Genomic DNA, 57,671 nt, shown 5'->3' with positions numbered 1-57,671 from the left:
TGATCAAACAAATTCAACATCTACAGCACTAAATAACGATACATCCGCCAATAATTCATCGCAAACTCAAACGGAAGATGAGACGGATCTATTTCCAGATTCAGGATCTGAATCCAATACGGACAATGGAACTAACGGGCAAGATCAATGGTCAAATGACAGTTCTAGCAAACAAAGTGATCAATGGTCAGACGATAATTCAAGCAGTGAAGATGATCAGTGGTCAGACGATGATTCGAGTAATCAGCAAGATCAGTGGTCAAATGATGATTCCACAAGTGGTGAGGATAATTGGGGCAACAATAATGATTCTTCTATGCAAACAAGACCTTCTTAAGGATGTGATGAAATGAGCTACTCATTTAAAGCGATGAATACCACATTTAATGTATATCAGCTTGAAACACCTGTCAGCCAAAAAGTAGAGAGCTGGTGTTATCTTGTAGAAGAAACCCTAAGCCGCTTTCTTCCAACAAGCGAGCTTTCACAGCTTAATTCGCTGAACGGAAGATTATTTCTACCGTCAAAAATGCTGTATGAAGCTGTAAAAGCAGCCTATTACTATTACAATGAGACAAACGGAATTTTCAACCCATTTCTGTATCATTCTATTCAAACTCTAGGATATGACCAAAACTTTGAACAACTGCCTAACAATCAGCTACCTCAAGAAGTAGCAGCTTTTGATGCTGTTAACCCTATTATGATTCATAAAGGAATGAGAAGTATTCAGCTTGCTTCTAATATCGGTCTGGATTTAGGAGGAATTGCAAAAGGTTGGAGCATTCAGCAAATGGCGAATCAATTAAAGAAAAAAGGAACTTCACTTGGAGCAATCGATGGAGGCGGAGATATTGTAACGTGGGGGCCCGCTAGCAAGCACTGGTCCATTTCTCTCTCTCATCCATTTGATGCATCAAAAAATCTCACGACCATTAAAGTAAAAAGCAACAGCGGTATTGCCACAAGCAGTGTAGGCAAGCGTTCGTGGAAAGTGAACGGACACACTCACCATCATATTATTGACGGCAGAATCAGCAAGCCTAGTTCATCAGAGCTTCTGCAAGTAACGGTCGTTTCAGAAGACTTGACCATTTCTGAAGTCTATGCAAAGTGCATACTTATTCTCGGCTGGGACGCTGGATTAAGGTTAGCTAAAATGCATCACCCTTCTTTAGAAGTAATTGCGGTTACAAAAGAAGGCAACGTACTAATCGAAAAACATGTGAAAGGTCAGGTATACCATTATGGCTACTCTCCTCGCGCAATTTAGTGCTCATTTTCCCGTATGGAACACCATTCGGGCAGCCGGCTTAACTTCTTATTTACTAATGTTTGTATCGGTTGCCGCTGGCATTTCTCACAGCTTTTCGTTTTTTAAACCAAAACGAAAAAAACAGCTTTTGCTGGTCCATCAATCATCAGGGTGGTTTGGGTTATTGTTTGGCATGATTCACGGACTTGTTTTATCATTTGATCAATCTGTTCATTTTTCACTTTCTGACATTTTAATTCCGTTCACTTCCGATTACAAACCGATTAGCACAGGTCTTGGTACTATTTCACTCTACATTTTATTGGTACTAATTATTACATCCGACTTTATAAAACAGCTTGGGAGAAAAGCCTGGAAAGCCATTCATTTTCTTGCTTTTCCAGGCTATTTGCTAGCACTGTATCACGGCATTACTTCCGGAACAGATACACAGCAGCCCCTTATTCTTGGGATGTACAGCATCACTGGCGTTATCGTTTTAATCTTGCTTTTCTTACGCATTCAACACCAGTCAGCTCCTAAGAACCAAAAAAAAGCTCAGGAAAACTAAAAAACGCACTCTATCATAGAGTGCGTTTTTTCTTATCCGCGTCCTGCTTGGAATGATGGGTACTGTGTCATACCGCCGTCAGCAAAGAGCGTAATTCCTGTTACATAACTCGCCTCTGAAGAAGCTAGCCATGCAGCAACTGCTGCAATTTCTTCCGGCTCTCCGATGTATCCCATTGGAATCATGCTTTCTACATCTGCACGCTGCTCAGGATCAGCAAATTTCTCAGCGTTAATCGGTGTATTAATCGCTCCCGGTCCAATGTTATTTACACGAATACCTTTTGGAGCGTATTCTAATGCCAGTGTTTCAGTCATAAGCTTCATACCGCCTTTACTTGCTGCATAATGAACAAATAATGGCCAAGGAATTTTCTCGTGAACACTCGACATGTTAATAACTGTTCCCTTAATATCATTTTCAACAAAATATTTAATCGCTTCACGGCTACCTAAGAAAGCTCCCGTTAAGTTCGTATCAATTACTTTATTCCAATCGCTTAAAGACATTTCATGAGATGAAACCGGATTTTCTAGTCCTGCGTTATTAATCATAACGTCTAACTTTCCAAATTCTTTAATTGCAGATTGAACTAAATTGATTACATCAGACTCAACTGTTACGTCACCTTTAACGGCAATAGCCTCTCCGCCAACTTTTTTAATTTCTTCTAAAACGCTGTTAGCTTCGTCTTCCTTAGAACGATAATTCACAACTACTTTAGCTTTTTCTGTCGCAAAACGAATCGCCATTGATTTTCCCAAACCTGTAGATGAACCTGTTATGACCACTACTTTTCCTTCTAAATCTTTATACATTGTTAATACCCTCCTAGTTAGCTTTTGGCGAGCCCTAACATGACTCCTGCTATGATGATCAGTATAATTCCAATAATAATCCCAATCAGCTGACGCTTCGTTTTCTTCTCACCTAAAATAATGATCCCGCCTAATGTTGAAATGACGATTCCCATTTGAGAAAGCGAAAAGCTTGTCGCTACGCCTACTTTAGGTTGTGAGATGAATAAAAACATATTACCAGCGGCCCAAATAAGACCTGGGATAATGTTGCGAATTGCATATTTATTAAATGGCTTATGCTTAAACGTCAGCAATACTCCTCCAATAACCATACCAATTGCTTGAGGTAATAAAGCCGACCATCCGTCTACATTAAATAGACGGGCTACTACAACATAAACTAAATAACCAACGGTTGAAATTAATAAAATAACAATTCCTTTTTTGAAGTTTCCTTTTCCTTCTTCAGCCTCTTTCTCTTCTTTGCTTTGAAGTGATGCTAAAACAATCCCTACAATAATAAAGATAAGAGCGAGCACACCAAGAATGATTGAAGTTTTTGTAGACCACTCGTGAAACACAATTACTCCAAATAATGAAGTGGAAACTAACTGAAGCCCCGTTGAAATAGGCATCGTTTTAGAAACTCCAATTAAATCAATACTTTTCAGCTGATTACTTTGTCCAACTGCCCAAAATAACCCGGATACAACTCCAACACCAAAGATTAAAGGTGTAAGCGTAGGGTGTACAAAAATATAAATACCGATGGAGAAAATCAAAGCTCCCAATGTGGTTCCAAGCGTTTGACTATAAGGTCCTCCGCCTAATTTCACATTGAAAAGCACAATGCTTCCCCAAAATATGGCTGGTAAGACGGCTAAAAATATGTCCATGTTTCAAAACCTTCCTGTGCTAAAATTAAATGTCAAAGTGCATATTCCCCAATTTTTCCGCCATTAATCCTTTTTCAGGGACATTTTATGAATTAATGACCGCACGAAATATTCTTTGGATAGCGAAAACTGTATACCTTAATTTGTTCTAGGAGAGAAAAAGATATACTTTCTAACGCAAAAAAACAGCTTTTCCAAATAAAAGCTGTTCTGTATGATTTAATTTATTTTTAACATATAGCGATTAATAGGTCTCCCCACTCTGCCGTATTCAACTGATAATTTCAGCTCGTTTTCCTGTTCTAAAAACTCTAAGTACCTTCTTGCTGTAACACGCGCAATTCCTACGCCGTCCGCCACTTCTTCAGCAGAAATCGGATGATTTTGTTCGGAAAGATATTGTTGTATCCTCCTTAACGTAACCGCATTTAGCCCTTTTGGAAGCAAATCGGGTTTTTCTTCGAATTGTTGAAACAGCATAGAATCTAATTCAGACTGAGTAATATGTTCTTTTTTACTTATTTTAACTTGAAAAGAACGATACTGTTCAAGCGCTTGCTTCATTCGCTCAAACTTGAACGGCTTCATAATATAATCCACCGCGCCGTATTGAAGAACTTTCCGTACCGTTTCAATATCACTTGCAGCCGTAACTGCTATCACGTCTGTTTTATAGCCATTTGCTCGAATTTGCTGTAAGGTGGTTAAGCCATCTTGACTAGGCATATACATATCAATGATTGTTAAATCAGGCTGATGCTGTTTAATGAGCTGTATACCCTCTAAACCATTCGAAGCTGCCGCGATAACGATGAACCCTTCAACTTGTTCAATAAATTGGCGGTTCACTTCTTGTACCATAGGATCGTCTTCTATGAGAAGCACTGTCCATTCTTTTTTATTCATTTCCCACTCCCCCTATAAAAAGAATGTAATGATAAAAGTGGTTCCAACATCTAATTCTGACTCTACTTCGATCTGACCGTTTCCTTTTTCAACAATTTGTTTTACTAAATGCAAACCAATTCCTCTATTTTCCTTTGCTTTAGTTGAAAAACCTTCATCAAAGATTCTCTCTATTTGATTCTTATTCATGCCGCATCCGTTATCTTCAACTAATATAGAAAGAATGCCGTCACTTTGTTCCATACTTATATAGATCTTCCGTTCACGACGCTCCATATGCTGATACGAATCAAAAGCATTCTCAATTAAGTTACCAATAATAATTACAAAATCATGATGATCTAAGTAAGGAGGAAATGAGTGAAGCTCGCTGTGGCGATCGATAGCTAACTCAATTCCAAGTTCTTTGGCACGGCTGACTTTGCTTAACAGCAATCCCGATATACTTTCATCTTTAATATGTTTATGAAGAAATTGGGTGAGCTCTTCTTGCTGTTCAGACACTTGAAAAACGTACTGAAGAGCCTTGTCTTTATTTCCAAGTTGGATAAGCCCTGCAATGGTATGAAGTTTATTCATGTATTCATGGTTTTGAACTCTAAGAGCGCTTACAAATGATTTAACCCCTGTTAACTCTTCAGCTAATTTTTTAACTTCTGTTCTGTCTTGAAAAATAGCGACCGCACCGACTGTGTGATTATTAACCTTAATCGGCACACGATTGCTTAAAATATTTAAATTGCGAACTTGAAGCTCTCGATTATAAACAGGCTGATTAAGCTGCAGAATTTCTGGCAGTCTTGTATCTGGAATCACATCATAGATCTTTTTCCCAATTACCTCATCAGGTACATCCATCATAATTTTCGCTTTATGATTAAAAATAGTGATGTTCTCCTCTTTATCAATGGCAATGACTCCTTCATGCATGGCATTAAAAGTCTCCGTTCGTTCTACAAACAAACGAGCAATTTCATGAGGCTCAAGCTCAAACATCTCTTTTTTAATACGAGATGCAAGCGCCCACGCTCCCCATCCTCCAAAAAAAAGAGCGAGACCTGAGATGAGAAAAATTTCTTTTTTCAAACTTAAAATAACCTCTGTAAATTTCGGAAGAAGGTAGCCTGAGACAACGACTCCTACTTGTTCATGCTGATCGTTTACAACGGGAACAAAAGAACGAATGACCATCCCGCCTTCTCCTTTTGCTTTATCAGTATAAGTATGTTCTGCAAACGCCTGGCCCTCGTCCTCTCCTTTAGAAATTTTCCCAATCATGCTTTGCAAAGGATGAGACAAACGTTCGTGATTCATATTCATCACCACTACATAATAAGCACCGTGAATAATGCGAATCGGCTCTACAATTTGATTAATGTTCTTGCTATCTTTTTCAATTTTTTCTCGAATTTCAGGCATTTCAGCAACTGTTCTCGAAGTGATCAAAGCCCTTTGCTCTAAATCATTTTCTTTTGACTGCACAAAATTATTAATCACGACAATACTTGCTAAAAACAACGAAAAGACCACGATAAAAAAGATTAACCCCGTCATTTTCGTTTGCATCGATAAGCGCATCATAGCGGAACACCTACTGCTGATTGAAGTTTATTTTAATTTTACCACGTTGAGAAATTGCGTGTTAGAATATTTGTAGAGAAAAATTATTGAATCGCGGGGTTGGACATTTTGAAGATGTTTATAGGGGCAAGTATCATTGTTAGCGTTTTCTTGATGATCTATGTTTTTTTGCAGTATACGGTTATAAATCAGGATAATGTGTATCATGACGATGAGCAAAAAGGATTAAATAAGCAAATTGTTATTAATTTTAGCCACGTTGTAGCTGAGAACACTCCAAAAGGCTTAGCCGCTCAAAAATTCGCTGAAATCGTTAATCAAAAATCGGATGGTAAAGTTAAAATTGAAGTATATTCAAACGGTGTATTGTATTCAGACGACGAAGAACTTGCCGCTCTGCGCCGAAACGATGTACAAATGATTGCGCCTTCTATTTCAAAGCTAACCGACCTTTCCCCTACGTGGCAACTTTTTGATCTCCCCTTCATTTTCGATGATTACAGCGAGGCAAAACAAGTGTTTACCGGGAAAATCGGACAGGATTTGTTGAGTACGCTGCAAGAGAAAAACATTAAAGGGCTTGCTTTATGGAGCAACGGCTTTAAACAAATGACCAGCAATACAAAACCTTTGCTCCATCCAGCAGATTTTCAAGGTCAAACATTTCGCATTATGCCAAGTGAAGTAATCAAAAAACAATTCGAACTTCTTGGCGCTAAGCCTCAGGCTGTCTCGTTTAATAAAGTATATCAATCCCTTGAACGACAGGAATTTGATGGACAGGAAAATACGATTTCTAATATTTATTCAAAACGTTTGTACGAGCTGCAAAAATATATGACCATCAGCAACCATGGATACTTGGGCTATGCTGTTTTAATGGATCAAAAATATTGGGACAGCCTCCCTGAAGATGTAAAACAACTATTAAGTGATGCCATGGTAGAAACAACGAACTGGATTTGGACTCAATCAAAAATGATGAACGATGAACAGCTGCAGCAAATAAAAAATAAATCTGGCATGCGCGTTTATTACTTAAATGATACACAGAAAGCCGAATGGAAAAAGCAGTTTAACTCTCTTTATCAATCGTTTGAAGCCAATGCAACAAAACAAACGCTTGATATCATTCAGCAAATAAAAAATATCGAAAGCAAAAAGTGATGACTATATGTTCATCACTTTTTTTGACCAAAATGACCAAAAAGAACATTATCACCAGAAATATAAATAGTTAAAATTATCAGTTAATATAAGGATAAGAATAATGTAAGCGTTAACAAAAACATTCTCGAAAGGAGCATTACATATGAAATTAAGTTTTAAAAACCTAACTGTTCAAGTTGTCATTGGTATCCTTCTTGGTATTGCAATTGGCTTTATGTTTCCTGAATTTGGAGCTAAATTAAAAGTATTGGCTGATATCTTCATTAAATTAATTAAGATGGTGATTGCCCCAATTATTTTCTTAACAGTGGTCATCGGTATCGGAAGCATGGGAGATTTAAAGAAAGTGGGACGAATTGGAGGTAAAGCTCTTTTATACTTTGAGATTGTCACTACTTTTGCCTTAGCAATTGGAATTATCGTTGTAAACTTTATCAAGCCTGGGGCTGGCTTTAATATCAATGGCGCAAGCGGAGCTGATGTTACTCAATATACCCAGCAAGCAGCTGAAGCGGAGCATGGCTTTATGGAGTTTATCATGGGCATTATTCCAGACAGCGTATTTGGCGCAATGGCAAATGGTGAATTATTGCCAATCTTATTCTTTGCCGTACTATTTGGAATGGCTACAGCTACACTCGGCGAAAAAGCGGCTCCTGTCATTACATTCTTTGAACGCTGTACAGATATTTTCTTTGGCATTGTTAATATGATTATGAAACTTTCACCTATTGCGGCGTTCGGAGCGATGGCTTATACGATCGGTAACTTTGGAATAGGCTCTCTTCAAAAACTCGGTTTCTTAATGGGATCTGTTTACATTACTATGTTCTTATTTATTGTATTTGTACTTGGAACCATTGCTAAGATTTATGGATTTAATATTTTTAAATTCATTGCTTTTATTAAAGAAGAAATTCTACTTGTATTAGGTACGTCTTCTTCGGAATCTGCACTGCCAAAAATGATGGACAAAATGGAGAAGTACGGATGTTCAAAATCTGTAGTAGGACTTGTCATTCCAACTGGTTACTCGTTTAACCTAGATGGAACAGCAATCTACTTATCCATGGCTGCTATCTTTATCGCTCAAGCGTATGGAGTCGACCTGTCGTTAATGCAAGAGATTACGCTACTTGGTATTTTAATGCTAACGTCTAAAGGAGCGGCCGGAGTCACTGGCTCTGGATTTATTACACTAGCAGCTACGCTTGCTGCATTCCCAATGATTCCAGTTGAAGGAATCGCGCTGTTAATCGGGGTAGACCGCTTCATGTCGGAAGCTCGTGCCATTACAAACTTAATTGGAAATGGTGTAGCAACTGTAGTTGTATCGAAAATGGAAAATGAATTTCATCCTCCTGTAGAGACGATACAAGACGTTAATTCCGCACCTCCATTAGCTAAATAATAAAAAAGAAGTTGAGACATAGCCAAATGAATCCAATCTAAAGACGAATAAATGGGATACATGAGCTGAACCGCTTATGACACCGCAGTTGATTTCCGTACAAGACTTCGCTTTCCGCGGGCGGCCGATGAGCCTCCTCGTCGCGTACGCTCCTGCGGGGTCTCATCTGTTCCGCTTTTCCCGCAGGAGTCTTCGCCTTGTCCTCCAATCAACTGCTAGAAGGATCTAAACAAATGAAGCCTACGTTCACCACAACAAAAAAACGAACCACCAATCAAAATTGATTAGTGGTTCGTTTTTCATTTCATCTTAAATACTTTTGTCCCAGCCTCTTTTTTAGGATTAATGCGTTTCTTTTTTAGAACGTCCGCTAAGTTTCCCAACAACAACAACTAAAATAGCTAACAAAATAGGAACAATTGTATGCAAATGCGGATTTAACCCTTCTAATACATGTCCTACCGCTTTGTCTTTAAAGATCATTTCACCAGCAGTATAGCCAAGAAGCGCTGCTCCGGCAATGATGATAATCGGGAATTTTTCCATGATTTTCATTAAAAGCTGACTTCCCCAAATGATTAACGGAATGCTGATAACAAGACCAAGGATAATGAGTAGAATACTGCCGTTGGCCGCACCCGCAACCGCTACTACGTTATCTAAACTCATAACAAGATCCGCTATAATAATTGTTTTAATAGCACCTGCTAGAGTTGAATTCGCTTTAATATCTCCGTCATCTTCCCCTTTTAAAAGACTAATCGCAATCCATAGAAGCAGCAGGCCTCCGATGAAATTTAAAAATGGGATTGTTAATAAATATACAGCGACAAACGTTAGCCCTACACGTAATACAACCGCTCCTAATGTACCGAAAACAACCGCTTTGTTTCGATGCTCGTCCGGAAGATTCCGACAAGCTAAAGCAATCACGACTGCGTTATCGCCACTTAGTACAATGTTAATGAGTAAAATTTCTAAAAGATTTAAAATAAAACTCTGATCCATACAAAAACTCCTTGATTGATTTTTATTAGTCTATTTCTCTATCTCTTATTTCATTACTAGAAATAGAGAACTAAAACTCTATCAATATAACCCGTTCTTACCCTTTAATGAAAAGAAGTAGTTATTTCACTAACAGTATTTTATCACTAAAAAGAAATTTGAAATAGGTATTTGTAAAGGAAAAGTCAGTTCATTACAATAAATCAAACCTTATTCTTTATCTTTCATCTGTTTTTCACCATCATTCTCTACTATTAGTAGCAGGAGAGCATTTATAAAAAATAGAGTAATTTTTATAAATAATACAAGCCTCCAATGCTTCTTCATTATTTTGTAGTTTTTCGTCAACTGCGATATAAGAAGGGAGAAAACAGGTATGATTTTAAAAGCATTAAAAACGAATAAATTACTAACTATTAACTATCAAAACAACGGTTTTGTTCAAACGGTCAAAGGTTATATTCAAAACTTAAACTTGCTCGAACAAACTCTTCTATTAAAAGATGAAAATCAGCATGTGCGATCACTGCGACTATCAAGTATTAAAAACATTTATTGATTGAAAAAAGATCCGAACGATGAATCGTTCGGATCTTTTTTCAATTAAATAAAATATTTTTGTCTTAGTCTCTTTTTATTTAACTCACTGTATAGCGTGCGATTACTTCTTTAATTGATTCATATACAATTTCAACCATTGTTTTTAATTCTTCGTCCGTCATTGAAAGAATAGGCATCATCGTAATTACAGGACCTAGCTCTCTGATAATTAAACCTTTTTGGCGAGCCGCTAAAATAATATCTCCCATCACTTTTTTATCTTCAAAAATAGACTTTGTTTGGCGGTCTTTGACAACCTCGATTCCTGCCATTAATCCTCTTTGTCTAATGTCTCCCACGTTAGGCAGTTCATAAAGCTTTAATAGATAACGTTTAAAAACTTTCGACCTTTCTTTTACACTACGGATTAACTCTCTTTCTTCTATCAGTTCAATATTTCTAAGCGCTACTGTACAGGCCAATTGATTTCCCGTATACGTATGTCCATGAAAGAACGTTTTATTTTCATCTGGATGAGCTAAAAAAGCATTAAATATCTGTTCGCTTGTTAACGTAGCAGCAAGCGGCATATATCCTCCTGTGATCCCTTTTCCTACACACATAATGTCTGGTACTACGTCTTCTTGTTCACATGCAAACATCGTTCCTGTTCGCCCGAATCCGACAGCTACTTCATCACAAATGAGCAATACCCCGTACGCTTTGCACAGACGCTCTACTTGTTTTAAAAAACCGGGAGGATGAGTAATAATACCCGCTGCTCCTTGCACAAGCGGTTCAATAATCAAGCCGGCTACTTCTTCTCCGTTGTTCTGCAAGAGCTTCTCCAGCTGGTGAATACAGTAAGCTGAAGCTTGCTCTTCGGTTTCGAACCCGTCCATACGGTAGATGTAAGGAGAAGGTGTGGGAATGCGTTCAAACAGTAAAGGCTTAAAGATGCGATGAAATAAATCCATGCCTCCTACACTGACTGCCCCGATTGTATCTCCGTGATATGCCTCATTCAATGAGATAAATTTACTTTTGTTTTTGTACTTTGCAGAGTCGAGATTTTGCCAATATTGATAGGCAATTTTCAACGCAATTTCAACAGCGGCAGAGCCTGTATCAGAATAGAATACTTTCGATAAGCTGCCAGGAGTAATTTCCGCTAGCTTTTTAGCTAACAAAATGGATGGAACGTTTGCCGATCCAAGCAGCGTAGAATGCGCTAATTTCTCCACTTGTATATGTAAAGCTGTATTTAATTCCGGATCATTATGTCCATGCACGTTCACCCATAGAGAAGCGTATCCATCTAAATATTTGTTTCCCGCTACGTCATACAAATAGCTTCCCTCTCCTCTTTCAATGATAAGGGGATTCGATTCACGGTAAGCTTTCATTTGTGTAAAGGGATGCCATACATATTCTTTATCCCATTTTTCCAGCTCAGCTTTTTGATACGACACAGTCAAACACCTCCTGAATATGTTGAATCACACTTTTTTGCCTCACCAATTTCTCAATATATGCTTCTAACTCTTCATCGATATGAGTAAATACAGGTACAGTCATTAAAGAAGAGACTTGAAGCAGCTTTTCAATCGTTCGAACATTGTCTTTATGAATGATACTGCTGTGATTAAAACGATTAAAAATGAGTCCGTTGATTTTAAGATGATGCTCACTTGCATATGAAAAGGTAGAAAGCGCATCGTGAATAGCTCCTAATTCCGTTGTTCCAACAGCAATAACCGGCATTTGTGCATCTAGGATCAAATCTTTTGTCATATAAAACGTTGTTTCCTCTTCAATTAAAGGTACGGCAAGTCCTCCCGCTCCTTCCACGAGTACTACGTCAAATGCCTTTTTTAATTCATTAATGCGCTTTAAGACGATTGAAGGCTCTACTTGCCTATTGCTCAGTTTAATAGCCAAGTGAGGAGACGTCTCTGGCTTTAACTGATAAATACCTGTATTTGCTACTCCGAGCCTTGTTTCAAACCAGTGAATATCTGGATAACCTCCGATTTCATCTTGGTAGCCGGTTTGAAACGGTTTGCAAATTGTCGTTTTTATTCCTAGACGGCTAAGTACTTTATACAAAATGCTTGTCACCAGCGTTTTACCAATATCTGTTCCAGTTCCCGTAATAAAATACGCTTTGCCCACTTTCTTTCCTCCTCTTTTTTCTATGTCTTCATTACCCCGCTTTAGCCCGCTTTGATGATAAACGGCTAAATTGAGGCTTCATTCGGTGAATCAGCACTGAACATAAAATGCACAATAAAAGATCTCCAGGCATTGGCAAAACAGCTCCAAAAAGAAGTGTATCACTCAGTGAAAGTGGCTTTTCAATTATCCATTTCATTGCTCCGTAAAGCCAAACGCACCCGAATACGTACACAATAACCAATGTAGATAAGTTGGCTAAAAAGATAGAAAAAGGTTTCTTTAAGTCATATTTTTGAATAAGGTAGCCGTTCATAAATGACCCTGCAGCATAGCCAATTAAATAGCCAAACGTTGGTTTGAAGATATACCCTAAACCTCCTCCTTCTGCAAAAACCGGAACACCGATTAACCCAATACCTATGTAGCATAGCTGACTATACAAACCTAAACGCGGTCCTAACAGCGCCCCGGCTAAATAGACAGGAACAATTTGAAGAGTAAACGGTATGTAGGGAATAGGAATTTTTATAAATGCACCAATCGCCGTTAAAGCAGCAAATAAAGAAACATACGCCATTGTTCTCGTTTTCATGTTCACCCTCCTTTCTCTGTTCGCTGCTTTAAGTTTGCAATAATCTCTTTTTATTTGTCAACTTAATTTTAATTTAAGTTTACAAATAAAATATAAAAAAAGACGCAAAAACCTGGGCTTTTGCGTCTTTTTGATTTTTATAAAATTACCTTTTTGTCGTCTTTAAGCTGCACTTCTTGACGGCTGATAGATAAATCAACTTTCTTTTTTACACGTGCATGATAATAAGCATAAAACAGCAGCGCTAGTGGAATACCGACATACAGTGCCATTCGCTGCTCTGCATCAAATGCCATGCTTCCAAGTACAATCGTATTTAATACTAATGCGATTAAAGGTAATACCGGGTAAAGAGGGACTTTGAATTTTAAATCCTCGATTTGCCCTCCTTGATTTATATATCTTTTTCTAAATGCAAGCAGTGATGCAGCAATCGTAATCCAGCCAATTTGTGCACCTAAACCCGCTGCAGAAATAAGCCATACAAATACTGTTTCTTGAGCAAAGAATCCTGAAAGCAAAGATAAAAGCGCAATGCCTAATGTTAAAAGCAAGGCGTTCATCGGCACACCGCGTTTATTTACTTTCATGAAAGCTGAACTTGCCATGTTATCTTTTGACAATGAATACAGCATACGCGTTGCTGCATAAAGACCTGAGTTAGCTACAGATAACAGTGCCGTTAGGATAACAAAGTTCATAATATCTGCTGCATATGGAATACCAATTTGGTCGAATACAACAACAAATGGACTTTCAACTACGCCTGCTTTTTCAAGCGGAATCATCCCCGCTAATACAGCTACAGCTAGTACAAAAAATACAAGCGTTCTCCATACCGTTTGTTTAATTGCTCTTGGTACAGTCTTGTCTGGGTTTTCACTTTCCCCAGCAGCTACACCGATAAGCTCCGTACCTTGAAATGAGAAGTTAACTGTAATCATCGTAATCAGCACGGCACTAATTCCGTGAGGGAACACGCCGTGAGCCGTATAGTTAGAGAAAAGCGGCGCGCTGTCTCCATTGCTTAATGGAAGAAAACCAAACATAGCAGCTCCACCAAGTACGATAAATAAAATAATAGCTAACACTTTAATGCTGGCGAACCAAAACTCCGCTTCACCAAACGCTTTAGCTGACAGTGCATTTAATGAAAATAATAAAAGCGCAAATATAGCACACCAGATCCATACAGGAGAATCAGGAAACCATCTTTGCATAAGCTGACCTGCTGACAAAAATTCTAATGCAACCGTTACAGCCCAGCCCAACCAATATAACCATCCAAAAGCAAAACCAACGCCAGGGCCAATAAATTTTGTTGTATATGTCTGAAACGAACCAGAAACTGGCATTGCTACTGCAAGTTCCCCTAAGCAAAGCATTGTTAAGTACATAATGAAGCCACCTACGATAAACGAAAGGATAGCTCCAATCGCCCCTGCTTGGCTAATCGTGTATCCTGTTCCTAAAAAGAAACCTGTACCGATAACCCCGCCGAGCGAAATCATAAACAAATGTCTGCTTTTCATCGTCTTTTTTAATTCATTTGTTTGCTGTTGTCCTTCTATCATATTAACGACATTTCCTTTCAACCTATTTATTACGAGATATTACCTAGAAAAAAATTAATAAACCTTTGTTTTCTATGCATATTTACTTACATATTTATGCGGTGTTCTCAATTTAAATGAAACAGCCTTTTGTAATCTTAACATAATGCTCACTAGATTTAAAATGTTTTTCTGCAAAAGTAAAATGAATTTTTCTTGAATAGTGTGATTTCCTTTTACTGTTGATATTCATAAGCGTTTTTCTGCAAATGAATAGATGATACAACAAGAAAAAAGCTGTGCTTTCGAAGACGAAAGCACAGCTTTTTCACTTTTTACCAAACAAACAATCCAACAATCATAGCACTTAATAAAGAAACAGCGATACCGCTCACAAGCAGTTTCCATACGTTTTTTCCAATAATCGTTGATTTACCTTCTGATAACGTAGAATTATACGTACCATAAATCATACCCACCGTACTGAAGTTAGCAAAAGATGTTAAGAATGTTGTAGCAACTGCAATCGTATGCGGTGGAAGTGTATCTAGATTTTTCTTCAAATCCATCATCGCCACGAATTCATTTGTTGCTAGCTTGATACCCATCAGCTGAGCTACGTACATGGCATCATGTCCCGTTAGCCCTAGTAAGAATGCAAATGGACTAAAGATGTAAGAGAAAATCTTTTGTACAGTCAAGCCGTCTACAATAACGCCTAAAATACCGTTAAGCGCAGATGTAAGAGCTACATATCCAATAACCATCGCTAAAATAACAATTACCATGTTCATTCCGACTAACATACTGTTTGAAATGGTAGAGAAAAAGTCTTTTTTCTCTGACTTTGGCGGTACGTAAATCATATCTTCTTCTTTTGTAACATGAACTGGATTCAATAAGCTCACTAAAATAAGCGCGTTTAAACAGTTCAGTGGAATTGCTGTAAACACGTACGTAGCGGGAACCATCGTTAAATAAGCACCGATAATAGATCCGCTAATACTGCTCATACTCATAATTCCAAACGTAAGCAAACGGTTGTCCTTTAACACAGAAAGCTGATTACGAATAACTGCTAATGCTTCCGTATTTCCTAAGAACATCATTTGGATAGCGAAAAAGCTTTCTAATTTAGGCAAGCGAGAAACTTTCGAAATGACCCAGCCTACTTTATCAATAATCCACGTTAAAATACCAAAGTAAGATAAAATATCAAAGAACGTCACGACAAAGATGATAGGCAGTAATGCACTGAAGAAAAAGTCAACCGTTTGATTTCCCATTACGGATGGAAACGCAAAGGCAATTCCATCGTTGGCACAGGAAATCAGCCAAGTAAAGAACGAAGCAATCTTATTAATGATCCATGTTCCGATTGAAGTTCCTAACATAAACCAAGTAATGAGGACTTCAACGACTAATAGTGAAGCAATCGGACGCCACTTTATTTCTTTCTTTTTAGGAGAACATAAGAAGACGACGCCCATTACTACAAAAACGCCTAATAAATTTAATAAAAAGTACATGCAAGCCACTCCCAGGTGTGTATTTGAAAAACAAAAAAAGCTCTTACTTTTCATAAATTCTGACAATAACAGAAAGTATGAAAAGTAAGAGCTTTGAAAGAAGGCTGTATCTATGATAATACGCCCTTCTTTTTGCTGCTTATATCCAAACTTTCTTGTAGTCTAGTTTTTTACGGTTACTAGGTAGAGACTATCAGACCATATTACTGATAATATACAAGATCGTAATCTTAGCTGTATTCAATTGATATGAACAAATTCTACCCTTTATTTTTTTAATAATCAACACTTTAAAAGTTTTTCGGAATAATAAAATTGGTATGAAAATTCTATTTATTTATCACTTCTTTTGAACTACTCATCGGAAAATCACACAAAAAAAGTGAATTTAATCATTCTTTTAACTCAATTATTTTCCTGTTTTTGAAATAAAGAAATTAATTCTTTGATGAGTATATTTAAATCTCTACTTCGCTTTTCATTTAACTCCTCACAAAAAACATTTCATTTTTACGACTTGAGACGTAGAAAAAAATAATCCTGCTGTTCGTTGAAATTAACCGGTTTTCATTTTACACTTTATGGTAGAAGAAAACAAATTTAATTATAGGTAGAAAGCGGGTTATAACGTGAAAAAAATATTGGCTTTTATTTTAGTGATAGGTGGTACGGCAGTCCTCTTTTCTACTGCGTTTGCGCCTTCCTCCTGGTCGTTAAGTTCATTCAAGACGTCCAAGTCTGAAGCGGCATTATCAAGTGATATTCAGCGTATTCAAATCGACTCTCCAAGCATTAGTACAACGGTCGTTCCGCAAGATCGTCAAGATATTAAAACAAAAGTAGAAGGTAAAGGAAAAGTAGATGTAAAGCAAAATGGAGACACCCTAGTTGTCGCGTATCAAAAAAGTCCCTTTCAATGGCTTTCTATTTTTTCAAACACAAAAGTAACAATCTACATTCCTAAAGATTATCACCATAACCTTGCGCTTAACGTAGGTTCGGGGGACCTTCAAATTGCTACACATCCTGAACAAGCGCTTCAGCTGAAAGATGTTTCGATTAAAGTAGGTTCTGGAAATGCAAGCATTTCAAACTTGATGAGCACCTCTCTTCGTACGGATGTTAATTCTGGAGATTTACAGCTGAGTAATGTCGAGACCCAAACGGCTAAATTTGCTGTCGGCTCTGGGCAAATTAAAGGAACAAACTATCAAGGAAAACTTCAGACGCGCATTGGATCTGGTGATCTCTATATGGATTTTAAAAAGCTAGAAGAGGCCGTTTCTGTAGATGTAGGATCCGGAGATGCCGTGCTGGTTCTTCCGAAAAGCGCTGGTTTTAAAGTGAATGGAAAAGTAAGCAGCGGTGACATTAACAACAATTTTAAGTTAAACAATGCAACGATAACAGAGAATGTATTAAAAGGAAAATACGGAAATGGAAAATACCCTATCGATATAGCTGTTTCAAGCGGAGAATTAACCTTGGAATCAAAATAAAGAGGCTAGGACAAAAGTATTTTAACTCAATTGTAAAACGAACCATTAATCAACATATTTGATTAATGGTTCGTTTTTTGTTGTGGTGAACATCGTTTTATCTGTTTCGTTTTTTCTAGTAGTTGATTGGAGGGCAAGCGACGAGGAGGCTCAGCGTCCGCCCGCGGAAAGCGAAGCCTTGCCCGGAAATCAACTGCGGTGTAATAAGCAGTCCAACTCATGTATCTCATTTGTTCGTCTTTAGATTCGGTTCATTTAGTTATGTCTCAACCTCTTTATTTATGGTCTCACTGCAATATACCATGCTACTCCTACGATTGATCCTATGAATACAACTCCGTAAATAATAGATAAATTCACTATACTTTTCTTTTTAGATTTCCCGTAATCTTCATCTACTTTCTTTGCAGCACTGATCGTACCTGCAAGGGCAGCAACGCCGATAATAATGACAAGAAGCAATGCTAATTTCATTCTTCTCTCCTCCATATTTCGGTGATTGAATAAGACTAAATACCAAGATGTTATTTATTTCATTTTAAGCAGCACAATTTAATCAGAATATGAAAGCGCTATACCTTCTCTTTCTATCATAAAGCTAAATTATGTAAAATCAACCATCCAATCGTTCATTATTTTCCTCCGCCACTTTACATACATAAAAAATTCCCGAGCTTCACTGCTCAGGAATCTTTATCTAATAGACATGACATTTTAAGGTTTTAAAATGACTTTAATGCAGTTATCTTGATGATCATTAAAACTGAAAGACATGTTTTCCTACCAGTACATCTGCCATCTTTACAAAGCGCTTGATTTCTAATACGTCATGAACACGAACTATTTGAACGCCTTGTGCAATCCCAGCATATACAGTAGCTGCGGTTCCTTCCATTCTTTCCGTAGGAGGAGCATTCACTATTTGTCCAATAAATCCTTTACGAGAAGTAGCAAGCAGCACCGGATAACCCATATTCGTCAGCTGATCTAAATGCTGAATTGCTTCTACATTATGGGCAGCCGTTTTTCCAAAGCCAACGCCTGGATCTAAAATAATTTGATCATTGCGAACTCCTGCAGCTTTTGCAATGGAGATGCTTTCTTTTAAATCACTTATCATATCTGTAATCAGATTTGTATAGTTGGGCTCATGACGGTTGTGCATTAAAATAATGGGCACATTATAATCAGCTGCAACTTGAGCCATTTTAGGATCGGCTTTTGCACCCCATATATCATTAATAATATGTGCTCCTGCTTCTAGCGCATGCTTGGCCACTTCCGATTTATATGTATCTACGGAAATCGGCACCTCTACGCGCTTAGCCACTTCAGAAATAACGGGCACAATCCGTTTAATCTCTTCTTCATCGCTAATTCTTGTATAACCAGGACGAGTTGATTCTCCTCCGATATCAATGATATCTGCTCCTTGCTTTACCATTTCCTCAGCATGAGCAACTGCTTTATCTACATCGTAGTATTTTCCGCCGTCTGAAAATGAATCCGGGTTTACGTTTAAAATCCCCATAATAAGCGTACGATCCGCATAATTCAGCTCATACTTTCCGCATTTAATGACGGATTGAGACGTTAAAGTTGACACTATCCTCAGCCCCTTCGTAATTTGCAAATTAATATATATTTATAAATATCATGTATTTTGAGAATGTCATACCGTTCGTAATTATATCAAAAGTCACCAGTCCTATGTGATTTTTCTTGGAGTTTCTTTCTTCTATAGTGTGAGATAAACATTAAAAGTGAATACACAGATAACATTAAAAATCTCTATCGGGCTTGTCTTCAGGGTCTTTTTTCCTCTTCTCACATCTTTTGTGAGTCTTTTTATTCAAAAAGAAAGGATTCGCATTAAAAGCGTTTAATTTATAGCAATAGTTGGGAATTTATAATTAAGTAACTTCCATTTTTTATGGAATTCATTTTAAGGAGGATGACTATGACTCAACAATCGTTACAAGTCAAATTAATTCCTTATACAATTGAGTCGATTATCGACTCAACAAACGAAACGCCTAAAGGAGTAAGCTTAATTCAAGCACCTGCTATTTGGGAACAAAGCAATCAAGGAGAAGGCATTGTAATTGCAGTTATCGACACTGGTGTTGACACAAATCATCCTGACTTAAAAGATTGTATTATCGGAGGAAGAAACTTCACTTCGGATTATGACGGAGATTCTTCTGTATTTGAAGATAATAATGGGCACGGCACTCACGTGTCTGGTACCATTGCTGCTGCGCTCAATAATGAAGGGGTAGTAGGGGTGGCACCCAAAGCAAAAATCCTAAGCTTAAAAGTACTTACCGGTGAAGGATCGGGAAATTACGAATGGATTATTGACGCTATTAACTACGCCGTCGAATGGCGAGGTCCTAACAATGAGCGAGCACGAGTTATTTCCATGTCACTCGGGGGACCACAAGACGTTCCAGAACTGCACGAAGCTGTTCAAAATGCTGTGAATAAAGATGTTTCTGTCGTTGTTGCGGCCGGAAATGAAGGTGATGATCGCGAAGAAACTTTTGAATATTCATATCCAGGAAGTTACAACGAAGTCATTCAAGTAGGAGCAGTGGACAACAGCTTAAGCTTGGCTCCTTTTACCAATGTCAATGAAGAAGTGGATTTAGTGGCACCGGGAGTTAACATCATCTCTACTTTTTTAGAAGGTAAATATGCGACTCTTTCAGGAACTTCAATGGCAACTCCTCACGTGGCAGGAGCTTTAGCTTTATTAATTAACTTATGTGAGAAGGAATTTGGCCGCTCTCTAATCGAAGCCGAAATCTATGCTCAACTTGTAAGAAGGACGCTTCCTCTTGGATATCGAAAAAGCTCTGAAGGAAACGGATTTCTCATGCTCGATTTGGTAGAGAAAATACATGATATTATTAACGTAGCCCGTATCAACCCTAGTAAGTAATAAATAAGAAAAACGAGAAATCTTCTTGGTTCTCGTTAAATTGAAATAAAGACATGCGAACGCATGTCTTTATTCATATCTTAATGCTTCGATTGGATCTAACTTCGCCGCTTTGTTTGCAGGAAGCATGCCGAATACAATGCCAATCGTCATGGAAAACAACACTCCTCCAAGTACTACTTGCCACGAAATTAATGACGGCCAGCCGGCAAATAGCGAAACAAGAGACGCTCCGCCTGCGCCAAGGCCGATGCCAAGCAAACCACCAATAAGCGTGAGCGTAATAGATTCAATTAAAAACTGAGTTAAAATTTGTCTTTTAGAGGCTCCTAATGCTTTACGAATACCAATTTCTCTTGTACGTTCCGTTACAGAAACCAGCATAATGTTCATAACGCCAATCCCGCCAACAAGCAGGGAAATGCCTGCAATCGATCCAATAATCGTTGTCATAATTCGCGTTACATTTCCAATGCTATCTGCTATTTCTTCTAAGTTCTGCACTTGGTAAGCATCTTCAGCATCATGCAAATTATTTAACAAATCTGTTGCGTCATTACCTACTTTTTTTAATTGATCAGAACTTTGTGCTTGAACGCTAAGGTTTGTGTAGTCGAGCTTACCGAAGCTTGATTTGTACGTATTATCTGGAATGTAAATAGTCGGTATTTCATATGCTAAAAAGCCTTTTGGTTTTTTTGTCACACCAATAATTTTGATAGGCTGTCCTTGAACCCATACTACTTGTCCAAGAGCTTCTTTTTTATCAAACAGCTCTTTTTTCATATCGCTCGTAATAACACCTACTCGATTACCTGACAAAAAATCAGCGCTGTCCAACATTCTTCCTTTTGAAACTTCAAGCTGATTAACCTCAATATACCCTTCATTAATTGCGTTAACAGTTGTATCGGATTCTTTGTCTCTATATCTTATTCCCATTCCCATTGAGCTAGAAGCTACCACATTCTTCGCTCCAGGAATAGTCGAAAGAGCTTTAATATCATCCTCTGTAAAGATCGGCTCCCCCGTCATGGAAAGGTCATCAGCTTGCATCTCGTCTTCAGGAGGCTGATAGTAGACATCAACTGTATTGCTTGCTCCTGTTATTTCTGACTTAATCATCTGTTCTCCGCCTTGGCCGATAGCAACAACGATAATAACCGCCCCTACGCCAATGATAATACCAAGCATTGTCAAAATAGAGCGCATTTTATGAGCAAGAACCGAGGAAAAAGCCATACGAATATTTTCTATTAAACTCATAAGCTATCGTTCTCCTTGTCGCTATGACTTAGCACCTTACCGTCACGAACGATAACTGTACGCGATGTGTACTCTGCCACTTCAGGTTCATGAGTAATAACTACAACTGTTGTCCCATCTGCATTTAGCTTAGAAAATTGCTCCATAATATCAGCACTCGTTTTTGTATCTAAGGCTCCTGTGGGTTCATCGGCTAAAATAAGCGTTGGATTGTTAACAATAGAGCGAGCAATAGCAACACGCTGCTTTTGCCCTCCTGATAACTCGCTCGGCAAGTGTTTCATTCGCTCACTCAGCCCTACTTTTGCAAGCGCAGCTTCTGCTCTGGCTCGTCTTTCCTTACGCGATACGCCGGCATATACCATTGGAAGCTCTACGTTTTCGACAGCTGATAAACGCGGCAGCAGCTGAAACTGCTGAAAAACAAAGCCGATATGAATATTTCTTACTTTTGCCAGCTGCTCATCGCTGTAAGTAGAGATTTCTTGTTCATTTAATAAATAGGAGCCTGAAGAAGCGCGGTCTAAGCATCCGATAATGTTCATGAGCGTTGATTTTCCGGAGCCTGAAGGACCCATAATCGCAACAAATTCACCGTCATAAATCTTCAAATTAATATCTTTTAAAATCGGTACTTCCTCTTTGCCAAGATGATAGCTTTTATGAATATTTACAAGCTCAATCATTGAACAGTCACTTCCGCACCGTCAGTTAAGTCCTTTGAAGGATTGGCAATAACTTTATCTTTAGAAGAAACGCCGCTTTTAATTTCAATAAATTTGTTGGTTGTTTCTCCTACCTTTACTTCCTTACGAACCGCCTTTTTATCTTTCACGACGTATACAAATTTTTCTCCGTCTTCATTTACAACTGCTTTTATTGGCAGTGATGAAGCTTTCTTACTGCTTGTTTCAATTTCAAGCAGCAGCTTAAATCCTGGCTTAATCATCGTGATATCTTGGTCATCTACTTTTACTTCAACTGGATATTGATTCGCTGCATCATTGCCTGCCTCCGCTGATGCCTGCTGCTGAGGTAGATAGTCAATTTGTTTTACGCTCCCTGACCATTCTTTATCAGGCAGTACATCTGATGTAATTTTAACAGCTTGACCGGTTTTAATTTTTAAAGCGTCGTACTCAGAAAGCACGCCAGTAGCTAAGTATTCATCGGTATTACCAATATGTATAAGCGGCTTTTGAACTTCACTCGTGTTATTAACCGCTTCTTTATCTACTTCTAGCACAGTCCCGCTAATATCACTCGTTACGTCTAAATTACGCTCTTTTTTAGCAATTGATTTGGCTTCTAGTTTGTTTCGTTCTAAGTCAATTTTAGCCGTTTCTAAGTCGAGGTTGAGCTGCGTCCGCTCTGTTTCAATTTGATCTTTCGCTTCTTGCTTACTCATTTCTTTTTCTAATTCTTTTTGTTTTTTATTTAAATTTGAGATTTGTTTGCTTACTGAATCAATTTGCAGCTGACTCGATTTTTTTTCTAGCTTGTTTTGTTCTTGCTCTAAATCAAGCGTATCGCTTTCGTACGTTACGAGAGAAGTTCCCTGCTGTACGCGCGATCCTTCCGTTACATGAAATCGTTCAACCTCGCCTTTTTCAGCGTCAAAGTAAACGTATTGCTCATCAGCAAGCTTTAACGTACCCGGAACCATCACTGTATTTCTTAACTTTTTTTCTTTTACAGTTGTTACTTGAACATCAACTGCTTTACCACCTACACTTTGTGCACGATATACATTAATCCCAATAACCGCAACAATAACAACTGTTACGGCTGTAATAATTATTCCTTTTTTCATTTACAACCCTGCTCCTTTAAGCGCTTCTGAAGCAGCTCCTCCAACTCCTGAAATAGCAGCTCCTAAGATAAATAAAACAATTACGGTAATAATTGAAGCAGCTTTTGATAAATTCGCTACTTTTTGCAGCCCGACTGCTGTCAAAATAAGTCCCCATATAGAGAAAATTTCGATTGAAGTAAATACGCCTCCAATAGCACCTTTAGCACCAACTAGCCCATTTAACGACGTCACATTCGCTGAAGTATGCGCTAATGCAGCGACTCCCGTATTAATTAACTGACCAATTGCTGTGATGAACGTAACAAACAAATTCATGCTAAACATTTGGCGATATGTTGTTTTTCCAGTCCCTAACTTTGCAATTAAAAACAAAATTAAACTCGTGAATGCCAGTGTAGCAACTATTGCAATCACTCCTCCAACCGTTCCGCCAATCATACTGAATATAGGATTCACTTCAATCCCAGCTTCTTTTTGCTGCTGTAATGTCTCTTGCGCTTGAGGGGTATAAACAGCTAGAAGCGTTGTTGCAAGTGTTAAAACAATAACAAGTAAAAGAGGTCCCCAGATGACCGGAGTGCTTTTCATTTTCTCAAACTGTACAACCGGACTCGTAATAAAACCAAAAATAGAAGGCTTTCCTTTCTCTTGAACTTCCGAAGATACATTGACTTCTGTGCTCATAATCAAACTCCTTTTATTTTGTTTCGTTAGTAGCTCTTAAGACCCACCTTTTACTATTTTTTAAAGTCTTCTAGCAAAATTGGCTCTCTAAGAAACTCTCAAACACCTAATATTCTAACATAATTATACAAATTAATTTACATTTTTCTTACATTTAATATTTTTTATGGTATTTTTAACAATTAAAGAGATGTCTTAATGCTAAATTACATTATTAATCTTTTTTATATTTTCTAAATATTCTAATTATCATTTGACATCATTCAATAGAATTCGTATATTATGATTAAAGTTTATTATTCCTATGTTTTTTATAAGTTTTATATCCAAGGAGGAGTTTCAATGTCTGCTAAGAAACCATTTCGTCCTGAAACACAAGCGATCCATTCTGGTCAACAGCTTGACCCAGCTACTTTTTCGCGTGCCGTACCTATTTATCAAACAAGCTCATTTGGATTTAAAGATACGGAGCATGCTGCGTCTTTATTTAATTTAAGTGAACAAGGCTATATCTACACTCGAATTGTAAACCCTACTACGGACGTTTTTGAACAGCGAATTGCTGAGTTAGAAGGCGGAGTTGGTGCTCTAGGAGTAGCTTCAGGTCAGTCAGCTACTACCTTTTCCATTTTGAATATCGCTTCCGCAGGAGATGAAATTGTATCAGCAAGCAGTTTATATGGGGGAACGTATAACCTCTTTTCGTCTACGCTTCCTAAACTGGGCATTACCGTCAAATTTGTAAACGCCGATAATCCAGAAAATTTTAGAAGGGCAATCACTTCCAAAACAAAGGCAATTTATGCTGAATCCGTTGGAAATCCACAGGGAAATGTGCTAGACATCGAGGCAGTTGCAGACATTGCCCACGAACATGGAATTCCTCTTATTATTGATAATACTGTTCCAAGCCCTTACCTTCTTCGCCCCATCGATTTTGGAGCAGATATTGTCGTTCATTCTGCTACTAAGTTTCTTGGAGGGCATGGAACAGCAATTGGCGGTGTTATCGTAGACAGTGGAAAATTTAATTGGGAAGCGAGCGGAAAATTTCCAGACTTAACAACTCCAGATCCAAGTTATCATGGCCTCGTATACACAGAAGCTGCCGGTGAAGCTGCTTATATTACAAAAGCGCGCGTTCAGCTTTTACGAGATATTGGAGCTGCTTTATCACCTTTTAATTCCTTTTTACTTCTTCAAGGAGTAGAAACACTCCATCTGCGATTAGAGCGTCACAGCGAAAACGCATTAAAGGTAGCGAAATTTTTAGAGCAGCATGAATTAGTAGAATGGGTAAATTATGCGGGGCTTCCTTCCCACCCTTCCTATTCTTTGGCACAAAAATATTTGCCTAAAGGACAAGGAGCCATTTTAACCTTTGGTGTCAGGGGAGGAAAAAACGCTGCGGCTAAGTTAATTGATTCGGTTCAGTTATTTTCTCATTTAGCCAATATTGGCGACTCTAAATCACTCATTATTCACCCGGCAAGCACCACTCATCAACAGCTATCTGAAGACGAACAAAAAGCTTCGGGTGTGACGCCAGAACTCATTCGTCTGTCGGTTGGAACAGAAGCAATCGACGACCTTCTTGAAGATTTAGATTATGCCTTAAAAGCCAGCCAAAAAGTGAATACAACTGTTTAAAAGCTGTGGTTTTTCACAGCTTTTTTTTATATCGCCCAATAACTTTTTATACTTTCGCTTATGCTACAATAAACAAAACGAATGAAAAAGGAGTTACTATGAACACGTTCAATTCAATACCTGCCATTACATTTACAGACGTTCATAAAACATTTAAAGATAAAGAACATAGTGTTTTAAAAGGCATATCGGGTGCAGTGATGCAAGGCTCGCTCGTCATGATGGTAGGACCATCAGGATCCGGAAAAAGCACCCTTCTTTCCATGTGCAATTTACTTTCTGCACCTGATGAAGGAAGTATTGAAGTATATGGAAAAGACATTAGCAAATGGAATATTTCTGATTTGCGAAAAAAAGTGGGCATCGCTTTTCAATCAGCTCCTGTTATTGATGGAACAGTGCGAGATAATATGATGCTTGTTCAAAAGCTGCACGGCAAACAGGATATTATGCCTGAAGAACTCTGTGCCTTAACCGGTCTTTCCCCTGACTTGTTAGGGCAGGATGCAAGAGATTTATCCGGTGGTCAAAGACAAAGGTTATCATTAGCGCGCACGCTGTCGAACGGATCTGACCTTTTGCTTTTAGACGAAATCACTTCCGCTTTGGATGCCACTTCTGCTCATGAAATTGAACAGCTTATTTCTCATTTACATAAAGAGCAGAATAAAACGATTATTTGGGTTACCCATAATTTAGAACAAGCCAAACGTTTAGGAGAGGAAGTCTGGCTTTTAATGAACGGAGTGATTGTAGAAAAAGCGAAGACGGAGACCTTTTTTCATGCTCCTGTAAAAGCTGAAACAAAACAATTTATTGAAGGAGCCTTTCTATGAGTTCACTTTCACTGATTTTTACCATCGTTTTTGTTTTTATTGCTCTTTTTTTATCAAAATCTTTTCGTATAGGACTCGAGAAAGATATTATCATTGCCAGTATTCGAGCAGCCGTTCAGCTGTTAGTGATCGGATATGTTTTATCTTTTATTTTTGACGCGAATCACCCAGCTTTTATGATTCTCATTTTATTCGTTATGCTGACGGTCGCTTCCCAAAATGTTGTAAAGAAAAAAAAGCAGGGATTTAAAGCTTTCTTTCGTGTATTTGTCACTCTTTTTATTGTAGAAATCCTGACCCAAAGCGTTATGCTGGGCCTACATATTATCCCTGCTACTCCGCGATATGTCATTCCTGTCAGCGGTATGATTATTGGAAATTCGATGATTTTGGCCAATTTATTTTTAAATCGGTTAGACGCTGAAGTAAATAGAAGGCGAGACGAAATTCAATTGATTCTGGCGCTTGGCGGAACTCCTAAACAAGCTATTCATAGTATTTTAAATGCCGCAATCAAAGCTAGCATGATTCCTACTGTAGAAAGCCAAAAAACAATTGGACTCGTTCAGCTTCCCGGCATGATGACAGGCCAGATTATTGGAGGGGCAGATCCGATACAAGCAGTCAAATTCCAGCTGCTCATCGTTTTTACTATCCTAGCCTCTGCTACGCTTTCCTGCGTCATCTTAAGCCGCTTAACATATCCTACCCTTTTTAATAGCTATCATCAGCTTATCCGTGAACATACATAAAAAAGAAGAAAGGAGACTCCTTTCTTCTTTTTTATTGAGCAGCTTTTTTTAATCTTGTTCCTACGTCACTTCCAAAGGTCACTCCTAAATCACCGAGCCATCTTCTATAGGCAATACTCAGTCGGTCCGGATTCAAATGAAGCTCTGCTTGTAAGTCAAGCGGCAGCTCTTCGGGTTTTTGACTTTCTACAATGCTCGTATCTTGTTCAATAATAAGCTGCTGAAAATCACGGAAATATTGATCAGGTGCATCAAACGAATAGTTTCTAGAAACCAATGCAAACACAGTCGACTTTCTTTCCTCTTCAGGTAAAACCGCAAACAGCATCGAAAAGATTTCACCCGTTTCATAGTTCACTTTTTTCAACCTTGCAACGGCAGGACGAAGAATTTCAAAAGTATAATAAATAGTCGCAAAGTTACCCGTACCATCTGCATCTGCGTACACAGCGATTTCGTCAGAAATGTATCGGTTATCTTTCCAATGTACCTTATAATCAGGAATTTCGGCGTAATCCGAGTGTCCAAGGCTTCCTTCGTGAACAAAAGCCAAATGGCTTACATCTAGAAAGTTTTCTACGACACGAGGAGCTGCTGCCTGCAGAGTATGAGGGTTGGCGCAAACCGTTTTAAATCCGGAGTTAAGGTATTCGTCATACTGAGGAAGAGGAATATCACTTGCCTCGCTGTTCATCTTCACCCATATAATCCCATACTTTTCAACGCAATCATATACCTGTGCTTTTGCTTTTGAAGGAATCGCTCTTCCCGGCGGCTGTTGAGGAATTTTCACACAAGCCCCGGCACCATCGTATTTCCATCCGTGATAAGGGCACACAATGCAATCATCTACTACTTTCCCAAGAGATAACGCTGCACCGCGATGGATGCACAAATCTTTAAATGCTTTAATGGCATTAGTTGTGCGAAACAGCGCAACTCGCTCTTCTAAAATCGTTACTTGCAAGGGCTGATCTGTTAAATCATGTGAATAAGCTGCAGGCAGCCATTCCTTAGCCAATACTAAATCTTTAATCATCTGCATCGCCTCCGTACGATAAGTGAATTTATTTCTTGTTTATAAAAAAAACCGCAGAAATAGAAGGAGTTCTTCTATTTCCGCAGCTTTTTCGTTCCGTAAAACAGACTATAAGCGCGCGAAGATTCTACATAATTGCAGATAGAGCGACCTTAGCACTTCATCTACAATAATAATACGTATTCATCGCTATTTTTTTAATCTCAATACCTAACCCTTGCATATTGAATAAAAAGCGGCCAGCCGCTAAAAGCTTTTCTGTCCACTGATTTCTCTTATTTTCACTTTATCAATTTCCCACTGAAAAATCTCTTGCTTTGTAAGCATCTCTCACATAATTTTTTCGGTTAAACGAATAAAAGCTGCGGTTTTTAAAACCGCAGCTTTCTTTATCATGAGCTCATATAACTGGCTGTATATTTTTTCGTCTGTTTTTGTATTTCTTGATTTAAATGTTTGAAAAATGAGAGCGTTTCTTCATAATCCGTCGCTTTTTCATGAAACTTCAATGTAAGATTTTCTTCAAACAACGTTTCTCCTTGATGACCGACCGCTTTTAGCTGAACATCTGTAACAATACCTTGCGAAATCGAACATAATAAATAATTAAAGCAATGAACCGGAACGATATGCATCAGATGGAAATCATCAATAGTTCTATCACTTTTTGTTTTCTTAAATTCCACAGTGAGTTCTTCCGGATGAATAAACACATTTATATGCTGTTTGGACAAACAAGTAGGATTCATTTTTTGTGTATACTCACAAAATTCCAGTCCAATAAATACAGAATTCTCGGAGTCAGCTTCAATGAAGATTTGCGAATTTTTTACCATTGTCCTCGTCCTCCATATTCAATCTAGTTACCCCACCACTAGCACTTGTTTGTAGAATATTACCAGTTCTTCTCTATTTTATCACTGATTTTTCTCAGTGCCTATTTAACAGACGGAAGTTCTCTTTAAAAGAGAAGGAACCGACAGGCAGTTCTTTATGTGAGAAGAATGAACAAAAGACACCTCTTTTGTTTTATTGAGGTGTCTTTTGGTATCATCAGCCTGTGTTACGCAATCCTGCTGCAATGCCGTTAATCGTTAATAATGCTTCTTTTAAAAGTTCTTCATTTAACGTTTCAGCCTCATCTTCACGCAGCTTGGAAATAACCTTAACTTGCAAGAAGGTTAGAGGGTCCACATACGGATTTCGTAATTTAATAGATTCTTTAATCGTAGGAAGATGATCCATTAATTCTTTTTGCCCCGTGATTTGAAGAATCATTTCTTTCGTAACATTATACTCTTTTTTAATAGCGGTAAAAATCCTCTCTGAAATAACCGGATCTTGTACCATTTCTGTGTATTCTTTTGCTGCCATTAAATCTGCTTTTGTTAAAGCCATTTGCAGGTTATCGACGGTCGAGCGGAAAAATGGCCATTCTTTATACATTTGTTGAAGAAGCTGTATATCTCCGGATTTCTCTACTAAATGCTGTAAGCCCGTACCTGCAGCGTACCAGGCTGGAAGCAGCTGTCTGCTTTGCGTCCATGCAAATACCCATGGAATTGCTCGCAAGTCTTCAAAGCGATCACTTCCTTTTCGACTCATTGGACGTGACCCAATATTTAAAGCCCCGAGCTCAGGAAGAGGTGTAGCTTGTTTAAAGTAGGTTAAAAAGTCTGCATCGTTGAAAACAAGCTCTTGATACTTACGTAACGAAGCAGTTGAAATCTCGTCCATTGTTTCTTCCCATTCATGTGTACGAATATCACATTGTTCAGCTTCTTGAGAAACATTTGCTGCCGCTGTAAGAAGAGCTGAGACCGCTTGTTCAAGGCTTCGGTAAGCAATGTCATATAAAGAGTATCTAGAAGAAAGAACTTCTCCTTGCTCTGTAATTTTAACACCGTCTCCTAGCGTCTCAACAGGCTGAGATAAAATGCTTCGGTTTAACGGGCCTCCTCCTCGGCCTAGTGAGCCGCCTCGGCCATGGAAAAACTTCAGACGAACTTGATACCTCCTCGCCATATCGTGAATTTCCTGCTGCGCTTTGTAGAGCTTCCAATTAGCGGTAAGCGTTCCGCCATCTTTGCTTCCATCTGAGTAGCCAAGCATGATTTCCTGCAAATCCTTCTGTTTTCTTAAGTGCTCTCGATAAAAATCTAATTGAAATAGCTGTTCCATAATCTTAGGACCTGCTGTGAGATCATCGATTGTTTCAAGCAGCGGAGCTATATTTAACTTGCTTTCAATGCGGCCATCTGCATGAAGGCGGTAAATACCCGCTTCTTTGGCAAGTACCATGACTTCTAACAAATCACTTGCAGACTGCGTCATACTGATTAAGTAGACTTCAATGGATCTTTCTCCAAATTCTTTATGTGCTCGATGTATCATGTTAAATACTTCAATTACTTGCTGCGTTTCTTTAGAGTAATTCTCTACAAACGATAGCACAGGTCTTGGGTCTTGAAGAACTTTCCCTAGCAGCTCAACTTTTTTCTCTTCTGTTAACGCTGAATAATCTTCAGCTAAAGAAACAGCATGGAAAATTTCTTTGATTGCCGCTTCGTGTTCTCCGCTGTGATTACGGATATCAAGCGTTGCTAAATGAAATCCAAACAGCTCAACTTGGCGAATTAATTTACACAAGCTTTTCAGCTGATAATCTTGAGGCTGATGCTTTTGCAAGCTATCTTTGATGAGAAACAAATCTTGTAAAAGTTCTTCCGACCTTTGATAACCTGCTTCCGACTCTCCAACTAAATTTAATTTATGAAGCATAATCGTAAGCTTGCAGCGATATACTTCGTGTTTGATTCTCCATCGCTTTTTCTCAGGCAGCAGCGATATTTCTTGATTAATAGAATCAAGAAGATTATCTGAAACTGCGACTCTTTTTGTAGACTGACTTAACCTTTGTCTCAATTGAGTAAGCGACTCTTTATATTTACGAATAGCTAACTTCCTTTGTTTGACAAGCGTTTGCCACGTTACTTTAGGAGTTACGTTTGGATTTCCATCTCGGTCTCCGCCAATCCATGAACCAAATCGAAGAATATTAGGCACTTTCCAATTTTCTTCGGGGTAATTCTCCTGCAATGAATTTTCCAATTCCTGATGAAGTTGAGGAAGCACTTCAAATAACGTTTCATCAAAATAATATAATCCATTGGATACTTCATCCATTACGGTTGGCTTGCGATCTCGCAGTTCATTTGTTTGCCATAAAATTAACACTTCGCTAAACAGTCTTTCTTCAATTTCTGTACGTTCACGTTTTGTTAACGTTGAATTATCCAAGTTTTTCAGAAGCTCAGCCATTCGTTTATGAATATCAAGGACACTTCGTCTAGTGGCTTCTGTTGGATGTGCCGTGATGATAAGCTCAAGTGATAAAGTTTGAAGCAAGTTAGCAATTACATCTGGCGCCACGCCATTATTTTTAAGCGAAACAACGGCGCTTTCCAATGAACCCGGCTGCATAATAGAATCTTCTTGCTGCTGATATTCGCGTCTGCGACGAATTCGATGATTTTGCTCTGCAATATTAACTAAATGAAAATAAACGGCAAACGCCCGAATAACCTGCGCGCGCATCGGTTGTTCAAGAGTAACGATTTCATTTTTTATTTCTTTATAGATGGCTTCATCTTTGTTTTCTCTAAGTGATTTTGCCACTTCGCGTATTTTTTCTACTTTGTTGAGCAGTTCTTCTCCACCTTGGTGAACCAGAACTTTCCCTAACAACTGACCGAGAAATTTTACATCACGGCGCAGGGCAGTGCTGCTGTTTTGTCTTTCTGCTGCTTCTACTGTTACCATTAGACACGACACCTTTCTTTATAAATGTTGTACTTTTTAAACTTTTTAGAAAATTATATTAAATTCATATTACCATGAACGAAAATAAATTTCATATAATTTTGTTTCCTCCTCCCATTCAGGGGAGAAATTCATCAAATATAAAAAAGAGGTTAAGACATAATTAAATGAATCCAATCCTAAGACGAACAAATGAGATACATAAGCTGAACCGCTTGTGACACCGCAGTTGGTTTCCGTACAAGACTTCGCCTCGCTTTCCAATCGACTGCTAGAAGGAACAACACAGATGAAACCTACGTTCACCATAACAAAAAAAAACGAACCACTAATCAAACATGTTGATCAATGGTTCGTTTTTCACTTCAGCTAAAATATTTTTCAGCCTCTCTTTTATGCTACCAAGGTTGTCCTAAATCCAACACTGAGGCTAGTTCATTGCTTTTTTTACGAACTTGTTTACGTGTGGCAGCGCGATCTGCCCCCGTTTGAAACAGGTATTTTTCTTCTTCTGTTTCGGGAATAAGCTCCGGTACTGCGCGGGGCTTTCCATCATCATCCATTGCCACAAAAGTTAAAAATGATGTGGCTGCAATTTGACGCTCCCCGGTTTTTAAATTTTCTTTAATCACTTTCACAAACACTTCCATCGATGAACGACCTGTCCATGATACGTATGACTCTAAACATACAGAATCTTGAGGCGTAATAGGGTGCAGAAAGTGAATAGAGTCTGCCGAAGCCGTCACACACTCTGTACGACTGTGACGATAAGCTGAAATGGACGCAATCATATCAATATCACTCATTAATTTTCCGCCAAATAACGTATTGTGATTATTAATATCATTAGGGAAAATGCGGCTCGTTCGAACGGCCTTTGTATCTTTACAATAATTTGCTTTCATTAGTAAGAACCTCCATTGATGCCTATCATAATAAGAATAAAAGAATGAATGAAACTATACTAGCATATTTTGATAAATTTAGCTTTACAAAAAACTCGTTGATTTATTTACAGAAAACAAAAAAGAGGTTGAGACATAACGAAATAAATCCAATTGAAAGACGAACAAATGAGATACATGAGTTGGACTGCTTATGACACCGCAATTGATTTCCGTGCAAGGCTTCGCTTTCCGCGGGCGGGCGCTGAGCCTCCTCGTCGCTTACGCTCCTGCGGGGTCTCACCTGTTCCGCTTTTCCCGCAGGAGTCTTCGCCTTGCCCTCCAATCAACTGCTAGAAGGAACGAAACAAATAAAACGATATGCACCATCGCAAAAAAACGAACCACTCATCAAACAGATTGATGAATGGTTCGTTTTTTACTTGGGCTCAACTATTTTTGTCCTAGCCTCTTTTTTGTCTATCGAATGTAGCTTGATCCAAACGTTTTACCTAAAGAGTCACTGTATAGGTCACTTGACTTCACAGTCCATTTCCCATCTTCTTTCACCATAAAAATTCGTAGCGGACGACTTCCTTCTTTCGTTTCTAATTCATTTACAATATCTTTGAATTTAGAAGCCGCAAACTCTTCAGAGTGTTTTGTATCGTAATCTTTTGTTTCATCTGTATATGCTCTCTTAAGCTGCGATACGTATGAATATAAGTCTGATAAATTAACAGTAGTGTACTCCACTTCTACTACAGCTTTATTATTTGCATTGGCAATCACATTTGTCTTTACGCTTGCTTTTTCTTTCAAAACATCTTTATACATGTTAAAAAAATCTTTTTTTGCTTTATCGGTTAAACTATTAGAAAACGCACCTTTTAATTCCTCATTAAACGCTTTTTTCTGTTCTTCTATGACAGCTGTTTTGTCCGCTGTTACATATTTATCATAATCTACATTTTCTTTGTTTAAGTAAAGAACTTCCGTGTAAGCTTGCAGAGCTTTTTCTGGGTCTTGCAGCTTATTATAGCTTTTCGCGTATTTCTTCGTATCCAGTGTTAATGTTACTTCGTCAATTTCTTCATCATAATCAGATGATTTTGGCTGAAGCCCAATTTTGTACTTTTTATCTTTTTTGACTTCAAAGACGAACATTAATTTTTTTTGCTTCCCAGCGCCAATCTTGTCAGATGAACTGCTTTCTAGTCCAAGTTCCCTACTGTTCACTCCCGTTTTTGGAGATAATTGTTCATCTCCTTCATATAAATACACACCGTCGTAATCCGATAAAGATATACTGTTTTTGGATACATTTTTCACTTTTAAATCAACTTTCAACAGCCCCTTTTCTTCACTTGTAGCTCCTTCATCACTATCTACTAAAATATAAGAAGCGCTGTCAATAGATGCTTCAATCGCCTTATTTTTAGCCGAAGTGGATCCTCCCGTTTCCTTAGAACTGTTACAAGCCGCTAATACTAGCATAAGTACAAAAACCAAAGCCAAAACATTCATTTTTTTCACAGCTGTCCAATCCCCTTTATTTTGTTTTTTTAGAACTTTATCCCAAATAAAGGTTCCCTCTGTGTAAATCCTTAAACCTTAAAATCTATGTTTTTTACAATATTTTGATAAAAACTAAGTCTAAATTCTCCATTCATCTAAATAAAAACACGAGCACCGGCTCGTGTTTTTTATTTAGATTTAAAATTTTCTTGATTGATTTGTTCAGCTTCTTTCATATATCGGTTAGATTTGCCACTTTTAATTCCCCAGTAATAAAAGGCTAATGATACGCAAGCAATCACTAGCATATCCCATCCGAAAGGTAAAATATTTTTACCTCCGAATTTTTCGCTTCCTATGTAGGAAATAAAAATCATGCACGCTAAATAGATAAGCATCCAAGCCCCGGTTAAAAATTCTTTTTTAAAGCCCACCCATTTATTTTTCGCTTGGTAATAAAAATAAACTGGCAGGCCAATTGCCATAATAAAAATCACTTCACCTGTAAGTGGCCACCTTGCCCAGTAAAGCGTCAAAGAAGCAAAAACGAAGCCGCATGGCGCAATAACTGATGCCCCTTTTAAATAAAATGGACGGTAAAAGTGTGAAGCCGTTTTTCTTAATGTTATAAGCGCTACAGGGCCCATAATATAAGAGATAAGCGTCGCTACTGAGATCACTTCTGCTAAGACACCCCATCCTCTAAATAAAAAGAGAAACAAAAAGCAGGCTGCTAAATTTAGCCACATAGCTGGGCGCGGGACATTGTAAAGTGGATGAAGAGTACCAAATATCTTTGGCAAATATCCATTTTGCTGCATCCCGTATAACATTCTAGAAGTCGTTGCCGTATATGTAGCACCTGTGCCGGAAGGAGAAACAAATGCATCTGCGTATAACACAATTGTTAGCCAGTTAATTCCAAGCGCAATCGCTAAATCAGCAAAAGGAGAATTAAAATTCAAATGATTCCATCCATTCGCAATTGATGACGGACTTACTGCTCCGATAAAAACAATTTGTAATATAATGTATACAATTCCAGCAATAAAAATTGAACCAATTACAGCTACCGGAATCGATTTATTAGGTGACTTTGCTTCTCCTGCCATATTTACAGGACTTTGAAACCCATTAAATGCAAACACGATACCTGATGTTGCCACTGCCGTTAAAACACTCGCCCATCCGTAAGGTGCTACCCCATGCTCACTTGAAAAGTTCCCGCTATGAAAACCAGCAAAAAATAAAGCCCCTGCCGTTAAACCAGGAATAATTAATTTAACAATCGTAATAAATGAGTTTGCTTTAGCAAAGAGATTTACCGTCCAATAGTTCACAAAAAAGTAAATGAATAATAACAGAGACGCAACTGCCAACCCCTTGGACGTTAAAATGCCATTGTCTACTAATTCATGAGTCCAGCGAGCCCATTTCCACGGCCAAGTACTCATATATTGCACAGATGCAATAGCCTCCACTGTTATCGTTGAAGCGATTGAAATCCAGTTAGCCCAAGCAGCCAAAAATCCAATAAATGATCCGTGTGAATACTGAGGATATTTAACCATCCCCCCTGCTTGCGGAAACATCGCGCCCAGTTCAGCGTACGATAGGGCAATGGTCAAAATAACTACCATTCCAATAACCCATGAAAAAATAGCCGCGGGTCCTGCAATTTGAGCTGCTTTCCATGCTCCAAACAGCCATCCTGAACCGATAATCGAACCTATGCCTGTCATGGTTAAAGCAAATGTTCCCATCTTCCTTTGCATATTGCTCATCCAAATCTACTCCTCTTCCCTAGGAAAATAAAAAAAACACTTGCGAAATTTTCTCAAGTGTTTGCCCAGGCGCGCGGCTTATACGCTATATGCTCCCCCATGGTCATCCATGTTGCGCCAGTCACATATAGGAATATATTTTTTATCAGTATATAACATTCATTACTATTACTCAATACACAAAAATGTTTACATTACTTTTACAAAAGTAATGAATTATTCGTAAAATTCCGAATAAATCTTCTTAAAATCTCTTCCTAATTACAAAAAACAACTAAAACTCTAACCTTGCTTATTATTTGATTCTTTTACTTCACGAGCATATCATCTTCTAAAAATTATATTAATATATATTATTCATTTACAAAATACGAATTAACATCTATATATCCATAGAATTCTTGCACTAGCCCCTTTACTTATATACAATATGAAGAAAAGATACTAAAGTAAACTGCCCACCACTTAGCTACGCTTGAAGTGGGAGACTTCTTTTGGGAAAACGTTAACACCTACATATCATGCACTTCGCAACGAATGAAGTACTTCGAGCAAACTTCTCTGTTTACGCAAGCAAAAAACAGGGAAAATTACGAAAAAAGATTGTTAGAGGGATGCTTATGAATTATGCAAATGTAAAAGTTCTTTATTTTGATGACGACGGAACCATTCCAAATCACCCTCGTCTTCCAGTTTTGTTGTATGAACACGTATTTATTAGTAAGAAAGAGAAAGTAGAGAGCATTTTTAATTCTCACAACTGGAAAAACAGCTGGGTAGGCGGCATATATGATTTTCACCATTACCACAGCAATTCTCATGAAGCACTAGGTGTAATTAGCGGATCTGCACGCTTAAAACTAGGTGGACATATGGGAGAAAATATCGTGGTGCATGCTGGGGATGTACTCGTACTCCCTGCAGGTACAGGACATATGCGTCTGCAGTCAACTGCTGATTTTAAAGTGGTTGGAGCTTATCCAGAGGGCATGGATTACAACTTACGAACAGGAAAACAAACGGATCGCCCTCACGTATTTGATGAAATTGCACAAGTACCTATTCCTACAACAGATCCTGTTTATGGCGACAAAGGACCATTGACAGAGTGGTGGAACTAGACAAGCACTTATTGTCTAGTTTTTTTATTTGCTCGTTTTTATAGCTTCCATAAATCTATATTTGAACATACAAATTCTTTTTCTTTAATGCAATAGCAATATACTTTATCTCATCGAGAAAACTACCTTTCTTCTTTTCCGTTCTTTTTTTGTTTCAAAGGCAACTGCGCTTAGGTTCTCCCCTGCTTTTTCTTCCCTAATCATTTCAAATATCTTCTTCTCATACCCTTTTTTTGTTTTTCTAAAAAAATTTTCGTAATTTATAACGAAATTTTCAAAAAACTTATTGCTTTACTATGTCAGACTTGCTATCATAGTGAACATTGTTAGATAAATTTTAGAGGAGGAGTAAAGATTGAACAGAAAATTCATAATATTTATTTTATTCATCATTCCGTTTATTGCTCAATTCGCTTTTTTACCTTTTGTAAATAACATTCATCCAATTATTTTTGGATTACCTCTTTTGCATTTATGGTTATTTTTATGGGTCTTCTTAACGCCTGTGTGTACATTTATCATTTATCGTTTACAAAAATCTTGGGGGGACATTGAATAATGCAAGGAAATTTAACCGCACTTTTAATCACATCAGCAATTGTTCTTGTCGTTATCGCCATTGGCTTTATAGCAGGACGTGACAAATCATCTAGAAGCTCCGTTGAAGAGTGGGCTGTAGGGGGAAGACGTTTTGGAAGCCTGCTCGTCTGGCTTTTAGTAGGAGCAGATTTATATACTGCTTATACATTCCTAGGTCTTACAAGTACAGCTTATCAAGGAGGAAGCATCGCATTTTTTGCCATTCCTTACTCTGTTTTAGCCTTTTTAATTTCATACTTTTTTCTTCCAAAACTTTGGACTGTTGCTAAAAAGCACAAACTTACTACACTTGCTGATTATGCTAGAGAACGTTTTAGCAGTAAATTTCTCTCCTCTTTAATTGCCATAGTAGGTGTATTGATGCTTATTCCATATATCGATCTTCAGCTTAGCGGTATTCAAGATACTCTTCGCGTTGCAGGAACTGGCTACATTAATGTAAAAGCTGTCGTTATTCTTTCATTCTTTCTTGTGGCTCTTTATACTTTTTTCAGCGGAATTAAAGGTCCCACTTATACGGCAATTATTAAAGATATTTTAGTATGGGCGATTATGTTATTTATGGTTGTTTCTCTGCCAATTATGCATTTTGGAAGCTGGGGCAACATGATTGACAATGTTGCAAAGGATGCACCTCAGCTATTAACGATCCCAACACAAGGACCTAAGGGCATTCCATGGTTTATTACAGCATCACTCGTATCTGCTTTAGCTTTATTCATGTGGGCCCACGCTGCTACAGGTGTTTTCACTGCTAAAAGTGCAGATTCGCTTCGTAAAAATGCTGTCTTCTTACCTCTTTACAATATTGTTTTAATTCTAGTCATCTTCTTAGGGTTTATTGCTTATCAAGTATTACCTCAAGATACAACGGATCCTAGATTAGCATTATTAACCTTGATTCAATATTCATATGGTGGCATTGGCCAAGGGTTAGCTTATGCAACGATTGCTCTTGCTTCATTAATTCCATGTTCTATCATGGCTATCGGAGCGTCTAACTTATTTGCAAATAATATATTTAGAGATTTAATTAATCCAAATGTACAGGGTAAAACATTAACAATGGTTACTCGTTCTATGGTTTTTGTTGTTATTGGACTGGCACTTTTATTCGGTTTATTATTCCCACAAGCACTTGTTTCCCTACAGTTACTAGGGGTATCCGGCATGGTACAAATCTTCCCGGCTATTGTTATCAGCCTGTTTTGGAGAAATCAATCGAAAGAAAGTACGATTGCTGGATTAGTAGTAGGGCTGGTTGTAACGTTTACCGTTCATGCCACAGGAAATTCATTTGGCCTTTATGAAGGGTTCTGGGGATTATTATCTAACCTACTCGTAGTTTTTATTTTAAATCCAATCTTTGCTGCAAAAACCAAAGCAGCAACAAATGGCGTGAAAGAAACATTATTTTCTAAAGGCACTACGCAAACTGAATTAAAGAAAAACGCATAAAAAAAAGTTCAGCCAACTGGCTGAACTTTTTTTAGATAATATTCTCTTTTTCAGAAGGGGATGAAGTCGATTCTCTTTCCCAACATTCAATATTCTGATTGTTTTCTAATGCATCTTTATAAAAGACTGGATTTTTCCCTTCCTTTTTCTGCTGAGTATAGTCATGCAAGGCAGAAAAAGCCACTTTCGATAATAGAAAAATAGCAATTAAGTTCACCACTACCATCATCCCCATAAATAAGTCTGCCAGATTCCATACAAGCTGAAGCTGAGCAACCGACCCAAAAATAACCATCGCTAAAACGCCTACACGATAAGACCAAAGCCACATCTTATTTGAATTTAAAAATTCAATATTCGTTTCTCCATAATAATAATTGCCAATTAACGTACTAAAAGCAAATAGAAATACCATGATAGCTAAAAATCCTGATGCCCAAGAACCGATATGTGTACTAAGAGAAGCTTGCGTTAATTCAATGCCGCTTAGTCCCTGCTTATAGGCGGGAGATAAGAGAACGATAAATGCTGTGCTTGTACAAATCACGAGCGTGTCCGTCAAGACACCAAATGCTTGGATAAGACCTTGTTTAACTGGGTGACTCGTCACTGCAGTTGCCGCCGCGTTGGGAGCACTTCCCATCCCTGCTTCATTGGAAAACAGTCCGCGCTTTACTCCGTTGATTAACGTTGCACCAATTGATCCCCCAAGCGCCTGTTCAAATCCAAATGCATTTTTCACAATTAGAGATAGAACGGCAGGCATTTGATCAATATTTTTAAAGATGATGAACAGAGCCATTCCAATGTATAAAACGGCTAATACGACAACGATGTATTCCGATATCTTGGCGATGCGTTTGATCCCGCCAAAAATAATTATCGCAAATATAACTGTCATAATAATCCCAATCAATAAGCGGCTCGTTCCGAAAGAGTTCTCAAATGCCAGCGTAATCGTATTAGACTGCACAGCGTTAAACACCAGGCCAAATGACAGTGTAATGAGTACAGCAAATAGCCCGCCCATCCATCTTTTATTTAACCCTTTTTCCATATAGTAAGCGGGTCCTCCTCGAAATCCGTTTGACCCTTTTACCTTATAGATTTGAGCGAGTGTACTTTCTACAAAACTTGATACTGAACCGATAATGGCAATAATCCACATCCAAAATACAGCACCCGGGCCACCAAGAGCAATAGCAATCGCTATACCGGTAATATTTCCTGTTCCTACTCGAGCTGCCATGCTTATGCAGAAAGCTTGAAACGGGGAGACTCCCCCATCTTTAGCCGCTCGTCCTTCTTTCAAAACAAGTACCATTTCTTTCAACATGCGAAACTGCAAAAAACGAGAGCGGATCGTAAAATAAATACCGATTGATACAAGTAAAATAATTAATAAATTCGACCAAAAAAAATCATTGATGACACTAATTACACTTTCGATTGCTTGTTGCACGCCTATCACCTCATTAAAAAATTTGGTAGAACAAATGCAAAACATGAAAGTTTTTTCTCTTGGTGTTTATATTATTGAAGAGAATGAATAGTACGTAAATAGACTAAAAAATACTCAAATCCCATTCTTTTGCGATTTTTTTTAGCAGCGTAACGCCTTTTACGCTATTCCCGTACTCATCAATAGCTGGACTGTAAATTCCGATACCGCATCCGTCTGGAAATGGAGACTGCTTTTTCGTATTAGGTGGCACCAATGACATGATTCCTCCTGATACACCGCTTTTAGCTGGCATACCAACAAATGCCGCAAACTTTCCTGAGGCATTATACATACCGCATGTAAGCATAAGCGCTTTTGTTAATTTAGCTACTTCTTTTGGAATTACTTGTTTGTGAAACACTGGATGATATCCGTCTAATGATAGAATTAATCCGATCAGCGCAATATCTTCAGTCGTTACTTCAATTGAGCACTGCTTTAAGTAAACCTCTAGAACTTCTTCTACTTCTCCTTGTAAGTAGTTTGTTTCTTTTAAATAGTAGGCAAGCGCACGATTTCGATGAGACGTTTGCCATTCTGATTCAAAGACGGTTTCATTAATGAGTGGTGTTTTCCCAGTAAGCATTGTTATTACATCAAACAAATAGCTTAGTTTTTCTTTTGCCGTCTCTCCAGATAAAAGAGATGAAACCGTTAAAGCACCGGCATTAATCATAGGATTGAACGGCTTTCCTGGTTTATGCATTTCCAGTCTTATAATAGAATTAAATGCATCTCCAGTTGGCTCTACATCTACTCTCTCTAGTACGTAGGGAATGCCGCAGCATAAGCAAGCTGCTATAAAGCTAATGACTTTAGAAATACTTTGAAGAGTAAATACCGCTTCATAATCCCCAGACTGGATAACCGTTCCGTCAGCACCAATCAAACAAATACCTAATTGAGACGAGTCCATATCTTTCAGAGCGGGGATATAATCAGCCGTTTTTCCTTCTGACGAAAATTCTTTTATTTGCTCTACCCACTCGTGTAACTGCTCTTTTGCAGTGACCTGTAAGTAAGACATTTCCTGTTCAATTTCTCTTTTCATTAAAATCACCTCATCACTTCATTAACTTTTTATTTTAAAGCGCTTTCATAAAGCGGGATTTCATTTTCGTTTTTAATGTACAATGCAACCTACGAGAGCATACAAAAACCTACAAAACTTTTTGGAATTATATTTTTATCTTTGGTACTCTTCTCCATTGTGCTGGACGCTGTCACAATGTATACTAATTCACGAATCACTTCAGGAGGTGTAATTATCTGAATTTTAAATCTTTCATTCGAAAAGATCCGTACATTTTATTGCTCATGCTCATTACTGTTCCGCTGGCGGGAGAGCTAAAATTTTATCCGTTAAATGAAACATTTCGAATTACATTTGGAGCTCCAACATTTTTCTTTTTCCTATTGCTTTTAAAACGGAAAACCGTTTTATCTGGCGGCTTGTTAACCGCTTTAAGCGTCGTTCTCTTTCGCATCATGCTCGATTATATCACGCTCGATCATTTTCAATTTGCGGCTTCTGCACATACGCATTACCCTACGTTTTTCTTTTACTTTACGTATGCACTTTTATTTTTTATTTTTAAAGTAAGCCGCATGAACTATAGTGCTATTGTGATTGGATTAATTGGACTCATCATTGAAATAGCTGCTGATATAGTCGAACTAACTGCGCAGTATATCGTTTTGCACACAACCATTCATATCGATTCATTATCCGACATGGCCGTTATTGCTTTTGCTCACAGCTTCATTGTACTTAGCTTTTTTAATATGATGACAATTTATGAATCACAGTCACGAGAACGTCAAATTCGCAAACAAAATGAGCACATGCTAATGCTTATTACAAGCCTTTATGAAGAAACCGTTCATTTAAAAAAGACCCTTCATAATACAGAAGTGATTACAAAAGCCTCGTACGATTTATACCGTGTATTACATCAGCAGGAAAAAGATCATTCTGTGCTTAACCAATCGCTCAGTAAAAAAGCGCTTCGGATTGCCGGAGATATTCACGAAGTAAAAAAAGACAACCAGCGTATTTTTGCGGGCTTATCTAAAACAATTTCAAATGAAAGTTTCCAAAATTATATGAAAGCAGAGGAATTAATCGAGCTGATCGTACGCATCAACAAAAAATATGCCGATTCTCTTCACAAACAAATTAGCTTTTTTTCCTCTGTCACCGGGGAACATTTCAGCTACCACGTTTACACAATTTTATCGATCATTAATAACTTGGTAGCAAACGCAGTGGAGGCGATTAAAGATGAGGGAATGATTGTTTTATCCGTACATAGACAAGCTGAATTTGTAGAATTCCATGTACAAGATGATGGTCCTGGCGTGCCTTTGAAGTACGAAAAAGCTATTTTTGAACCTGGTTTCACCTCAAAATACGATCAATTTGGAAATCCCTCTACTGGAATTGGCCTTTCTTACGTAAGAGATATTGTTCAAGAACTTGGAGGTACGATTGAAGCTAAACAAGGAGATAAAGGGATGATTTTTATCATTCAAATACCTCTTTGTAGTCTAATTCAGAAAGGATGAGTTTATGCGATTTTGTATTACAGATGATGATTCAGCCATTCGTTCAACGCTCAGTCAGCTGATTGAAGATGAGGATTTAGGAGAAGTTGTAGAAGAAGTCGTAGACGGCAGCTTTTTAGATGCCTCTACGTTAAATTTAAAGCAAATTGATATTTTATTTATTGATTTACTTATGCCAGGACGAGATGGAATCGAAACGATCCGTCATTTAAAAGATTCATTTAAAGGAAAAATGATTATGATTTCACAGGTAGAGTCCAAAGAATTAATAGGAGAAGCCTATTCATTAGGAATTGAATACTATATTACAAAACCAATTAATCGAATTGAAATTTTAACGGTTATTCGAAAAGTAATTGAACGAATCTCTCTTGAGAAATCAATCGATGATATTAAAACCTCCTTGAATAGTTTAGCGACAGCCCATCACGCTCCCCCTTCAAGCCAGCCGATAACGAAACAAGCCCATCTATATGATGTAGGGAAATTCTTATTAGCCGAATTAGGTATTGTAGGAGAAAATGGTGCAAAAGATTTACTGGATATTTTACAGTTTCTGTACACTTATGACCAAAGAGAAAGTGTGGAAAAACATTTCCCTTCTCTAAAAACTATTTTTGTGAATGTCGCTGAGAAAAAATTGGGAGCTCACGCGTCTTCTATTGAAATTAATCGTGAAACCAAGGCTTGTGAACAGCGAATAAGACGAGCAGTTACTCACTCACTGAATCACTTTGCTTCTATTGGATTAACAGATTTTTCAAATCCAAAGTTTGAAAATTATGCTTCTAAGTTTTTTGACTTTACAGCCGTTCGTAAAAAAATGAAAGAACTGCAGGGAGATTCTAAAATTTTGCCGATTCGCATTAACACCAAAAAGTTTATTCAAATATTTTTTCTTGAAGCCAAGCGTTTGTTAAGCCAAGAAAAAAGCTGGTATTGACATAAAAGACGGAAAAGGTTCAAATCCCTCATCCGTCTTTTATGCTAATTGATTCAGTTTTACTAAGGCAGGACCATATACAGTACGCAGAAGCAGCGTCTCTTCGCCTTTTGCGTATTCCGCTAGAGAAAAGGCTCCTTTTTCTGTTTCTACCTGTACATCTACAGAAACTGGGCATCTCTTTAGCTTACTGACTATCATTTCCGCTTGTTTCACCGACAAATAAGAAGAAAGACGAATAAGTACATCTAAATCACTGGTTGTCGTGACAACTTCTTCACCGCTTGCAAGCTCGAACCCTACACTGCCGGTTGGTCCCCACGCAAATTTTTCAAAAATAATAGCCACCTCTTCCAAAGCGCGTATAGCTGGCATGTTTCTAGACTGGGCGTTTTGAAAAAATGAAACGAGATTTTCCGGCCTAATTGTTTGTTTAATGGCCTCCTCAGATAAAAAAGCACCAAAACGCTGATTCCTTCGTTCTCCTCTTACTCCAATAGGTATCAGTTTATCTCGGTGAACAGCACGCCTTACCACTACAAATGGAGCCTTGGCTAATGAATATTCCACCCACTCGGGGATAGGTGTATAACTGATAAGCTTTGCTTCCTCTTTTAACTGAAGCAAATCATGAGCTATATATTCCATTGTTTTTCCAACTCACCTCTTACCCATAAAGAAGCTTTTCGCCCTTCCTTTCTTGCTTGCTCACTGTGCAGCCGGCTGCTTAAATCGTATACACCTTCACAGCGAACATCTTCTACTGCTCCAATTAAAATATCTTGAATCATTTGAACGTCGCGCTCTGTGGGCTGCTCTGCTTGAATACCGCTAACCAGCTCATATAAAGCGCCAAGTGAAGCAAATGATTTAATATCATAAGCCATGGACGGGACTTTCTTTGAAGCTTCCTCAAGTTCTTTTATACTTCTTTTAGTAATGCGCGCTGCCGACTGTTTGGACATGGCGTGAACATTCACTCCTTCGTCTTTTAAAGCCAAAATTCGATTCGATTGGTATCCATGAGCCAAAAATGCTCCTGAAATTGCTTTTCCGACAATTAACGTAATAACCGGATGACCTGCTAAGCGCGCTGCTGCATAAGCATCAGCTGCAGCAGCGCAAGCATAGTGAATACCTAGAAGTTCTTCATGATAGCCATACGCTTGACTCGGTACGTCCACAATGGCAATTATAGGGCGCGGAGATTGATTTCGATCTTCTTGTATTACTTCACGAACGTGCTTAGCAATTGCCCATCCTTCATCTAGTCCTACTTCGCCTTTTCGTGCACGTAAGAAACGATTATAAGGATTAGGTACAACCGATATATATCGGACCTTTTCTCTTCCTAGCAGTGCGTCTTTATAAAGAACGGAAGGAATTTCAAAATCTGCTTCTTCATCATTTATTAAAGCGTTAATCCACACGCGACCGCGGCTGTTAGGCATGCTACCTGGAACTTCGTTCAACGAGTAAGAGACTGCTGAAGGGATATGTTCATTTTTTGTTGCTTTATACAATTCTTGAAATTGATAAGGAGCCATTTTTTCTGAAGGATCAACCTTGCTAAGCAAATGCCTATAAAAATCTACTTGTTCTGTTTTACTAGCTACTTTTTCTTTTTTTTGAAACGTCTCTTGAACCGCTCGTTGAATAGCAGTAACATCATCCTGTGCTAATGTATCTGCAAACCCCGTTTCATAGCGTTGAATACCGCCAATCGTTTTCCAGATTAAGCTTCGGTCTCTTGCATCAAACTCTTCAACCCCCGCTTCTTGTTCGATCACTTCCGGGCCGTTAAGACCAAACCTTGCTTCTTTTGTCATAATGAGATAACTAAAGAGTGAAGCAGTGATAGACATTCCTCCAAAGCAGCCTACATTTCCTGAAATAACTCCGACAACAGGTGTATGCTCACGCAGAGCAACTACCGCTGAGCCAATTTCAGATATCGACAAAAGTCCATAATTCGCTTCTTGCAGCCTTACCCCTCCTGTATCGAATAGAAAAACAGGTCTAACAGGAACACCTTTTTTGTGATTATTAAGAGCTAATTCTAAAGCTCCTGCAATTTTAGCTCCCGATACTTCACCAATGCCTCCCCCTTGAAATCCTCCTTCTATTGAAATGACAACTGCTGGCTCCCCTGCTATTAGCCCACTTGCTATGATGACACCATCATCGCTTTGAGGAACAATATTTTGCTTAGGTAAATGAGGCGACTCGATCCCGTCAAAAGGGCCGAGCAGCTCACGAAATGTACCTTGATCTAAGATTGCCTGGGCTCGTTCTCTTCCATTTAACTCAATAAAGCTTTGATTATTCACTCCCATTTTCACTCACCTCCAAAGCTTGTGCAAGACGCAAAGCGACTACACCGGGCGTAGCACCGAAATCATTAATTACAATTTTCGCTTGAATCATATGAGCACTAAAAAACCGATCTAATACGGCTTTCCAGGTTTCACTAAACCCTTCACTTCCTGTTCGTACTGATACGTGAGCATGTTCTTCATCAGAAGGAACCATTAAGATTTCTAAATCCCCTGAACCAACAACGCCTACATGTGCGCGCTGAGTTAACTTTCGATCGGCTTTGTATTTAAACACTAACGTTTCCATTAGCCACTCACTCCTCCCTGCAGACGTTTATGATTCTTTAAAAAGAGATATTCGATCTAAAAATAATACAGCAGCCAGCAAATCTGCACTTCCACCTGGAGAAGCGTTAGATGATAGAAAAATATGATCTAACGCTTCCAGCCGCTGTTTTCCTATTGATGTAGATACCCCTCCAACTTCTAACACATTGGATGCCGCCATTTTAACCTCCTCTAATACAACTGGACCAGCACGATGCAAAATACACGTATCATCAAGATTGGCGATTAGTGTTACTAAAGTATCAATCCGCGCTGATGTTTCATGTATGCCTAGCTTGCGAGCCTTATGTAAAGCAGGCAAGCCTATATGAATCACGTGAGGAAATCCTTGCTTCGCCTCTCCAGCCGCTCCTTTTGCGCCATACTTTTTTTTCACACGAAGTCCATTAGATGAATGCAGAGTACAAAAGCGATCTGCATAACGAGCAATTTTCCCTGCAGCTTCTGTGATGGATGCAGGTGATGCTTGAATACCGCAAACCGCTGTTGCAGAAGCAAGTAGACCTAATGCCCAAATAGCTCCCTTGTGTGTATTGACACCATCCGTAGCCGCGTACATAATTTGTTCACCTTCGCGTCCAATTCGAGCAATTTCTTCCCTTAGCATCTGACTCGGCTGCTTTCCTTGACTATATAATGCAATCTGTGAGAAGGTCGGTTGTAAAGCATAAGCAGAGGCTAGCAGCGTCTCAATATTCATATCTTGATGAGATCCAGTTGTTGCTGCATCTACAAGCCCCGGCTTAGGTGTAAGTACCGCTTCATCAACCAAAGCGGTAACTGCCATTTTAGCTATCAGGCATGAAGAAAACACAGTTGTTTTTGGCTCTTCTTGAATACGCATATTTTTTACCAGCTCCTAAATTTAGCAGGCGGATTATATAAACCATCTGACCATTCTACTAAATCTTCTACACTTTTCGCCGCTAACAGCGAACGCTTTGCTTCCGTACGGCGAATCTGTAAATCTTCCGGAAAAGCCACTAAGCCATCTCTGCGCATTCTTTCCACTTTATTTTGGTTGTGCCGTAACCCTATAGGCGTTACCCCCGCTACTGCTTCAAGCGCTGCTTTTCTTTCTTCCAAGCTTTGTGCTTTATATAAATAAGCAATTCCTTCTTCAGTCACGACATGTGTCACATCATCCCCGTAAATCATGACAGGAGCAGTAGCTAAGTTTGCTTGTTTAGCTACATTTACCGCATCCAAAGACTCAACGAAAACAGGCTCATTTCCTGATTGAAAGGTTTCAACCATTTGTACAACTAGCTTTCTGCCTCTTGCTAATTCATGCTTATCGTTCATCATATCCAACCAAGCAGACGTAGAATGCCGTCGGCCTCTAGGATCATGCCCCATGTTAGGCGCTCCGCCAAACCCTGATAAACGTCCAGATGTGACGGTAGAAGAATTTCCTTCTCCATCTATTTGCAAAGTTGATCCCACGAAAGCATCTACCGCATATTGACCAGCGACTTGACACATCGCACGGTTTGAGCGCAGGCTGCCGTCGCGTCCTGTAAAAAATACATCTGGACGGGCTGCTGTGTATTGTTCCATTCCTACTTCTCCACCAAAGCAGTGTACGCTCTCAATCCATCCGCTTTCAATAGCCGGAATTAACGTAGGGTGAGGGTTCAGAGCCCAGTTCTTGCATATTTTACCTTTCAGCCCTAACTTTTCTCCATAGGTAGGCAGCAAAAGCTCAATTGCAGCTGTATTAAAGCCAATGCCATGATTTAATGATTGTACGCTGTGGCGCTCATAGATACCTCGAATCGTCATCATAGCCATTAGAATTTGGAGCTCTGTAATATGACGAGGATCTCGGGTAAATAAAGCTTCCAATTGATAAGGCTGATTGGCCACGACGATACAATCAATCCAAGAAGCCGGAATATCAACTCGCGGAAGTTCTTCAACAAGTTCATTTACCTGCACAATGACAATTCCGTCCTTAAACGCTGTTGCTTCGATAATCGTCGGCGTTTCTTCCGTATTTGCTCCTGTATATAAGTTACCTTGTGCATCCGCTTTATCGGCAGCCACTAATGCGATATTGGGAATTAAATCAATGAAAAGGCGTCCGTAAAGCTCTAGATATGTATGAATTTCTCCCATTTTCAACGTGCCATCTTCAATCATTTGAGATACGCGAAGACTTTGAGCACCGGCGTACGAAAAATCAATTTTTTCAGCAATTCCTTTCTCAAATATGTCGAGGTGTTCCGGGCGTGAAATACTAGACATAATCATATGAAGACCGTTTATTTTATCAGCGCTTACTTCATTCAGCGCCTTTGATAAAAAAGATGCTTGCTTTTGATTGTCTCCTTCAAGCACTACTTTATCTCCGGGTGATATAAGCAATTCTAACGCTTCAATAATGTGTTCATTATCCAATAACTTTCCTTTAAGAAGTTGGTCTATTTTCGCAAGGCGAGCTGCTTTTTGATCTCGGCGGGTTGTCCATGATTTTGAAGTTTTTTTTATTCCACTCATGTTCTAGCTCCTTTCTTCTACTCCTAAATTAATGCGCTTACATTTTTTCTTTCTCCATTAAAATTAACACAGATTTCATAGTAGATTCGGCTGCAGAAATAGCCCTTGCTTCCGGAAAGCTCTTAGCAGTCAAATCCGTTAGTACTCTTCCTGGAGCCATTTCAATATATAATCTTGTACCCATTTCATACATAACTTCCGTCATATCATGCCAACGGACGGGCAGGGCAACACTCGCTGCCAGATCTTCCTTAATATCAGCAGCTTTCCATAATTTCCGAGCTTTACAATTACCTATAAAAGGAACGATCGGGTCTTTTCCTTTCACTTCCGTTATTATTTTTCGTAATTCGCTCGAAACTCCTTCCATAAGAGGACAGTGAGAAGGCACCGTTACATGAAGCATTTTGGTTTTCCTAGCCCCTTTTTTAGATGCTTTTTCAAGAACTTCCTCAATTGCTTTTAAGGTGCCAGAAAGCGTTATTTGATCAGGAGCATTTAGATTCGCTACGTAAACAGGAGCTGCATCGGTGGATATTTCATGTACAATAGAGAGAAGCTGATGTTCGCGCAGTCCCATTACAACCCCCATACCATAACCATCAGGATAGGCATTTCCCATCAGTTCCCCTCTTTTTCCCACAAGAAAAAGAGCTTCTTTAAAAGATAACACTTCAGATATAACTGCTGCTCCAAACGCCCCTATTGAATGCCCTCCTACCACGTCTGGCGAGTAACCTTTGTTTTTAAACGACCTAGCCGTAGCCACTCCTGCAATAAAAAGACATATCTGAACATTTTTATTATATTTTAATTTTTCTGACGAATCTAACGATAATACGTCTTGATTTAAAGCCTCACTTGCTTCTTCAAACGTAGTCGTTAATCCCCATTTATTTTTTATATCATGAAGCATACCAGCATATTGTGCACCTTGTCCTGGAAATAGAAATGCAACACTCATCGTGTTTCTCCTTTCGACTTTATATCACCCAAGGAGATAATGGATACTTTTATTATAAAGAACATAGAATCAATAACTCTAATACATATTTCTTATATATCCTATAACTTGAAATCTATATAAAAAAAGAGTTAGACATAACGAAATCAATGGAATCTGGAATCTAAAGATGAGCGAATTGGATAAATGAAAAAATCCGAACGATTCATCGTTCGGATTTTCCTTTAAGTAAACTGCTTTTGTCTCAGCCTCTTTTTGTTTGCTACATATGAGACGGGAAATGCGGAAGCACTTCTTCACCAAGCTCATGTATGACTTCTTCAGCCGGACGCTTACTATCAAAAAGAGCAAAAAAGAGATGGTTAACTCCTATTTCTTTATAAATAGAAAGAAGCTCAATTAATGTATTACGCCCTGCTCGAAATCCTAAACGAATTGGCGTTGGCATTTCATTTGGATCTTCTGCCAAATCTAGATGCATAGGTTGTGTAAAAGGTTTAAAAACGCCTGGATGATAGATATCAACCAGTTCTCTCCACTGTTTAATGGCTTCTGCTTGAAAATGCGGATGACGAGGATAATACATCCAGCCGTCTCCATGCTGTGCAAACCACTCCATATTTTGCTGGCTGTATCCCGTGATCATCGTTGGAATACGTTTCGTTGGCTTAGGAACAACATTTGCTCCTTGAATGGACCCCAAAGCAGACTGGATAGATGGAAATTCTTTATTTAACGCTTCTTCTAAATAATGAAAAGCCTCTGCAAATCGCTTTCCTCTTTCTTCATGAGGAATACCTAACCCTCGAAAATCTGCTTGACGGTCTCCAGAGGATACGCCCATAATCAAACGCTCAGGAAAAAGCTGATCAATGGTTGCCATTTCTTTAGCTACACGAAGCGGATGGCGTAAAGGCAGCACAATAGCAGATGTACTGAGAGCAATTTCTTTTGTTTGACTGGCAAGGTAAGTCAAATAAATAAGCATATCATAAATTTGACCCGTGGCTGGATCGCCAAATGATGGATCTTGAAGAAGGACATCACGGAACCATAAGCTTGTAAATCCATATTGTTCTGCAAGCTGCGTGAGCTCTACTTGTTTCTCCATCGTAGGCGTGGCATACTGATAATTTTCAAGCGGCATATGCAAACCTAACGTTAACTCATTCTCCTTGTACATACGACGATACGCCTTATGATGTTGAAATGCAGTCATTTGCTTCCTCTCCTTTTATAGCTAAGAGATCATCGCAAAAGGCGATGATCTCTGTTTTATTTTGCTTTTGCTTCTATTGAGCGGCTCCATGCGGTTAATAAGACCGCTCCTAAAACCATCACTCCTCCAATCCAAGGAGTATGAACAAGACCAATGGAATCAACAATCAGGCCGCCTACAAAAGAACCAATAGCAATTCCAACGTTAAATGCAGCAATATTCAGCGCAGAGGCTACGTTTACTGCTGAAGGAACATACTTTTCAGCTAAGTTCACGACCAGCACTTGCAGTCCAGGTACGTTCATAAATGCCAATAAGCCCATGGCAAAAATCGTAATTGTTCCCGCTACTTTAAACGATGCAGTAAACGATAAAATAACTAAGATAACGGCTTGAATTAAAAACATCCAAAATAATGCTTTTAACGGATTTTTATTCGCAGCTTTTCCTCCAATCGTATTTCCGATGGCTACTGCTACGCCGTATACTAATAGCAAGATACTAACTGCGCTTGGTGCGTATCCTGTTAACTTTTCAAGAATAGGTGCTAAATACGTATAAGCTACAAACGTTCCGCCATAACCTAAAGCAGTAATAGCAAACGATAGTAAAAGCGGCCCGTTTTTCAAAATTTTTAATTGATCACTAAACTTTGCCGGCGGCGCTTCTTTTAAGTTTTTAGGCACTAAAAGAGCACTGGCAATAATGGCAATAACGCCAAGTAACGCTACTCCCCAAAATGTTGCTCTCCAGCCGAAAGCTTGTCCGATAAATGTACCAAGTGGAACACCTGTAACAGTTGCAACTGTCAAACCTGTAAACATTAAAGCAATGGCACTTGCCCGCTTATCTTCCGGCACCAAATCAGCAGCGATAGTCGCACCGATAGAAAAGAAAATCCCGTGTGAAAATGCAGTAATAATTCGTGCTATAAGCAGCAGCCCAAAGCTTGTTGATAAAGCTGCTACTGAGTTTCCTACGATAAAAATAACCATTAATAGCATCAGCAATGATTTTCTGCTCATTTTACTTGTTAATGCTGTTAATACGGGCGCTCCAAATGCAACTCCCATTGCGTACCCTGAAATTAATAACCCTGCTAGTGTAATGGAAATATTTAAATCATCTGCAAGCGATGATAATAAACCTACTGGAACAAACTCTGTTGTCCCGATTCCAAAGGCGCTAATAGCTAGCGCTAATAGCGGCAAAGCACCGCTTTTTTTACTTTGTTGTGTTTGTGAAAGTGTATTCACTTCTTAACGCCTCCTGTTCGTTATAATAACTTTTTATAATAGCTTCTCTTACAGCTGATTAGCTTAGGTACCCTTCATATATTCGCTAACCGGCCATCAACAATTGTTATTATGAGCGATGTAAAACCAAAGAAAAAGTACGCACTTTCAAGTGATATAGGTACCTGGAGGTTACAATAAGCGTAAATACTAAAGTCATGAACTATTGGGTATTCTAAAAAAATGCTTACACCTAGAAAATTCTGCGCTATAGTGGTATGATAAACATCAGAAAAAATGCGAAACCATGCATTTAACCGTTATCTCTAGAACAAGGAGAGTTGTTAACGTGAAAAAATATAATATTCCAGTGGAAGCGGCATTAGAAGTCATTGGAGGCAAGTGGAAAGTCGTTATTCTTTGCCACTTAATTAAAGGGACAAAACGCCCTGGAGAATTAAAAAGAATTATGCCGCGCGTTACACAAAAAGTATTAACGCAGCAGCTTCGTGAGCTTGAAGCAGACGGCATCATTGTTAGAAAAATGTACAATGAAATGCCGCCTCGAGTAGAATATTCTTTAACAGATTACGGATGGTCTTTAAAAAGCATTCTTGATTCACTATGCTCTTGGGGAGAACATCATATTGAAAAAACGTACCCTGATAAAGAAGCTGTACTTATGCAGCCTGTAGAAGAAGTCACTGTTTCTAATTAAAAAAAGCTGACTAGATAGTCAGCTTTTTCATTCCCTTACTTTCTTTATTTTTTCAGACGATGTACGTATTCAGGAGGAACCTTTATGACAGAACAACTTAAAAAGAAAATTAGCCTTCAAGATGCTATCAAACAGCAGCTTGCTAATAAGAAAAATCAATCTTCAAGTAAAGCTAAGAACGGCAGTACCAATCAAGCAACCAAAAAGCTGACGAGTCAACAAACCAAAAAAACGAATAATCAGCGAAAGAGAACAGGTGTATAATGAACGGACAAAATAGAAAAGACGTAGCCCCTGGAATTGAAGTCGACATTGTTTTAAAAGCAGATCAGCGTTCTGGAAAACTTACACACGGAACGGTCAAAGACATTCTGACCAATTCAAGCTTTCACCCGCACGGTATCAAAGTTCGTTTAACAGATGGACAAGTCGGACGCATAAAAGAAATTTACCCAAATTAAAAAAGCATGTATTTTACATGCTTTTTTAATTTACACTTCAAATAAATCTACTTATCATTTCCTACTTTTGTTAAAATAAAGAAGCACTGTCGTCCCCTTTCTTTCCCTTGGGAACTCACGCAAGGAAAAAAAAGGTGGTGGATAGTCTGAGACGAATCCTCAAGTCATTTTTCCTAGATGCTGAGAATGTTCAGCTCCTAACGGCTTACGTGGAGCTTTTAGGAGCCATAGTCGCTCTTATTTTGCTATTTTTCCAGTAGTAAAATAAGTAATCACCGATAAGTATCGTCTAAAGGGTTCTTCATCCATAAGGCTCGTGTGCTGATTGTCTTTAGGGAATGGTGTTTGGCGGCACTTCCCTATAGTAAAAAGACAGCTTCCTTGCAGAAATGGACAAGGTGTAATCAACTACGGCCGATTATGGGTGCAGGACCTTTTTCTTTATTAGTCTATGTCTTTTTTTTACTTCCCATACACAAAAATAAAAAAACCTCCGAGTTGGCGGTCTCGAAGGTTTTTTCTAGTGAATCGTTTTCGACAAATCCTCATCCGGGCTAACAAGGTTCAGATCTAATAAGATTATGTGATGAATTTCTTCACCTTACAAGTTAAACTTGTCAAAGCTAAGAATTCATTCGCTTGTTAAGAATAACTGAACGTGCGCTCCGGATTGTCATTTTTCCTAGCCTTAGTATATCATATTTGTTGAAAATAGGTAAAAAAAGTGTTCGACAAAGCTTGTCAGCAGCTCTTTACCTATTTCATATTTTTCAAAACAAAAAACATTTTACAAATATGAAGGAATTTCATACTATTAGATAAAAGATAGAAGATAGAAGTATTCTGACTTGGAGAGGATTTCAATGAAGCAACCACAGTTAGAAAAAGAAATTCGAGCCTTACAATCAGATATTTACCAATTAGCTAAGAAAACAAGCAGCTATTCTCACGGTGAGATCTTAAAATTAAGTCAAAAGCTAGATCAAAAAATTGTTCGTTACCAAAAGCTTTTTAACCATACCAAATAAGAGCCGCGTAGGACTTTCACTTGCTATCCCCCAAGTACCATAAACCTACAGATAAAACAGATGTGTTTTATTCGCAATAGGTACATCTCTGCTTCCCTAATTAATTAGGGAAGTTTTTTATTTAGAAAATTAAAACCTTCTCCTTTCCTTTGGTTAGTTGTCATACAAATTGGGTATTCAATCAGTAGGCCTTAAAACTTATTTAAGAAACTTAAAGGAGAGAATGCATGATGAGTAATGCTGATACTACCGAAACAAAAAAAGGCGCCGATTTACTAGTAGAAAGTTTAGCAAGTCAGAATGTGCCTTATATTTTTGGCATTCCAGGAGCCAAAATTGATGGCGTATTTGATGTTTTGAAAGAAAAAGGACCGGAAGTAATTGTTTGCCGCCACGAACAAAATGCTGCGTTTATGGCAGCTGCTATGGGAAGATTGACAGGTACGCCGGGCGTTTGCCTTGTCACATCAGGTCCAGGTGCCGCTAATTTAGCCACTGGCCTTGTCACTGCTACTTCTGAAGGTGATCCAGTGGTAGCCCTAGCAGGAGCCGTTCCAAGAGCAGATCGATTAAAAAAGACGCATCAATCAATGGACAATGAAGGACTATTTAAATCTATCGCCAAATTCAGCGTTGAGGTAGAAGATGCTGCAAACGTTCCAGAAGTGATAACAGACGCCTTTCGTGAAGCTGTTTCTTCTCCTTCAGGAGCATCTTTTGTCAGCTTGCCGCAGGATGTAATGGATGGCGAAACATCAGCTTCCACTCTATCCTTTCTAAAAACTCCTACGATTGGCGCTGCTAATTTAGACGCTGTTGCCCAAGCTATACACACTATTCGCACAGCAAAACTACCTGTTTTACTTTTAGGTATGAGAGCAAGTAAATCTAAAGCAGTGGAATCAATCCGTCAACTCGTAGCAGAACATGACCTTCCTGTCGTAGAAACGTTCCAAGGTGCGGGAGCTGTTTCACGAGAGCTTGAAACTCACTTTTTTGGACGAGTAGGTCTTTTTCGCAATCAGCCTGGAGACGTCTTATTGAAGCATGCTGACGTCGTCTTAACAATCGGATATGACCCAATTGAATACCCTCCTTCTCTTTGGAACTCAGAAAGTCAAAGAAGCATTATTCATTTAGATGATGTACAAGCACAAGCTGACCACCATTATCAGCCGGAAATTGAGTTAGTAGGGGATATCCCAAGCACCATCGACACATTAACGGATAAACTCCCACATTTAATACGTTCAAAAGAAAGTGCTTCTTTTTTAAAAACGCTAAAAAGCAAACTTGAACAACCTGACGATCAGTACGAGTTTTCTAATGACACTCACCTTCATCCCCTACAGTTAATTGAAGCTCTGCAGGACTTTGTTGAAGATGATACTACCATCACATGTGACGTTGGTTCGCATTACATATGGATGGCTCGTTATTTTCGTTCCTATGAACCTCAGCATTTACTATTCAGCAACGGCATGCAAACGCTAGGTGTTGCTTTGCCTTGGGCTATTTCAGCTGCACTCGTTCGCCCCCATAAAAAAGTTCTGTCCATGTCTGGAGACGGCGGGTTTTTATTTTCAGCTATGGAGCTCGAGACAGCCGTTCGGTTAAACTTACCAATTGTTCACATTATCTGGAACGATCAAACCTACGATATGGTTGGCTTTCAACAGCAGATTAAATATGGCCGAAAATCTGCGGTAGAGTTCGGGAGTGTAGACTTTGTTACGCTTGCTGAAAGTTTTGGTGCCAAAGGATTTAGAGTGAACTCACCAGAAGAATTTTCGGACACTCTAGCAAGCGCTTTTCGTGAACAAGGCCCCGTTATCATCGACGTGCCTGTAGATTATAAAGATAATGAAAAATTAAATACACAGCTACTGCCAGATCAAATTAACTGAAAGGACTGAGTAAAGAATGAGCAATAAAGAAAAATTAACGATTCACCAAACTTCCACTATGATTGCTTTATTGGACGGAGTATTTGACGGTGTTGTCACATACAGGGATTTAGCTAAGAAAGGTGATTTCGGCATCGGCACGTTTAATCAGCTGGATGGTGAAATGATTGCCTTTGACGGAGAATTTTATCACATTGCTGATGGGAAAGCCGCACCTATTAGTGAAGATGCAAAAACACCTTTTGCCATTATGACAACCTTTTATGAAGATATCTCTTATCGTGTAG

General features: G+C 38.6%; 56 protein-coding genes and 2 riboswitches (2 of these 58 only partly in view). Of the genes, 22 read left to right on the top strand and 34 right to left on the bottom strand.

Features of this window, described 5'->3' with window-relative positions:
• The 3 genes in view from MKX72_RS04290 to MKX72_RS04280 are tightly spaced (at most 12 nt apart) and all read left to right on the top strand, a layout consistent with a single transcriptional unit that may run on beyond the window.
• On the top strand, positions 1-337 hold the 3' portion of the coding sequence (locus tag MKX72_RS04290) for a hypothetical protein (RefSeq protein WP_155008508.1). Its footprint begins 86 nt before the window's first position; only the last 337 of its 423 coding nucleotides appear in the window; its start codon lies off the left edge, out of view; it ends in the stop codon at positions 335-337.
• A 12-nt stretch (positions 338-349) separates the two neighbouring features.
• Positions 350-1,273, top strand: a complete 924-nt coding sequence (locus MKX72_RS04285; RefSeq protein ID WP_049162971.1) for an FAD:protein FMN transferase — start codon at positions 350-352, stop codon at positions 1,271-1,273.
• The gene (locus MKX72_RS04280; RefSeq protein WP_033578121.1) at positions 1,248-1,826 is read left to right on the top strand and encodes a ferric reductase-like transmembrane domain-containing protein; all 579 of its coding nucleotides are present in this window, start codon (positions 1,248-1,250) and stop codon (positions 1,824-1,826) included. The genes MKX72_RS04285 and MKX72_RS04280 overlap by 26 nt, the downstream gene beginning before the upstream one ends.
• Positions 1,827-1,858: 32 nt before the next feature.
• Here MKX72_RS04280 and gdh read toward each other — a convergent pair whose 3' ends face one another.
• From gdh to MKX72_RS04260, 4 genes are all read right to left on the bottom strand, one after another.
• Positions 1,859-2,644, bottom strand: coding sequence for a glucose 1-dehydrogenase (gdh, locus tag MKX72_RS04275; protein ID WP_033578120.1), 786 nt, complete (start codon positions 2,642-2,644; stop codon positions 1,859-1,861).
• A 17-nt stretch (positions 2,645-2,661) separates the two neighbouring features.
• Complete coding sequence (locus MKX72_RS04270) at positions 2,662-3,522, bottom strand: RhaT/GlcU family sugar-proton symporter (protein WP_028412111.1); 861 nt, start codon at positions 3,520-3,522, stop codon at positions 2,662-2,664.
• A 219-nt stretch (positions 3,523-3,741) separates the two neighbouring features.
• Positions 3,742-4,428, bottom strand: a complete 687-nt coding sequence (locus MKX72_RS04265) for a response regulator (protein ID WP_033578119.1) — start codon at positions 4,426-4,428, stop codon at positions 3,742-3,744.
• Positions 4,429-4,440: 12 nt separating this feature from the next.
• Positions 4,441-6,009 (bottom strand): ATP-binding protein, encoded by a 1,569-nt coding sequence (locus tag MKX72_RS04260; protein ID WP_034269535.1) that lies wholly within the window; start codon positions 6,007-6,009, stop codon positions 4,441-4,443.
• A gap of 108 nt (positions 6,010-6,117) precedes the next feature.
• Between MKX72_RS04260 and MKX72_RS04255 the strand changes: the two genes are divergently transcribed.
• Positions 6,118-7,176, top strand: a complete 1,059-nt coding sequence (locus tag MKX72_RS04255; protein ID WP_033578117.1) for a DctP family TRAP transporter solute-binding subunit — start codon at positions 6,118-6,120, stop codon at positions 7,174-7,176.
• 145 nt (positions 7,177-7,321) lie between these two features.
• Positions 7,322-8,590: a dicarboxylate/amino acid:cation symporter gene (locus MKX72_RS04250; protein WP_013055541.1), complete on the top strand. Its 1,269-nt coding sequence runs from the start codon at positions 7,322-7,324 to the stop codon at positions 8,588-8,590.
• A 74-nt stretch (positions 8,591-8,664) separates the two neighbouring features.
• Here MKX72_RS04250 and MKX72_RS04245 read toward each other — a convergent pair whose 3' ends face one another.
• Positions 8,665-8,802, bottom strand: a complete 138-nt coding sequence (locus MKX72_RS04245; RefSeq protein WP_165802478.1) for a hypothetical protein — start codon at positions 8,800-8,802, stop codon at positions 8,665-8,667.
• Between the two features lie 130 nt (positions 8,803-8,932).
• Positions 8,933-9,598, bottom strand: a complete 666-nt coding sequence (locus MKX72_RS04240; RefSeq protein WP_028412106.1) for a TerC family protein — start codon at positions 9,596-9,598, stop codon at positions 8,933-8,935.
• 376 nt (positions 9,599-9,974) lie between these two features.
• On the opposite strand from MKX72_RS04240, the gene MKX72_RS04235 reads away from it, so the two are divergent.
• Positions 9,975-10,157, top strand: coding sequence for a YolD-like family protein (locus MKX72_RS04235; protein WP_013081858.1), 183 nt, complete (start codon positions 9,975-9,977; stop codon positions 10,155-10,157).
• Positions 10,158-10,236: 79 nt separating this feature from the next.
• On the opposite strand, the gene bioA is transcribed toward MKX72_RS04235, so the two are convergent.
• The 5 genes from bioA to MKX72_RS04210 form a co-directional block, all read right to left on the bottom strand.
• Positions 10,237-11,610: an adenosylmethionine--8-amino-7-oxononanoate transaminase gene (gene bioA, locus MKX72_RS04230; protein ID WP_028412105.1), complete on the bottom strand. Its 1,374-nt coding sequence runs from the start codon at positions 11,608-11,610 to the stop codon at positions 10,237-10,239.
• Positions 11,591-12,313 carry a dethiobiotin synthase gene (gene bioD / locus MKX72_RS04225; RefSeq protein ID WP_033578116.1) on the bottom strand — a complete coding sequence of 241 codons (723 nt, stop codon included), beginning with the start codon at positions 12,311-12,313 and terminating at the stop codon, positions 11,591-11,593. Before bioD ends, bioA begins: the two co-directional genes overlap by 20 nt.
• 31 nt (positions 12,314-12,344) lie before the next feature.
• Entirely contained in the window at positions 12,345-12,908 is a 564-nt protein-coding gene (locus MKX72_RS04220; protein ID WP_033578115.1) for a biotin transporter BioY, read from the bottom strand.
• Positions 12,909-13,045: 137 nt separating this feature from the next.
• Complete coding sequence (locus MKX72_RS04215) at positions 13,046-14,482, bottom strand: amino acid permease (protein ID WP_013055535.1); 1,437 nt, start codon at positions 14,480-14,482, stop codon at positions 13,046-13,048.
• Positions 14,483-14,796: 314 nt separating this feature from the next.
• Complete coding sequence (locus MKX72_RS04210; protein ID WP_028412102.1) at positions 14,797-15,990, bottom strand: NupC/NupG family nucleoside CNT transporter; 1,194 nt, start codon at positions 15,988-15,990, stop codon at positions 14,797-14,799.
• A 138-nt stretch (positions 15,991-16,128) separates the two neighbouring features.
• A riboswitch (purine riboswitch) is annotated at positions 16,129-16,230 on the bottom strand.
• 389 nt (positions 16,231-16,619) lie between these two features.
• On the opposite strand from MKX72_RS04210, the gene liaG reads away from it, so the two are divergent.
• Entirely contained in the window at positions 16,620-17,489 is an 870-nt protein-coding gene (liaG, locus tag MKX72_RS04205; RefSeq protein ID WP_034269517.1) for a LiaG family protein, read from the top strand.
• A 279-nt stretch (positions 17,490-17,768) separates the two neighbouring features.
• Here the strand turns inward: liaG and MKX72_RS04200 are convergent, their stop codons facing one another.
• Positions 17,769-17,963 (bottom strand): hypothetical protein, encoded by a 195-nt coding sequence (locus tag MKX72_RS04200; protein ID WP_013055532.1) that lies wholly within the window; start codon positions 17,961-17,963, stop codon positions 17,769-17,771.
• 283 nt (positions 17,964-18,246) lie between these two features.
• Positions 18,247-19,095 (bottom strand): dihydropteroate synthase, encoded by an 849-nt coding sequence (gene folP / locus MKX72_RS04195; RefSeq protein ID WP_155008509.1) that lies wholly within the window; start codon positions 19,093-19,095, stop codon positions 18,247-18,249.
• A 354-nt stretch (positions 19,096-19,449) separates the two neighbouring features.
• Between folP and MKX72_RS04190 the strand changes: the two genes are divergently transcribed.
• Positions 19,450-20,436 carry a S8 family peptidase gene (locus MKX72_RS04190; RefSeq protein WP_155008510.1) on the top strand — a complete coding sequence of 329 codons (987 nt, stop codon included), beginning with the start codon at positions 19,450-19,452 and terminating at the stop codon, positions 20,434-20,436.
• 69 nt (positions 20,437-20,505) lie between these two features.
• Here MKX72_RS04190 and MKX72_RS04185 read toward each other — a convergent pair whose 3' ends face one another.
• From MKX72_RS04185 to MKX72_RS04170, 4 genes are read right to left on the bottom strand one after another with little or no spacing between them, the layout of a single operon-like run.
• Positions 20,506-21,702 (bottom strand): ABC transporter permease, encoded by a 1,197-nt coding sequence (locus MKX72_RS04185; RefSeq protein WP_155008512.1) that lies wholly within the window; start codon positions 21,700-21,702, stop codon positions 20,506-20,508.
• A complete protein-coding gene (locus tag MKX72_RS04180; protein ID WP_028412098.1) occupies positions 21,699-22,388 on the bottom strand; it encodes an ABC transporter ATP-binding protein in 690 nt (229 codons plus the stop codon). Before MKX72_RS04180 ends, MKX72_RS04185 begins: the two co-directional genes overlap by 4 nt.
• On the bottom strand, positions 22,385-23,515 hold the full coding sequence (locus tag MKX72_RS04175) for an efflux RND transporter periplasmic adaptor subunit (protein ID WP_154991707.1): 1,131 nt from the start codon (positions 23,513-23,515) through the stop codon (positions 22,385-22,387). Before MKX72_RS04175 ends, MKX72_RS04180 begins: the two co-directional genes overlap by 4 nt.
• The gene (locus MKX72_RS04170; protein WP_028412096.1) at positions 23,516-24,202 is read right to left on the bottom strand and encodes a Yip1 family protein; all 687 of its coding nucleotides are present in this window, start codon (positions 24,200-24,202) and stop codon (positions 23,516-23,518) included.
• A 342-nt stretch (positions 24,203-24,544) separates the two neighbouring features.
• On the opposite strand from MKX72_RS04170, the gene MKX72_RS04165 reads away from it, so the two are divergent.
• From MKX72_RS04165 to MKX72_RS04155, 3 genes are all read left to right on the top strand, one after another.
• Entirely contained in the window at positions 24,545-25,852 is a 1,308-nt protein-coding gene (locus MKX72_RS04165) for a homocysteine synthase (protein WP_155008513.1), read from the top strand.
• A 98-nt stretch (positions 25,853-25,950) separates the two neighbouring features.
• Positions 25,951-26,688 (top strand): ABC transporter ATP-binding protein, encoded by a 738-nt coding sequence (locus tag MKX72_RS04160; protein WP_155008514.1) that lies wholly within the window; start codon positions 25,951-25,953, stop codon positions 26,686-26,688.
• Positions 26,685-27,440, top strand: a complete 756-nt coding sequence (locus MKX72_RS04155) for an ABC transporter permease (RefSeq protein ID WP_033578108.1) — start codon at positions 26,685-26,687, stop codon at positions 27,438-27,440. Before MKX72_RS04160 ends, MKX72_RS04155 begins: the two co-directional genes overlap by 4 nt.
• A gap of 31 nt (positions 27,441-27,471) precedes the next feature.
• Here the strand turns inward: MKX72_RS04155 and MKX72_RS04150 are convergent, their stop codons facing one another.
• The 7 genes from MKX72_RS04150 to MKX72_RS04120 form a co-directional block, all read right to left on the bottom strand.
• Entirely contained in the window at positions 27,472-28,479 is a 1,008-nt protein-coding gene (locus tag MKX72_RS04150; RefSeq protein ID WP_028412092.1) for an aromatic ring-hydroxylating dioxygenase subunit alpha, read from the bottom strand.
• A 392-nt stretch (positions 28,480-28,871) separates the two neighbouring features.
• On the bottom strand, positions 28,872-29,315 hold the full coding sequence (locus MKX72_RS04145) for a hypothetical protein (protein ID WP_014461480.1): 444 nt from the start codon (positions 29,313-29,315) through the stop codon (positions 28,872-28,874).
• 217 nt (positions 29,316-29,532) lie between these two features.
• Positions 29,533-32,301, bottom strand: a complete 2,769-nt coding sequence (gene ppc / locus MKX72_RS04140; RefSeq protein ID WP_155008516.1) for a phosphoenolpyruvate carboxylase — start codon at positions 32,299-32,301, stop codon at positions 29,533-29,535.
• Positions 32,302-32,699: 398 nt separating this feature from the next.
• Entirely contained in the window at positions 32,700-33,209 is a 510-nt protein-coding gene (locus MKX72_RS04135; RefSeq protein WP_013055518.1) for an acyl-CoA thioesterase, read from the bottom strand.
• Positions 33,210-33,400: 191 nt separating this feature from the next.
• A complete protein-coding gene (locus MKX72_RS04130) occupies positions 33,401-33,538 on the bottom strand; it encodes a hypothetical protein (protein ID WP_167387308.1) in 138 nt (45 codons plus the stop codon).
• 130 nt (positions 33,539-33,668) lie between these two features.
• On the bottom strand, positions 33,669-34,715 hold the full coding sequence (locus tag MKX72_RS04125; protein ID WP_205689700.1) for a DUF5105 domain-containing protein: 1,047 nt from the start codon (positions 34,713-34,715) through the stop codon (positions 33,669-33,671).
• A 179-nt stretch (positions 34,716-34,894) separates the two neighbouring features.
• Positions 34,895-36,490 carry an APC family permease gene (locus MKX72_RS04120; protein WP_098625969.1) on the bottom strand — a complete coding sequence of 532 codons (1,596 nt, stop codon included), beginning with the start codon at positions 36,488-36,490 and terminating at the stop codon, positions 34,895-34,897.
• Between the two features lie 56 nt (positions 36,491-36,546).
• A riboswitch (ZMP/ZTP riboswitch) is annotated at positions 36,547-36,625 on the bottom strand.
• Between the two features lie 386 nt (positions 36,626-37,011).
• Between MKX72_RS04120 and MKX72_RS04115 the strand changes: the two genes are divergently transcribed.
• The 3 genes from MKX72_RS04115 (at position 37,012) to MKX72_RS04105 (ending at position 39,669) form a co-directional block, all read left to right on the top strand.
• Positions 37,012-37,611 carry a cupin domain-containing protein gene (locus MKX72_RS04115; RefSeq protein WP_080754378.1) on the top strand — a complete coding sequence of 200 codons (600 nt, stop codon included), beginning with the start codon at positions 37,012-37,014 and terminating at the stop codon, positions 37,609-37,611.
• A gap of 355 nt (positions 37,612-37,966) precedes the next feature.
• Positions 37,967-38,170: a DUF3311 domain-containing protein gene (locus tag MKX72_RS04110; protein ID WP_013055514.1), complete on the top strand. Its 204-nt coding sequence runs from the start codon at positions 37,967-37,969 to the stop codon at positions 38,168-38,170.
• Positions 38,170-39,669: a sodium:solute symporter family protein gene (locus MKX72_RS04105; RefSeq protein WP_028412288.1), complete on the top strand. Its 1,500-nt coding sequence runs from the start codon at positions 38,170-38,172 to the stop codon at positions 39,667-39,669. Before MKX72_RS04110 ends, MKX72_RS04105 begins: the two co-directional genes overlap by 1 nt.
• Positions 39,670-39,700: 31 nt before the next feature.
• Here the strand turns inward: MKX72_RS04105 and MKX72_RS04100 are convergent, their stop codons facing one another.
• Complete coding sequence (locus MKX72_RS04100; RefSeq protein WP_028412289.1) at positions 39,701-41,131, bottom strand: alanine/glycine:cation symporter family protein; 1,431 nt, start codon at positions 41,129-41,131, stop codon at positions 39,701-39,703.
• Positions 41,132-41,234: 103 nt separating this feature from the next.
• The gene (locus MKX72_RS04095) at positions 41,235-42,224 is read right to left on the bottom strand and encodes a glutaminase (protein ID WP_028412290.1); all 990 of its coding nucleotides are present in this window, start codon (positions 42,222-42,224) and stop codon (positions 41,235-41,237) included.
• Positions 42,225-42,490: 266 nt separating this feature from the next.
• Between MKX72_RS04095 and MKX72_RS04090 the strand changes: the two genes are divergently transcribed.
• Both MKX72_RS04090 and MKX72_RS04085 read left to right on the top strand, forming a co-directional pair.
• Complete coding sequence (locus tag MKX72_RS04090) at positions 42,491-43,741, top strand: ATP-binding protein (RefSeq protein WP_033578101.1); 1,251 nt, start codon at positions 42,491-42,493, stop codon at positions 43,739-43,741.
• A 4-nt stretch (positions 43,742-43,745) separates the two neighbouring features.
• Positions 43,746-44,684 (top strand): response regulator, encoded by a 939-nt coding sequence (locus tag MKX72_RS04085; RefSeq protein ID WP_033578100.1) that lies wholly within the window; start codon positions 43,746-43,748, stop codon positions 44,682-44,684.
• Between the two features lie 39 nt (positions 44,685-44,723).
• Here MKX72_RS04085 and MKX72_RS04080 read toward each other — a convergent pair whose 3' ends face one another.
• The 8 genes from MKX72_RS04080 to MKX72_RS04045 all read right to left on the bottom strand — a co-directional run bounded on the left by MKX72_RS04080 (position 44,724) and on the right by MKX72_RS04045 (position 53,291).
• Complete coding sequence (locus MKX72_RS04080; protein ID WP_028412293.1) at positions 44,724-45,332, bottom strand: malonate decarboxylase holo-ACP synthase; 609 nt, start codon at positions 45,330-45,332, stop codon at positions 44,724-44,726.
• On the bottom strand, positions 45,320-47,020 hold the full coding sequence (gene mdcD, locus MKX72_RS04075) for a biotin-independent malonate decarboxylase subunit beta (protein WP_033578098.1): 1,701 nt from the start codon (positions 47,018-47,020) through the stop codon (positions 45,320-45,322). The genes MKX72_RS04080 and mdcD overlap by 13 nt, the downstream gene beginning before the upstream one ends.
• Positions 47,007-47,309, bottom strand: coding sequence for a malonate decarboxylase subunit delta (locus MKX72_RS04070; protein WP_028412295.1), 303 nt, complete (start codon positions 47,307-47,309; stop codon positions 47,007-47,009). Before MKX72_RS04070 ends, mdcD begins: the two co-directional genes overlap by 14 nt.
• A gap of 27 nt (positions 47,310-47,336) precedes the next feature.
• Positions 47,337-48,194 (bottom strand): triphosphoribosyl-dephospho-CoA synthase, encoded by an 858-nt coding sequence (locus MKX72_RS04065; protein WP_028412296.1) that lies wholly within the window; start codon positions 48,192-48,194, stop codon positions 47,337-47,339.
• 5 nt (positions 48,195-48,199) lie between these two features.
• Positions 48,200-49,852 carry a malonate decarboxylase subunit alpha gene (gene mdcA / locus MKX72_RS04060; RefSeq protein ID WP_033578096.1) on the bottom strand — a complete coding sequence of 551 codons (1,653 nt, stop codon included), beginning with the start codon at positions 49,850-49,852 and terminating at the stop codon, positions 48,200-48,202.
• A gap of 37 nt (positions 49,853-49,889) precedes the next feature.
• A complete protein-coding gene (locus MKX72_RS04055; protein WP_033578095.1) occupies positions 49,890-50,816 on the bottom strand; it encodes an ACP S-malonyltransferase in 927 nt (308 codons plus the stop codon).
• A 262-nt stretch (positions 50,817-51,078) separates the two neighbouring features.
• Positions 51,079-52,035, bottom strand: coding sequence for an LLM class oxidoreductase (locus MKX72_RS04050; protein WP_155008517.1), 957 nt, complete (start codon positions 52,033-52,035; stop codon positions 51,079-51,081).
• Between the two features lie 56 nt (positions 52,036-52,091).
• Complete coding sequence (locus MKX72_RS04045) at positions 52,092-53,291, bottom strand: MFS transporter (RefSeq protein ID WP_014461498.1); 1,200 nt, start codon at positions 53,289-53,291, stop codon at positions 52,092-52,094.
• A 328-nt stretch (positions 53,292-53,619) separates the two neighbouring features.
• On the opposite strand from MKX72_RS04045, the gene MKX72_RS04040 reads away from it, so the two are divergent.
• From MKX72_RS04040 to budA, 6 genes are all read left to right on the top strand, one after another.
• On the top strand, positions 53,620-53,988 hold the full coding sequence (locus tag MKX72_RS04040; RefSeq protein WP_013055500.1) for a winged helix-turn-helix transcriptional regulator: 369 nt from the start codon (positions 53,620-53,622) through the stop codon (positions 53,986-53,988).
• 84 nt (positions 53,989-54,072) lie between these two features.
• Positions 54,073-54,252, top strand: coding sequence for a hypothetical protein (locus MKX72_RS04035; protein WP_028412301.1), 180 nt, complete (start codon positions 54,073-54,075; stop codon positions 54,250-54,252).
• Positions 54,252-54,449: a YwbE family protein gene (locus MKX72_RS04030; protein ID WP_013055498.1), complete on the top strand. Its 198-nt coding sequence runs from the start codon at positions 54,252-54,254 to the stop codon at positions 54,447-54,449. The genes MKX72_RS04035 and MKX72_RS04030 overlap by 1 nt, the downstream gene beginning before the upstream one ends.
• A gap of 863 nt (positions 54,450-55,312) precedes the next feature.
• A complete protein-coding gene (locus tag MKX72_RS04025) occupies positions 55,313-55,477 on the top strand; it encodes an aspartyl-phosphate phosphatase Spo0E family protein (RefSeq protein ID WP_080754377.1) in 165 nt (54 codons plus the stop codon).
• Between the two features lie 227 nt (positions 55,478-55,704).
• Positions 55,705-57,384, top strand: coding sequence for an acetolactate synthase AlsS (gene alsS, locus MKX72_RS04020; RefSeq protein ID WP_155008518.1), 1,680 nt, complete (start codon positions 55,705-55,707; stop codon positions 57,382-57,384).
• 16 nt (positions 57,385-57,400) lie between these two features.
• On the top strand, positions 57,401-57,671 hold the start of the coding sequence (gene budA / locus MKX72_RS04015) for an acetolactate decarboxylase (RefSeq protein WP_028412303.1). It continues 443 nt past the right edge of the window; 271 of the gene's 714 nt are visible here — the first part of the coding sequence; the start codon lies at positions 57,401-57,403; the stop codon falls past the right edge of the window.

It is taken from the genome of Priestia sp. FSL R5-0597 (genome assembly GCF_038006305.1).
In the GTDB taxonomy this organism is placed as follows: Bacteria; Bacillota; Bacilli; order Bacillales; family Bacillaceae_H; genus Priestia; species Priestia zanthoxyli.
This window is presented reverse-complemented; position numbering and strand designations above follow the sequence as displayed.

What these genes read in the sequence shown, in the direction of transcription:
- MKX72_RS04285 (WP_049162971.1), top strand. Translation starts at nt 350, where the DNA reads ATGAGCTACTCATTTAAAGCGATGAATACCACATTTAATGTATATCAG.
- MKX72_RS04280 (WP_033578121.1), top strand. Translation starts at nt 1,248, where the DNA reads ATGGCTACTCTCCTCGCGCAATTTAGTGCTCATTTTCCCGTATGGAAC.
- gdh (WP_033578120.1), bottom strand. Translation starts at nt 2,644, where the DNA reads ATGTATAAAGATTTAGAAGGAAAAGTAGTGGTCATAACAGGTTCATCT.
- MKX72_RS04270 (WP_028412111.1), bottom strand. Translation starts at nt 3,522, where the DNA reads ATGGACATATTTTTAGCCGTCTTACCAGCCATATTTTGGGGAAGCATT.
- MKX72_RS04265 (WP_033578119.1), bottom strand. Translation starts at nt 4,428, where the DNA reads ATGAATAAAAAAGAATGGACAGTGCTTCTCATAGAAGACGATCCTATG.
- MKX72_RS04260 (WP_034269535.1), bottom strand. Translation starts at nt 6,009, where the DNA reads ATGATGCGCTTATCGATGCAAACGAAAATGACGGGGTTAATCTTTTTT.
- MKX72_RS04250 (WP_013055541.1), top strand. Translation starts at nt 7,322, where the DNA reads ATGAAATTAAGTTTTAAAAACCTAACTGTTCAAGTTGTCATTGGTATC.
- MKX72_RS04240 (WP_028412106.1), bottom strand. Translation starts at nt 9,598, where the DNA reads ATGGATCAGAGTTTTATTTTAAATCTTTTAGAAATTTTACTCATTAAC.
- MKX72_RS04235 (WP_013081858.1), top strand. Translation starts at nt 9,975, where the DNA reads ATGATTTTAAAAGCATTAAAAACGAATAAATTACTAACTATTAACTAT.
- MKX72_RS04220 (WP_033578115.1), bottom strand. Translation starts at nt 12,908, where the DNA reads ATGAAAACGAGAACAATGGCGTATGTTTCTTTATTTGCTGCTTTAACG.
- MKX72_RS04215 (WP_013055535.1), bottom strand. Translation starts at nt 14,482, where the DNA reads ATGATAGAAGGACAACAGCAAACAAATGAATTAAAAAAGACGATGAAA.
- MKX72_RS04210 (WP_028412102.1), bottom strand. Translation starts at nt 15,990, where the DNA reads ATGTACTTTTTATTAAATTTATTAGGCGTTTTTGTAGTAATGGGCGTC.
- MKX72_RS04200 (WP_013055532.1), bottom strand. Translation starts at nt 17,963, where the DNA reads ATGAAATTAGCATTGCTTCTTGTCATTATTATCGGCGTTGCTGCCCTT.
- MKX72_RS04190 (WP_155008510.1), top strand. Translation starts at nt 19,450, where the DNA reads ATGACTCAACAATCGTTACAAGTCAAATTAATTCCTTATACAATTGAG.
- MKX72_RS04185 (WP_155008512.1), bottom strand. Translation starts at nt 21,702, where the DNA reads ATGAGTTTAATAGAAAATATTCGTATGGCTTTTTCCTCGGTTCTTGCT.
- MKX72_RS04180 (WP_028412098.1), bottom strand. Translation starts at nt 22,388, where the DNA reads ATGATTGAGCTTGTAAATATTCATAAAAGCTATCATCTTGGCAAAGAG.
- MKX72_RS04175 (WP_154991707.1), bottom strand. Translation starts at nt 23,515, where the DNA reads ATGAAAAAAGGAATAATTATTACAGCCGTAACAGTTGTTATTGTTGCG.
- MKX72_RS04170 (WP_028412096.1), bottom strand. Translation starts at nt 24,202, where the DNA reads ATGAGCACAGAAGTCAATGTATCTTCGGAAGTTCAAGAGAAAGGAAAG.
- MKX72_RS04165 (WP_155008513.1), top strand. Translation starts at nt 24,545, where the DNA reads ATGTCTGCTAAGAAACCATTTCGTCCTGAAACACAAGCGATCCATTCT.
- MKX72_RS04160 (WP_155008514.1), top strand. Translation starts at nt 25,951, where the DNA reads ATGAACACGTTCAATTCAATACCTGCCATTACATTTACAGACGTTCAT.
- MKX72_RS04155 (WP_033578108.1), top strand. Translation starts at nt 26,685, where the DNA reads ATGAGTTCACTTTCACTGATTTTTACCATCGTTTTTGTTTTTATTGCT.
- MKX72_RS04150 (WP_028412092.1), bottom strand. Translation starts at nt 28,479, where the DNA reads ATGATTAAAGATTTAGTATTGGCTAAGGAATGGCTGCCTGCAGCTTAT.
- MKX72_RS04145 (WP_014461480.1), bottom strand. Translation starts at nt 29,315, where the DNA reads ATGGTAAAAAATTCGCAAATCTTCATTGAAGCTGACTCCGAGAATTCT.
- ppc (WP_155008516.1), bottom strand. Translation starts at nt 32,301, where the DNA reads ATGGTAACAGTAGAAGCAGCAGAAAGACAAAACAGCAGCACTGCCCTG.
- MKX72_RS04135 (WP_013055518.1), bottom strand. Translation starts at nt 33,209, where the DNA reads ATGAAAGCAAATTATTGTAAAGATACAAAGGCCGTTCGAACGAGCCGC.
- MKX72_RS04125 (WP_205689700.1), bottom strand. Translation starts at nt 34,715, where the DNA reads ATGAATGTTTTGGCTTTGGTTTTTGTACTTATGCTAGTATTAGCGGCT.
- MKX72_RS04120 (WP_098625969.1), bottom strand. Translation starts at nt 36,490, where the DNA reads ATGAGCAATATGCAAAGGAAGATGGGAACATTTGCTTTAACCATGACA.
- MKX72_RS04115 (WP_080754378.1), top strand. Translation starts at nt 37,012, where the DNA reads ATGCACTTCGCAACGAATGAAGTACTTCGAGCAAACTTCTCTGTTTAC.
- MKX72_RS04105 (WP_028412288.1), top strand. Translation starts at nt 38,170, where the DNA reads ATGCAAGGAAATTTAACCGCACTTTTAATCACATCAGCAATTGTTCTT.
- MKX72_RS04095 (WP_028412290.1), bottom strand. Translation starts at nt 42,224, where the DNA reads ATGAAAAGAGAAATTGAACAGGAAATGTCTTACTTACAGGTCACTGCA.
- MKX72_RS04090 (WP_033578101.1), top strand. Translation starts at nt 42,491, where the DNA reads ATGCTCATTACTGTTCCGCTGGCGGGAGAGCTAAAATTTTATCCGTTA.
- MKX72_RS04085 (WP_033578100.1), top strand. Translation starts at nt 43,746, where the DNA reads ATGCGATTTTGTATTACAGATGATGATTCAGCCATTCGTTCAACGCTC.
- MKX72_RS04080 (WP_028412293.1), bottom strand. Translation starts at nt 45,332, where the DNA reads ATGGAATATATAGCTCATGATTTGCTTCAGTTAAAAGAGGAAGCAAAG.
- mdcD (WP_033578098.1), bottom strand. Translation starts at nt 47,020, where the DNA reads ATGGGAGTGAATAATCAAAGCTTTATTGAGTTAAATGGAAGAGAACGA.
- MKX72_RS04070 (WP_028412295.1), bottom strand. Translation starts at nt 47,309, where the DNA reads ATGGAAACGTTAGTGTTTAAATACAAAGCCGATCGAAAGTTAACTCAG.
- MKX72_RS04065 (WP_028412296.1), bottom strand. Translation starts at nt 48,194, where the DNA reads ATGCGTATTCAAGAAGAGCCAAAAACAACTGTGTTTTCTTCATGCCTG.
- mdcA (WP_033578096.1), bottom strand. Translation starts at nt 49,852, where the DNA reads ATGAGTGGAATAAAAAAAACTTCAAAATCATGGACAACCCGCCGAGAT.
- MKX72_RS04055 (WP_033578095.1), bottom strand. Translation starts at nt 50,816, where the DNA reads ATGAGTGTTGCATTTCTATTTCCAGGACAAGGTGCACAATATGCTGGT.
- MKX72_RS04050 (WP_155008517.1), bottom strand. Translation starts at nt 52,035, where the DNA reads ATGACTGCATTTCAACATCATAAGGCGTATCGTCGTATGTACAAGGAG.
- MKX72_RS04035 (WP_028412301.1), top strand. Translation starts at nt 54,073, where the DNA reads ATGACAGAACAACTTAAAAAGAAAATTAGCCTTCAAGATGCTATCAAA.
- MKX72_RS04030 (WP_013055498.1), top strand. Translation starts at nt 54,252, where the DNA reads ATGAACGGACAAAATAGAAAAGACGTAGCCCCTGGAATTGAAGTCGAC.
- MKX72_RS04025 (WP_080754377.1), top strand. Translation starts at nt 55,313, where the DNA reads ATGAAGCAACCACAGTTAGAAAAAGAAATTCGAGCCTTACAATCAGAT.
- alsS (WP_155008518.1), top strand. Translation starts at nt 55,705, where the DNA reads ATGATGAGTAATGCTGATACTACCGAAACAAAAAAAGGCGCCGATTTA.